Annotated in this window: 51 protein-coding genes, 1 pseudogene and 1 riboswitch (2 of these 53 running past the window's edge); of the genes and pseudogenes, 43 read left to right on the top strand and 9 right to left on the bottom strand. The window is 38.3% G+C overall.

Features of this window, described 5'->3' with window-relative positions:
• The 5 genes from IGL24_RS04665 to IGL24_RS04685 form a co-directional block, all read left to right on the top strand.
• Positions 1 to 516, top strand: the 3' portion of a protein-coding gene (locus tag IGL24_RS04665; RefSeq protein WP_206858195.1) for a glycosyltransferase family 2 protein. Its footprint begins 465 nt before the window's first position; only the last 516 of its 981 coding nucleotides appear in the window; its start codon lies beyond the left edge, outside the window; its stop codon occupies positions 514 to 516.
• A 39-nt stretch (positions 517 to 555) separates the two neighbouring features.
• On the top strand, positions 556 to 1950 hold the full coding sequence (locus IGL24_RS04670) for an O-antigen ligase family protein (RefSeq protein ID WP_242542410.1): 1395 nt from the start codon (positions 556 to 558) through the stop codon (positions 1948 to 1950).
• A 19-nt stretch (positions 1951 to 1969) separates the two neighbouring features.
• Positions 1970 to 3187: a CDP-glycerol glycerophosphotransferase family protein gene (locus tag IGL24_RS04675; RefSeq protein ID WP_206858211.1), complete on the top strand. Its 1218-nt coding sequence runs from the start codon at positions 1970 to 1972 to the stop codon at positions 3185 to 3187.
• A 202-nt stretch (positions 3188 to 3389) separates the two neighbouring features.
• On the top strand, positions 3390 to 4796 hold the full coding sequence (locus IGL24_RS04680) for a lipopolysaccharide biosynthesis protein (protein ID WP_206858217.1): 1407 nt from the start codon (positions 3390 to 3392) through the stop codon (positions 4794 to 4796).
• Positions 4797 to 4824: 28 nt separating this feature from the next.
• Entirely contained in the window at positions 4825 to 5784 is a 960-nt protein-coding gene (locus IGL24_RS04685) for an NAD-dependent epimerase/dehydratase family protein (RefSeq protein WP_206858224.1), read from the top strand.
• A 110-nt stretch (positions 5785 to 5894) separates the two neighbouring features.
• On the opposite strand, the gene IGL24_RS04690 is transcribed toward IGL24_RS04685, so the two are convergent.
• A complete protein-coding gene (locus IGL24_RS04690; RefSeq protein WP_206858226.1) occupies positions 5895 to 7049 on the bottom strand; it encodes a serine hydrolase domain-containing protein in 1155 nt (384 codons plus the stop codon).
• Positions 7050 to 7267: 218 nt separating this feature from the next.
• On the opposite strand from IGL24_RS04690, the gene mltG reads away from it, so the two are divergent.
• The 9 genes from mltG (at position 7268) to IGL24_RS04735 (ending at position 15848) form a co-directional block, all read left to right on the top strand.
• Entirely contained in the window at positions 7268 to 8443 is a 1176-nt protein-coding gene (gene mltG / locus IGL24_RS04695; protein ID WP_206858235.1) for an endolytic transglycosylase MltG, read from the top strand.
• A gap of 141 nt (positions 8444 to 8584) precedes the next feature.
• Positions 8585 to 9064 carry a transcription elongation factor GreA gene (greA, locus tag IGL24_RS04700; RefSeq protein WP_206858238.1) on the top strand — a complete coding sequence of 160 codons (480 nt, stop codon included), beginning with the start codon at positions 8585 to 8587 and terminating at the stop codon, positions 9062 to 9064.
• A 174-nt stretch (positions 9065 to 9238) separates the two neighbouring features.
• Complete coding sequence (gene liaF / locus IGL24_RS04705) at positions 9239 to 9970, top strand: cell wall-active antibiotics response protein LiaF (protein ID WP_206858249.1); 732 nt, start codon at positions 9239 to 9241, stop codon at positions 9968 to 9970.
• The gene (gene liaS / locus IGL24_RS04710; RefSeq protein ID WP_206858251.1) at positions 9967 to 11040 is read left to right on the top strand and encodes a two-component system sensor histidine kinase LiaS; all 1074 of its coding nucleotides are present in this window, start codon (positions 9967 to 9969) and stop codon (positions 11038 to 11040) included. Before liaF ends, liaS begins: the two co-directional genes overlap by 4 nt.
• On the top strand, positions 11037 to 11669 hold the full coding sequence (locus IGL24_RS04715; protein WP_206858255.1) for a response regulator transcription factor: 633 nt from the start codon (positions 11037 to 11039) through the stop codon (positions 11667 to 11669). The genes liaS and IGL24_RS04715 overlap by 4 nt, the downstream gene beginning before the upstream one ends.
• Positions 11670 to 11791: 122 nt before the next feature.
• Positions 11792 to 11966, top strand: a riboswitch (M-box (ykoK) riboswitch).
• A gap of 147 nt (positions 11967 to 12113) precedes the next feature.
• Entirely contained in the window at positions 12114 to 13505 is a 1392-nt protein-coding gene (mgtE, locus tag IGL24_RS04720; RefSeq protein WP_206858271.1) for a magnesium transporter, read from the top strand.
• 189 nt (positions 13506 to 13694) lie between these two features.
• Positions 13695 to 14360, top strand: coding sequence for an NAD-binding protein (locus IGL24_RS04725; RefSeq protein WP_207700025.1), 666 nt, complete (start codon positions 13695 to 13697; stop codon positions 14358 to 14360).
• A gap of 15 nt (positions 14361 to 14375) precedes the next feature.
• Entirely contained in the window at positions 14376 to 14678 is a 303-nt protein-coding gene (locus tag IGL24_RS04730) for a HesB/YadR/YfhF family protein (protein WP_206858298.1), read from the top strand.
• Positions 14679 to 14900: 222 nt separating this feature from the next.
• Positions 14901 to 15848, top strand: a complete 948-nt coding sequence (locus IGL24_RS04735; RefSeq protein ID WP_207700024.1) for a phosphoglycerate dehydrogenase — start codon at positions 14901 to 14903, stop codon at positions 15846 to 15848.
• A gap of 37 nt (positions 15849 to 15885) precedes the next feature.
• Here the strand turns inward: IGL24_RS04735 and IGL24_RS04740 are convergent, their stop codons facing one another.
• Positions 15886 to 16695, bottom strand: coding sequence for a DUF1189 domain-containing protein (locus IGL24_RS04740; RefSeq protein ID WP_206858303.1), 810 nt, complete (start codon positions 16693 to 16695; stop codon positions 15886 to 15888).
• Between the two features lie 188 nt (positions 16696 to 16883).
• Here IGL24_RS04740 and IGL24_RS04745 point away from each other — a divergent pair, with 188 nt between their 5' ends.
• The 3 genes from IGL24_RS04745 to IGL24_RS04755 all read left to right on the top strand — a co-directional run bounded on the left by IGL24_RS04745 (position 16884) and on the right by IGL24_RS04755 (position 18368).
• Positions 16884 to 17357, top strand: coding sequence for a GtrA family protein (locus IGL24_RS04745; protein WP_207700023.1), 474 nt, complete (start codon positions 16884 to 16886; stop codon positions 17355 to 17357).
• An 81-nt stretch (positions 17358 to 17438) separates the two neighbouring features.
• Positions 17439 to 18041 carry a superoxide dismutase gene (locus IGL24_RS04750; RefSeq protein WP_206858307.1) on the top strand — a complete coding sequence of 201 codons (603 nt, stop codon included), beginning with the start codon at positions 17439 to 17441 and terminating at the stop codon, positions 18039 to 18041.
• Between the two features lie 126 nt (positions 18042 to 18167).
• A complete protein-coding gene (locus tag IGL24_RS04755) occupies positions 18168 to 18368 on the top strand; it encodes a cold-shock protein (RefSeq protein WP_010735910.1) in 201 nt (66 codons plus the stop codon).
• 134 nt (positions 18369 to 18502) lie between these two features.
• Here IGL24_RS04755 and IGL24_RS04760 read toward each other — a convergent pair whose 3' ends face one another.
• On the bottom strand, positions 18503 to 19897 hold the full coding sequence (locus IGL24_RS04760) for a helix-turn-helix domain-containing protein (protein ID WP_429968401.1): 1395 nt from the start codon (positions 19895 to 19897) through the stop codon (positions 18503 to 18505).
• Positions 19898 to 20486: 589 nt separating this feature from the next.
• On the opposite strand from IGL24_RS04760, the pseudogene IGL24_RS04765 reads away from it, so the two are divergent.
• The 7 genes and pseudogenes from IGL24_RS04765 to IGL24_RS04795 all read left to right on the top strand — a co-directional run.
• Positions 20487 to 22337 (top strand): annotated as a pseudogene (locus IGL24_RS04765) (adhesive domain-containing protein); the annotation flags it as partial.
• 1620 nt (positions 22338 to 23957) lie between these two features.
• Entirely contained in the window at positions 23958 to 24326 is a 369-nt protein-coding gene (locus IGL24_RS04770; RefSeq protein ID WP_422392107.1) for an LPXTG cell wall anchor domain-containing protein, read from the top strand.
• A gap of 78 nt (positions 24327 to 24404) precedes the next feature.
• Positions 24405 to 26075, top strand: a complete 1671-nt coding sequence (locus IGL24_RS04775; protein WP_207699842.1) for a hypothetical protein — start codon at positions 24405 to 24407, stop codon at positions 26073 to 26075.
• Positions 26076 to 26086: 11 nt separating this feature from the next.
• Positions 26087 to 26326 carry a hypothetical protein gene (locus tag IGL24_RS04780; protein WP_207699843.1) on the top strand — a complete coding sequence of 80 codons (240 nt, stop codon included), beginning with the start codon at positions 26087 to 26089 and terminating at the stop codon, positions 26324 to 26326.
• A 17-nt stretch (positions 26327 to 26343) separates the two neighbouring features.
• Complete coding sequence (locus IGL24_RS04785) at positions 26344 to 27816, top strand: Mur ligase family protein (protein ID WP_207699844.1); 1473 nt, start codon at positions 26344 to 26346, stop codon at positions 27814 to 27816.
• 424 nt (positions 27817 to 28240) lie between these two features.
• Positions 28241 to 29449 (top strand): LCP family protein, encoded by a 1209-nt coding sequence (locus IGL24_RS04790; RefSeq protein ID WP_207699845.1) that lies wholly within the window; start codon positions 28241 to 28243, stop codon positions 29447 to 29449.
• A gap of 396 nt (positions 29450 to 29845) precedes the next feature.
• Positions 29846 to 31618, top strand: coding sequence for a carbohydrate-binding protein (locus tag IGL24_RS04795; RefSeq protein WP_429968402.1), 1773 nt, complete (start codon positions 29846 to 29848; stop codon positions 31616 to 31618).
• A 108-nt stretch (positions 31619 to 31726) separates the two neighbouring features.
• Here the strand turns inward: IGL24_RS04795 and IGL24_RS04800 are convergent, their stop codons facing one another.
• Positions 31727 to 32197 carry a TspO/MBR family protein gene (locus IGL24_RS04800; RefSeq protein WP_206859507.1) on the bottom strand — a complete coding sequence of 157 codons (471 nt, stop codon included), beginning with the start codon at positions 32195 to 32197 and terminating at the stop codon, positions 31727 to 31729.
• Positions 32198 to 32577: 380 nt separating this feature from the next.
• Between IGL24_RS04800 and IGL24_RS04805 the strand changes: the two genes are divergently transcribed.
• The 3 genes from IGL24_RS04805 to IGL24_RS04815 all read left to right on the top strand — a co-directional run bounded on the left by IGL24_RS04805 (position 32578) and on the right by IGL24_RS04815 (position 35974).
• Positions 32578 to 34128, top strand: a complete 1551-nt coding sequence (locus IGL24_RS04805; protein WP_429968403.1) for a fibronectin type III domain-containing protein — start codon at positions 32578 to 32580, stop codon at positions 34126 to 34128.
• 367 nt (positions 34129 to 34495) lie between these two features.
• Positions 34496 to 35074 carry a lytic polysaccharide monooxygenase gene (locus IGL24_RS04810; RefSeq protein ID WP_206859492.1) on the top strand — a complete coding sequence of 193 codons (579 nt, stop codon included), beginning with the start codon at positions 34496 to 34498 and terminating at the stop codon, positions 35072 to 35074.
• Positions 35075 to 35257: 183 nt separating this feature from the next.
• Positions 35258 to 35974, top strand: a complete 717-nt coding sequence (locus IGL24_RS04815) for a YcjF family protein (RefSeq protein ID WP_207700459.1) — start codon at positions 35258 to 35260, stop codon at positions 35972 to 35974.
• Positions 35975 to 36082: 108 nt separating this feature from the next.
• Here the strand turns inward: IGL24_RS04815 and rlmD are convergent, their stop codons facing one another.
• Positions 36083 to 37459 (bottom strand): 23S rRNA (uracil(1939)-C(5))-methyltransferase RlmD, encoded by a 1377-nt coding sequence (gene rlmD / locus IGL24_RS04820; RefSeq protein WP_206859487.1) that lies wholly within the window; start codon positions 37457 to 37459, stop codon positions 36083 to 36085.
• 105 nt (positions 37460 to 37564) lie between these two features.
• Between rlmD and recX the strand changes: the two genes are divergently transcribed.
• From recX to ntdP, 3 genes are all read left to right on the top strand, one after another.
• Positions 37565 to 38365, top strand: a complete 801-nt coding sequence (gene recX, locus IGL24_RS04825; RefSeq protein ID WP_207700451.1) for a recombination regulator RecX — start codon at positions 37565 to 37567, stop codon at positions 38363 to 38365.
• Positions 38358 to 39539, top strand: coding sequence for an A/G-specific adenine glycosylase (gene mutY, locus IGL24_RS04830; protein WP_429966293.1), 1182 nt, complete (start codon positions 38358 to 38360; stop codon positions 39537 to 39539). Before recX ends, mutY begins: the two co-directional genes overlap by 8 nt.
• A gap of 92 nt (positions 39540 to 39631) precedes the next feature.
• Positions 39632 to 40165, top strand: a complete 534-nt coding sequence (gene ntdP, locus IGL24_RS04835; protein WP_206859481.1) for a nucleoside tri-diphosphate phosphatase — start codon at positions 39632 to 39634, stop codon at positions 40163 to 40165.
• Between the two features lie 60 nt (positions 40166 to 40225).
• On the opposite strand, the gene IGL24_RS04840 is transcribed toward ntdP, so the two are convergent.
• Entirely contained in the window at positions 40226 to 40660 is a 435-nt protein-coding gene (locus tag IGL24_RS04840) for a GNAT family N-acetyltransferase (protein WP_207700304.1), read from the bottom strand.
• A 133-nt stretch (positions 40661 to 40793) separates the two neighbouring features.
• Between IGL24_RS04840 and IGL24_RS04845 the strand changes: the two genes are divergently transcribed.
• The 4 genes from IGL24_RS04845 (at position 40794) to IGL24_RS04860 (ending at position 45714) form a co-directional block, all read left to right on the top strand.
• Positions 40794 to 41918, top strand: a complete 1125-nt coding sequence (locus IGL24_RS04845; protein WP_206859473.1) for an AI-2E family transporter — start codon at positions 40794 to 40796, stop codon at positions 41916 to 41918.
• A gap of 127 nt (positions 41919 to 42045) precedes the next feature.
• Positions 42046 to 43422, top strand: coding sequence for a hemolysin family protein (locus IGL24_RS04850; protein WP_429966294.1), 1377 nt, complete (start codon positions 42046 to 42048; stop codon positions 43420 to 43422).
• 245 nt (positions 43423 to 43667) lie between these two features.
• Positions 43668 to 45248, top strand: a complete 1581-nt coding sequence (locus IGL24_RS04855; protein WP_206859471.1) for a peptide chain release factor 3 — start codon at positions 43668 to 43670, stop codon at positions 45246 to 45248.
• Positions 45249 to 45492: 244 nt separating this feature from the next.
• Positions 45493 to 45714: a flagellar motor switch protein gene (locus IGL24_RS04860; protein ID WP_206859564.1), complete on the top strand. Its 222-nt coding sequence runs from the start codon at positions 45493 to 45495 to the stop codon at positions 45712 to 45714.
• Positions 45715 to 45735: 21 nt separating this feature from the next.
• Here the strand turns inward: IGL24_RS04860 and IGL24_RS04865 are convergent, their stop codons facing one another.
• On the bottom strand, positions 45736 to 46056 hold the full coding sequence (locus tag IGL24_RS04865; protein WP_206859565.1) for a DUF1827 family protein: 321 nt from the start codon (positions 46054 to 46056) through the stop codon (positions 45736 to 45738).
• Positions 46057 to 46252: 196 nt separating this feature from the next.
• Positions 46253 to 48490, bottom strand: coding sequence for an ATP-dependent Clp protease ATP-binding subunit (locus IGL24_RS04870; protein WP_207114983.1), 2238 nt, complete (start codon positions 48488 to 48490; stop codon positions 46253 to 46255).
• Positions 48491 to 49021: 531 nt separating this feature from the next.
• Here IGL24_RS04870 and IGL24_RS04875 point away from each other — a divergent pair.
• The 6 genes from IGL24_RS04875 to IGL24_RS04900 all read left to right on the top strand — a co-directional run bounded on the left by IGL24_RS04875 (position 49022) and on the right by IGL24_RS04900 (position 54763).
• Positions 49022 to 49288, top strand: a complete 267-nt coding sequence (locus tag IGL24_RS04875) for a phosphocarrier protein HPr (protein WP_002287602.1) — start codon at positions 49022 to 49024, stop codon at positions 49286 to 49288.
• A complete protein-coding gene (ptsP, locus tag IGL24_RS04880) occupies positions 49288 to 51015 on the top strand; it encodes a phosphoenolpyruvate--protein phosphotransferase (RefSeq protein WP_206859573.1) in 1728 nt (575 codons plus the stop codon). Before IGL24_RS04875 ends, ptsP begins: the two co-directional genes overlap by 1 nt.
• Positions 51016 to 51183: 168 nt before the next feature.
• Positions 51184 to 52224, top strand: coding sequence for a glycosyltransferase family 4 protein (locus IGL24_RS04885; RefSeq protein ID WP_206859575.1), 1041 nt, complete (start codon positions 51184 to 51186; stop codon positions 52222 to 52224).
• A 24-nt stretch (positions 52225 to 52248) separates the two neighbouring features.
• Positions 52249 to 53472, top strand: a complete 1224-nt coding sequence (locus IGL24_RS04890) for a glycosyltransferase family 4 protein (RefSeq protein ID WP_207700150.1) — start codon at positions 52249 to 52251, stop codon at positions 53470 to 53472.
• An 87-nt stretch (positions 53473 to 53559) separates the two neighbouring features.
• A complete protein-coding gene (locus tag IGL24_RS04895; RefSeq protein WP_207700151.1) occupies positions 53560 to 54447 on the top strand; it encodes an NAD(P)-dependent oxidoreductase in 888 nt (295 codons plus the stop codon).
• 85 nt (positions 54448 to 54532) lie between these two features.
• Positions 54533 to 54763, top strand: coding sequence for a YkuJ family protein (locus IGL24_RS04900; protein WP_206859581.1), 231 nt, complete (start codon positions 54533 to 54535; stop codon positions 54761 to 54763).
• A gap of 30 nt (positions 54764 to 54793) precedes the next feature.
• On the opposite strand, the gene IGL24_RS04905 is transcribed toward IGL24_RS04900, so the two are convergent.
• Entirely contained in the window at positions 54794 to 55750 is a 957-nt protein-coding gene (locus tag IGL24_RS04905) for a GIY-YIG nuclease family protein (RefSeq protein WP_207700152.1), read from the bottom strand.
• 310 nt (positions 55751 to 56060) lie between these two features.
• On the opposite strand from IGL24_RS04905, the gene fabT reads away from it, so the two are divergent.
• The 3 genes in view from fabT to IGL24_RS04920 are tightly spaced (at most 51 nt apart) and all read left to right on the top strand, a layout consistent with a single transcriptional unit that may run on beyond the window.
• Entirely contained in the window at positions 56061 to 56501 is a 441-nt protein-coding gene (gene fabT, locus IGL24_RS04910) for a fatty acid biosynthesis transcriptional regulator FabT (RefSeq protein ID WP_206859584.1), read from the top strand.
• 9 nt (positions 56502 to 56510) lie between these two features.
• On the top strand, positions 56511 to 57473 hold the full coding sequence (locus IGL24_RS04915; RefSeq protein ID WP_206859586.1) for a beta-ketoacyl-ACP synthase III: 963 nt from the start codon (positions 56511 to 56513) through the stop codon (positions 57471 to 57473).
• A gap of 51 nt (positions 57474 to 57524) precedes the next feature.
• Positions 57525 to 57671: the 5' portion of an acyl carrier protein gene (locus IGL24_RS04920; RefSeq protein ID WP_034688440.1), read on the top strand. It continues 78 nt past the right edge of the window; only the first 147 of its 225 coding nucleotides appear in the window; it begins with the start codon at positions 57525 to 57527; the stop codon falls past the right edge of the window.

A 57671-nucleotide genomic window follows, 5' to 3' on the forward strand; every position in this document is an offset into this window, starting at 1 on the left:
TATGCGGTCAATAAACTTTATAAAAAAGAACTTTTTGATACCGTTCGTTATCCTGTTGGCAAAATCGTAGAAGATGCCTTCATTATCATTGATCTATTACTTCAATGTAATAAGGTAGTCACGAATACTGAGCAAAAATATTATTATTATCGAAGAAATGATAGTATTACTGGATTATCTTTTTCAACTAAAAATTTTGACGTCATTGAAGCATGGGAAAAAAATGGTGAGTTAGTGAAGAAAGCTTATCCAGAACTATCAGATTCCATCCATCGCAGGATTTGTTGGGCGTATTTTGATGTTTTAGATAAGATAGCAATCAGTGAGAAGAGTGAATCGAAAGAAGTCAGAAAACCTATAGTGAAGTTTCTAAAGTCAAATTTCACCTTTGTAATGAAAAATCCAATATTCACAAAAAGTCGAAAACTATCGATGCTTGCATTAATGATAAGTAATTTATGTTATGATACATTAGCTAAGATAAAGTATAATTATGTAACAAAGAAAAATGGTTGATGGCTGAAAAATGAATGTGACAGGAGAAGAATGAGTTTTATGGAAACAAAAAGAGATGATTATCTTCAAAAAGGTAAAAATATTTTTATAGTAGGATTATTGGTCATGCTCATCAGTAGAGCAGTAGGTGCGTACAGTTTACTCCCTTCTACAATTGATAGTGTATTGTTTTCTATATTAGCGATATTTGGTTCAATTGTATTACTAGCGGATTTTATTACGAGAGTATTGAAAAAAAATCGTTGGACGTATGATATATTACTACTTTTATTTATCGTGATCATGTGTATTTCGAGTTTGATAAATATGAAGTATGGTTTATTTGGTAATATCAAGTTTATTGTATGGCAAGCGTTGTATTTCTTTGTTGTATATGATAATGGCATCAGTCGTGATAGAAATAAGACCGATCAATTATTATCGATCGTCAGTGGGACTTTGATCGTGATTTGGACAAGCTTAGTGATCGTTTCATTAGGGATGTTCTTGACTCAGTATAACTATTCAGTTCAATTAACCAGAGTCAATCCACTGAGAATAGGTATGTTGGAAGGCAGATTGTTTGGTGTATTCTCTGATCCAAACTATGGTTCAGTTATGTGTGTCGTAACGATTTTTCTTAGCTTGTATTATATCTTTAGTAAGAAATATTCAAACAAATGGTTACTGACTGGTATCTATTTTTCAATCTTCTTAAATATCAGTTATATCATTTTATCAGGCTCTAGAAATGGTTTGATCACGCTATTAGCGACGACCTTTGTTTTTGTTTTCTTTTCGATGTATCAATATCAATTAAATAAAAAAATGAATCTTCTTTTAAATATTTTTCTTTCGATTTTAAGTGGTGTAGCTGTTATGGCTCTTGTTTTTGGCGCAGCTCAGTTGATCAAAATCGGTTGGTCATATTTCCCGCAATTTTTTGAGAAAAAACAAACTGGAACTGCACCAGGTAGAGTCAACTTGACGAGACCAGACGTGGCCGAAAGCACAGATGTATCTAATTTACGTTTCACCATTTGGAAAAGTGCGGTAGAGATTTTCCAATCAAGTTGGTTATTTGGTACTTCTCCTAAAAATATGATTGCTTACGCACAAGATGTTTTGCCAAATACGTATATTGCGCAACGTAATTTTTCTGTACACAATGCATATTTGAACACGTTAGCATCAACTGGGATACTAGGCGGTCTAACATTCGTCGCTTTTATTGTGAGTAAAGCAGTTCGTGTGATCGGCTTCTTATTCAAGCCAATCACTAATTTGTTGAATACACGAATGATTTATTGTATTTGTGGTGTATTCGCATTAGCATTTTCTGGATTCTTCCATAATGAAATGATTCTTGTTAATATTTCTGGCGCGTTCTTATTCTGGTTTTTACTTGGTGAAGTTATCGGCAAGCTAAAAGAAAGCGATGGAATGAATCAATAAGAATGTGAGGAAAAGTTATATGATAGCGTCGCTAAAAAATAAAATCACTCGAATGATTTTTGTAGTTAAAAGTCTCTTCTTACGAGTAGGAAGATATGCTATTTTTTATTGTTGTTATCCGTTTTTAGTCATGCGACCTTTAAATAGAAATAAAATTGTTGTTTCTAGTTATTTTGGAAAAGGTTATGGAGATAATCCTAAGTATATTTGTGAATATTTATTATCTCAGAAAGATGATTTAGATATTGTTTGGTTATGTAAGCCAGAAGTTCTTCAACAGCAGGCGGAACTCTTTCCAGATACGATAAGGTTAGTGAAAAACAAATCGGTTCGAGCATTGATTGAAATGTTTACTGCTAAGATCTGGATCGATAATTGCCGTAAAAGCTTTTATCCACCTAAAAGAAAAGGACAATTCTATCTTCAGACTTGGCATGCAGGGTTTGGATTAAAACGAATCGAGAATAATGCGGCCGACAAATTAAAACCTAGATACGTGAAATTGGCAAAAAAAGATTCTCAAATGTGCGATCTATTGGTTTTTGAAAGCTCTGATCTATTTAAAGATATCGGCAAAATGTTCTGGTATGATGGAGAGATCTTTAGAGAGGGCGTACCTAGAAATGATGTGATCGTCAATAACGACCCAACGATCATCCGTAAAGTCTATGATTATTACCAGATTCCAGCAGATAAAAAAATTGTTTTATATGCACCGACATTTAGAGCAGGGGAACTGATAAAAGTCAGTCCAGATTTTTTAGAGCAGGTAAGAAAAGCTTTCACAGATAAATTTGGTGTCGAATATATGATGCTTATCCGTCTTCATCCCAATGATACGGAGAATAAAAAGCAAATTTTAGGAGAATTAGACAACTCCAATTTGATTGATGCTTCAGATTATAATGATATGCAAGAATTATTGTGTGCCACAGATATATTGATCACGGATTATTCTTCCACTATCGGTGAAGCTTTAGTATCGGATAAAAAGTGTTTTATCTATGCCTATGACTATGACCAATATTTAGAAAATAGAGGTCTGGTGATGGACTTAGCAGACTTGCCATTTCCGTTGATCAGAAGTCAAGAAACATTCATTAGAAGTATTGAGGATTTTGATTTGGAAGAGTACCTATCTAAAATGCAAGAATTTAAAAAGGACTTAAATATTTCCGAATCAGGTCATGCAAGTAAAACACTAGGAGATCGTTTGTTGCTTGAGATGTCTAAATAGTTATAGATAAGATAGAGTTTGAGATTGTTACAACCGTCACCTAAGTCACCTATGGACCTCTAAAAACGAAATAAAAAGAGGTTCAAAGGGGCTTTTTTAAACTTGATCCACGGGTGTGTCAAAATGATTTCTTCGGAAATATACTGAACAGTCATAGCATAAACTCAAACTCAAATTTATTCTGAAAGGTCGTATAAGAAGTATGAGTAAATACAAAAAATTAGTCGGAAATTCTTTTATATTTGCAGTAGGTAATTTAGGAAGTAAACTGATATCATTCGTATTGGTCCCGCTTTATACATATTATCTAACTACACAAGAATACGGGAAAGTTGACTTAGTAACAACGACAGTCAGCTTGATGATCCCAATTGTATCAGGAGGAATTTCTGTCGCAGTTTTAAGATTTGCATTGGATAAAGATGTAGATAAAAAATCAGTCGTAACGAATGCGACGATCATTGCGATAATCGGTATCATTATTACAGCTTTATGTTATCCATTAATGGCAATGACTGGTGCTTTTGATCAGATACTTCTAGCTTTTATGTTTTTGCTAGCGTTTCAAGTATTTACACAAATCATTGCACAGTTTGCCAGAGGAAATGGCCAAGTACGTATTTTCGCTTTTAATGGGATGATCAAGACATTAGCAATCGGATTATTGAACATCTACTTCCTTGTAGTGCTAAAAATGGGATTGAATGGGTATTTGATATCATTGATACTTGCAGAAATAATCTCATTCATCTATTTAGCAGTGACTACTCCATATTTCAAAGATTTTTCCGTTAAGCTTATTAATAAATCATTTATGAAAGAAATGCTGATTTTCTCGATTCCGACTATTCCTAACGACGTGTTATGGTGGTTTGTAAATAGTGCGAGTCGATACTTTATTTTGTATTTTCTAGGAGTCAGTGCGAATGGTATCTATGCTGTCGCTAATAAAATACCTTCAGTTATCTCTATGATGCAATCTGTCTTTTCACAAGCATGGCAAATTTCCCTTGTGGATGAACGAGACTCAGAGTCTCGTGGAGAATTTCATGCAAACATATTTAAGTATTACTCATTTTTACTGTTTTTCACCGCTTCATCAATCATGGTGATTTTAAAGTGGATTTTAGGTAATTTAGTCCAAAGTTCATTTTTCATCAGTTGGCAAGTTACGCCATTCCTATTGATTTCTGCTATTTACTCTGGGTTTATTGGTTTTTACGGACAGTTTTATATTGCAGAAAAGAAAACAAAGGGATTAATGAATACTTCGTTGATCTCCGGGTTACTGAGTGTCATTCTTAATTTCCTATTTATTTCATCTTTTGGCTTGATAGGTGTCGGATTTGCTTCAATGATCAGCTTATTTGTTGGTTGGATGATTCGAATTTATGATACAAGCAAATTCATCACTGTAAAAATAAATGTATGGAATATCGTGGTCAATCATGTAGTTTTAGCTGCTCAAGTGGCATTGATCTTTTTATTTGATGGTTTGTTGTTGATTGGATTAGAATTGATTTGCTTAATTGCTTTATTATTTGTTAATATGGACATCGTAAAAGGTCTTTTAAAGACGGCTAAACGCATTGTGCATTCAAGAAAATAAACTATCAGAAATAGAGGAGTGAGTTCAAGTGAATTCTATTTTAGTAACAGGAGGAGCCGGCTTCATCGGTTCTACACTAGCCAATCATTTGAGTGAAAATAATAAAGTGGTTGTCATTGACGATCTATCTATGGGAAATAAAGAAAATCTTGATTTCACTAAAAACATTGCCTTTGTTGAAGGCGACGTAGCTGATGAAAAAACAATGGAAGAACTATTAAGCACGCAACAATTTGATTATATCTTCCATTTAGCAGCTGTAGCCAGTGTCGCGGATTCTGTTGAACGTCCATTGGAAACGCATCGAGTGAATTTTGATAGCGTCTTGATGTTGTTGGAATTGATCCGTAAATATCAACCAAATTTAAAACGGATCGTCTTTAGTTCCTCCGCAGCTGTCTATGGAGATGAGCCAACACTACCGAAAAAAGAAGAATCAGTCATTCGTCCGTTGACACCTTATGCCATCGATAAGTTTGCTGCAGAACAATATGTATTAGATTATTGTCATCTGTATAATGTGCCAGGAACTGCGGTACGTTTCTTCAATGTATATGGACCAAATCAAAATCCAAATTCACCATATAGTGGTGTGATCTCGATTTTAGTTGACCGCTACAAAAAGCAACTGGCTGGTGAAAAAGCGTCATTTACTTTATTCGGAGATGGCAGTCAATCAAGAGATTTTGTCTACGTAGAAGATGTCGTGCAAGCTTTGTTACTTGTTTCAAAAGAAGAAAAAGCATTAGGACAACAATTCAATGTTGGAACTGGGAAGAGTACAACGCTACTAGAATTGATCCAGACGATCGATCAAATTCTTGAAGTAGAATTATTGTTAGACTATCAAGAGGAACGAGCAGGAGATATCCACGATTCTTTAGCCGATATCACGAAATTATCAGGACTGGGTTATCATCCTGAACACGGTATACTGGATGGCATGAGAAAATATTTAGCTACAGAGATCAACTCAATTGAAGCATAAAACGTAACAGTTTAACGAATGAAATGAATAGAACCTTGTATCAAGAAACGCTGATTGATATAAGGTTCTATTCGTTCTTATTTCACTATGATTGATGATACTTAAATAGGCTATTCATTATTTCCCATCAATTTACAAATTTGATCTCTTAGATCGGTGGCGGTTGTTTTATATTTTTTATCTGCTTGGATATTACTTTCCATCACGACCGCGTCAGACGTATCTTTTTTCATTGCTAATACAGCATGGAAACGATTGATGTTTCCTTGCGCAAATATCGTATCCTTTGCACTATAGACTCCGCCATTATAGGGACGCCCACTCGAGTTCTCTCCCCAAAGAGAAAAGAGCAAGTCTTTCGGGATCAATTTCCCTTTTAATACTTTTGTAAAAAATTCATTTAAATCATAGACAGACATACTGATATTCCCAGTGCCTAATTCATTGCGAATATCTGTCTCTGATTCAGTCAAAGCTTGATGATAATCATCGTCTGGACTCATTTGATAAGAGACCGCATGTTCTGAAGTGTTTTTGACTTGATCATAAAAAGAGGTTTGTTTTAGCTGTAAAGGAGTAATCAGTTCATCATAGATCAGCTTTTCATATGGTTGATGAGTCAGTTTTATCAAAATACCTGTTAATAAAGTGAAATTCAAAGGTTCATATTTATACGTTTGGTCATTGGTATATTCGAGATGATTCAAAGCGAATTGAATCACCTCTTGGTCATTCATCGGTACGGTCGGCGAAGCGGTTCTTTTTAATCCTGACCGCATGTATAGTAAATCTTTGATCGTGATTTTTTTACTACCATTGATTTGAGGATAAAATTCAGCTAACTTCGTATCTAAAGAAAGCTTTCCACTATTCACTTGTTTTAAAATCAGCAGAGCAGTCATCGCTTTTTGGATCGAACCGATTTGATAGTACAAAGAGGGAGTATTAGGTTGCTGTGCTTCTTCGTTAGCGTATCCATAGCCCTTTTCCAGAATCACTCGATCGTTTTTACGAATGTAGACAGATCCAACGTATTTATTTTTTTGTAATAATTGATCGATCTGATCAGCAAGCGCTTGTTCGTTATCAGTCAAATCAAGTGAATCATTCGTCACTTGAATCGTAGCTGATACTTTCGCTTGGATTTTTTCATAGACAGTCCACGAAATGATTCCAATAGTGATGACTAAAACAAATAGGCATATTTTTTGGGGAAAGGAAAATAAAGTAGTTCTTTTTCTTTCCACGTGTTTTCTTTTTTTCAAATGTATCAATCCTCTCTTTTGTAAGAGCTTATTGATGAAAATAAGCAGATTACTGTTATTTTGTGAATAAAAATCGTTTTATTTTTTTATTTTAAGTCGAATCGAGTTGATTTACTACTTACAATTTTGACATAAGAATTGTTAAAAATAATTCACCTCTGCCTAAATTTCATGTATAATGAATAAAGTTATGAAGTTGATAGTAAGGAGGAGTTGTTTTGTCAGAAAACAAACAACATCCAGATGAGAAGAAACGAAGACAAAAGGATGCAACTGATTCGACAGATGTAGTCAGTAAACGAAAAGACCTGCGTAAAAAAGAAGATAAAATCGTAGGAAAGATAATTTTAGTGATTGCGCTTACGTTGCTAATTATTGGATGTGTATTTGGTTTTACGGTATATCGCTATATCGATAGTGGATTAAAACCTTTAGATTCAAACAATGATCAATTGGTTTCGATCGAAATACCTAGCGGCTCTTCAAATAAGCAAATTGGAGAGATTTTAGAACAAGACCAGATCATCAAAAGCGGTATCGTATTTAATTATTATACAAAATTTAAGAATATGACTGGCTTCCAGGCTGGCTTTTATCAACTGGCGCCGAACATGACATTAGATGAAATAGGGAAACAGCTCCAAGAAGGTGGCACATCCGAACCAACGGAAGTAGCAGATGGGAAGATCACGATACCTGAAGGGATCGATGCAGAACAGATTGCAGAACGTGTTGCTAAGGTCACTGGTAAAGATAAACAAGAGTTTTTGGATCTGTTAAAAAACGAATCATTTTTCAATGAGTTGACTCAAAAATTCCCAGAACTATTAGAAAGTGCAGCGAAAGCAGAAAATGCTAAATATCGCTTAGAAGGATATTTATTCCCTGCGACCTATGATTACTATAAAGATATGTCACTCAAAGACTTGATCATCCAAATGGTCAATAAAACAAATACAGTGTTGCAGCCTTATTTCTCAACCATCAAACAGCAAAACCATACTGTTCAAGAAGTGTTGACACTTGCTTCATTGGTCGAAAAAGAAGGGGTATCTGAATCAGATCGTAAAAATATCGCAAGAGTATTCTATAACCGGATCGATATCGGGATGCCATTACAATCAGATATTTCTATTCTATATGCGTTGGGCGAACACAAAGAATTTGTGACGTATGAAGATACAGCTGTTGATTCGCCTTATAATCTTTATACGAATACGGGCTATGGACCAGGGCCATTCAACAGTCCGAGTGAAGCAGCTATCCAAGCAGTGATCGAACCAGCAGAAAACGACTATTATTATTTTGTTGCAGATATCACTACAGGTGAGGTTTATTTTGCAAAGACCTATGAAGAGCATATGGAGTTAGTACACAAATACGTAAATAGCTAAAAAAGAACGCTAAATAGATCTTTATTTATTTTTTAGAAAAACATTTACATTTTAGAAAAAGCATGGTAATCTTTTTTGGACTGTAGTCCGTAAAAGATTACCTTTTGCGGTATTCCATAGAATAAAGGAGAAGAGTTATACATGGCAGAAAAAGTATATCCTATGACGCTTGAAGGAAAAGCGAAATTAGAACAAGAATTAGAAGAATTAAAAACAGTTAAACGGGGAGAGATCATTGAACGAATCAAAATCGCCCGTGGCTTTGGTGATTTATCTGAGAACTCAGAATATGAGGCAGCAAAAGATGAGCAAGCCTTTGTAGAAGGACGCATCACAACAATCGAGAATATGATCCGTTTTGCACAGATCATTGATAACGATGGCGTCGATTCAGACGAAGTGTCTATTGGTAAAACAGTGACCTTCATCGAATTGCCAGATGGCGAAGAAGAAGAATACACGATCGTAGGAAGTGCCGAAGCAGATCCATTCTCAGGAAAGATCTCAAACGACTCACCAATTGCACAAGCTTTGATCGGTAAATATAAAAATGATGAAGTAACGATTTCAACACCTGGTGGCGATATGCAAGTAAAAATCGTCAAGGTCGCGCAAGCATAAGTAAATTTTCAGGCACAGATCCATGCGTCTGTCTAAACAAAAAGGTCTGGGATCATGACTCAAAGTCCCAGGCCTTTTTTGTTATAAGAAGGATATTACATCTAAAGTCCTATAGCATATCGAAACAAAAATAGGTATGATAAAAAAGAGAATGAAATAGAAAGGAAAATAGCGATGAATAGCTCTTGGCGCTTTTTTATAGTAGTAGAAGCATTACTTTTGATCTTTGCAGTTTGGCAGATCGTAAATAATGTTGAGTTATTACTATTAGTTTTATTTGGTATTTTTAATATCTATCTTGCATTGCGAAAATCACCGAGATCTGGTTTTCAAAATTTTCAATTTGTACTAGGTGGATTAGTTATTTTCTTCAGTTTGATCAACAGTCCAGCGCTATGGGTAATGGCAGTCTTTGCTGTCTTGTTCATTGGTCTTAAAGGTGTGGAGATTTCAGGCATCGATCTAACGAAAAATGCTTTTTGGCGAAAAAAGCAAATCGTGATGGTCCAAACAGAGCAATTAAAATCTCACAATAATGAACGAAAAAAACAACAATTATTTGGTAACCAACGGATCGGCAATGATGTGTATGAATGGGATGATATCAATATCTCTCTTATTTCAGGTGATACGATCATCGATTTAGGAAATACCTTATTACCTAAAGATGATAACATCGTTATTGTTAGAAAAGGCATTGGCAGAACGCGTATTTTGGTTCCTCTAGGGATTGCGATCAGTTTAGAACACGCAACGTTAGTAGGAAACGTCCAATTTGAAGAAGAACAATTCTCATTGAAGAATGAGTCGATCAAAATCTATAGCAACGATTACGATGAAAATCCACGTCGTTTGAAGATCATTACGAACACACTACTTGGGGATATTGAGGTGATTCGAGCATGATAGAGAAACTCTCTCGACCGATGTTAGCTATTTATGCTTCGATTGCCTCATTTATCGTCATTTTATTTTCGTTTTTTACTTATTTTTACGCAAGCAATCAAACTCATTTTTGGCGTACTTTGTTAAGTGCTAGAATTTTATACGTCCCATTGATATTTCACTTATTAGCGATTTCTTCAGGTGTCGGTTTGATTGTTTTTTTGATCGTTTCTATTTTACAAAAAGCACGGTATGGTAAAATCGAAGAACAATTGCGAGCACTCTCTTCTGGTAATTATGAGGCAAAAGTGTTAAACGATTCATTGCCGAGCGCATCGGACGATATATATGTCAAAGAAATTGAAAAAGAAATCACTAAGATCAAAGAAAAAATGATCGAGGTTTCAAGTGAGCTCCAAATATTGACGAGTCGTCCTCAGTATGTGGATGGACAAACGAAAGAAGAAATCTTAGAATTAGAAAGACATCGTTTAGCTCGTGAATTACATGATTCGGTTTCCCAGCAATTATTTGCAGCCATGATGATGATGTCTGCGTTGACAGAACAGGCTGAAAAAAGTGATACGCCAGAAATGTTTCGTAAACAATTAAGGATGGTAGCGGATATCATCAATGCTTCACAGTCAGAGATGCGTGCGTTGCTTCTTCACTTGCGTCCAGTCAATCTTGAAGAAAAGAGTTTGAAGCAAGGAATCGAACAACTATTGAAAGAATTACAAAACAAGATCCAGATTGCATTGAAATGGGATGTTGAAGATATTTCGTTATCTGTTTCCATCGAAGATCATCTTTTCCGGATCGTGCAAGAACTACTTTCCAATACATTACGACATGCGAAAGCAAATGAGCTAGAAGTCTATCTGCATAAGATCGATAACAATCTTTTATTGCGAGTGATCGATGACGGTACGGGCTTTAACATGAATGAAACAAAAACCGGTAGCTATGGTCTAAATAATATTCGAGAACGTGTAGCGGGTATTGGTGGAACAGTAAAAATCATTAGTTTTAAAGGACAAGGGACAAGCGTAGAAATCAAAGTTCCTTTGATGAAGGAGGCGGAAAAATGATAAAGGTATTGCTAGTCGATGATCATGAGATGGTACGCTTAGGCGTTTCTTCCTATTTGTCGATCCAAGGAGATATCGAAGTGATCGGGGAAGCTGAAGATGGACGACAAGGCTATGAAAAAGCGATGGCACTTCGCCCAGATGTGATCTTGATGGATTTAGTGATGGAAGAAATGGATGGGATCGAATCGACCAAAGCGATTTTAAAAGATTGGCCAGAAGCAAAAATCATCATCGTTACAAGTTTTATCGATGATGAAAAAGTATATCCAGCCATTGAAGCTGGTGCCACAGGTTATTTACTCAAAACATCCACAGCGCATGAGATCGCTGATGCGATTCGCGCGACCCAAAGAGGGGAACGTGTACTTGAACCTGAAGTAACTACTAAAATGATGGAAAAAATGAGTCGACGCAATGAGCCGATCTTGCATGATGATTTAACCAATCGTGAAAATGAGATTCTTATGTTGATCTCTGAAGGAAAAAGCAATCAGGAAATTGCCGATGAATTGTTTATTACTTTAAAAACGGTCAAGACACATGTATCTAATATCTTGGCCAAGTTAGAAGTAGAAGATCGCACGCAAGCGGCAATTTATGCGTTCAAACACGGATTAGTAAAGTAAAAGTATAGATGAAATCAGCGGAACTTTACTTTCTGGGAAATTGATTAGCTATATTTGAGATTATTTTATCAAATGCTAATCCTCTTATTGACAAAAACCAATTTTACCTGTAGGGTTTAATTATAAAAACTTGTTAGGTGAGGCTCCTAAAAGAACACAGGCTACTGCCCTTAAACGTCGAGAGACGCCACAGGGTATAACAGGCAACGTCGGCTTAAGGCGTGCTTAACGTAGCTATCTGGATGATATTCCAGAATTACGTCTTTTAGTGCTAAAGCTCAGACGAGAAGTTCGTTCAGGTAAACACTAGAACCACAATGATGGGATCTTATGAGACGGCTTCTTTTGGAGGCCGTCTTTTTATGTATTCTATGTTTTCCCAGACGAATCCATCTATCCAACAAGTTTATATCGAAAAAACGATGTAACAAAGGAGAATGCGATATGAGAACATTGAATGATACAGCCAACCAGGAAACACAACTGACGATTCTTAATTATCTTGAGCAGAAAAAACTGGAAGAGTTGAAAGAGTATTTAGCAACGATCGAGAAAGTAGAATTGATCCAATTATTTGTGACATTACCTTCAAATAAACAAGTAATTGTCTTTCGGTTATTGTCAAAAGAAAAAGCGCTAGAAATCTTCGAAACATTTGAGCCAGCTGTCCAACAACATTTACTTCGTTCTTTTACAGATGAGGGCGTCATCGATTTTGTCAATGAGATGGCTCCGGATGATCGGGTAAGATTGTTTTACGAATTACCAGCAAGTGTAACTAAAAAATTATTGGCAGAGCTTTCTGAGGAAGAGCGCACAACAACGAATCTATTGATGGGCTATGAACAGGAGACAGCCGGACGGATCATGACGACTGAGTTCATCTCGATCAAAAAAGAAATGACCGTAGAAGAAGCACTGCATAAAATCAGAAGATTAGCGAAAGAAATGGAAACAATCTATATTTTGTATGTGACAGATATGGCGAAAAAAATTGAAGGTGTTCTTTCACTAAAAGATCTAGTCATTGCAGAAGGGGATCAGCTTATTGAAGAAATCATGATCAAGCATGTTGCTTATGTAACTACAGATACAGACCAAGAAGAAACTGCCCATTTACTGCAAGAGTTGGATCTGATTGCTATTCCGGTCGTCGATAAAGAGAAACGGCTAGTCGGTATCGTGACAGTAGATGACGCCATCGATGTCTTAGAACAAGAAACAACGGAGGATATCTTCAATGCAGCGGGTTTAGCAGATGTCGCCTCTGTAGAAGCCGACCGTAGTACCGTGCTGATCAATGGTAGCTTATGGCAAATCTGGAAAGTTCGTTTGCCTTTCTTAGCCATCACATTGGTTGCAGGGATGCTAGCAGGTCTAGTCATCGATGAGTTTGAACAAACGTTAGAGTCAGTTGCAGCTGTTGCTATTTTTATTCCTTTGATCATGGATATGGGAGGAAATGTTGGGACTCAGTCCTCAACGGTTTTTGTTCGTGGATTATCTTTAGGTCACATCGATCTCAATACATTTGTTAAGCACTTTTTAAAAGAAACAGGCATTGGTTTAAGTTTAGGGGTCGTCGTAGGAATCGTCTCTGGAATCGTTGCTTCTGTATGGCAAGGGATTCCATTATTAGGTGTAGCTGTGGGCATCTCACTGGTCTTTGCAATGACCTTAGCTGCTGCACTTGGCTTCTTGATCCCATTCATTTTGCTGAAATTGAATATTGATCAAGCAGCTGGTTCTGCACCGATCATCACATCGATCAAAGACATTGCTGGATTGTTCATTTATTTTGTTTCAGTCAATGTATTCTTAGGATACTTGTTGTAAAAAATCAACTGGTGATTGTCCGTACTTTTTAGAGCATAAAGAAATTAGACCCTTTGATTCATAAATAGTCATCTTCTCAACTAGGAATAAATTGAAATCATTCTTTTCTGATCGAGGCAAAGCTGGACTACTTTTGTTTTTAGAGTGGCTTTGCTATACTTGAAGCGTAATGGAAAAAGGAGGGAAAAAGTGAAACAGAATTTTGCAATCGTAGGGCTTGGTCGTTTTGGCGGCAGTATCTGTCGTACACTTGTCGAAGCTGGTCAAGAAGTATTAGCCATCGACAGCAGTGAAGACCGAGTGAATGAATATATGAATATCGCAACACACGCAGTTGTTGCGAATGCACAGGATGAAATGACCTTACGTTCTTTAGGGATCAGAAATTTTGATCATGTGATCATTGCAATTGGTGAAGATATCCAAGCAAGTATTTTAGTGACTTTGATGGTCAAAGAAATGGGTGTGCCGAATATCTTAGCCAAAGCACAAAATGAGTACCATGCCCGAGTGCTTGAAAAAATCGGGGCTGATCGAGTCGTTCATCCAGAAAGAGATATGGGAATACGGATCGCCCACAATCTCGTTTCCAAAAATATCTTGGATTATCTAGAGTTATCAGATCGCTTTTCTCTTGCGGAGATTCGCGTATCAAATCCGAAGTTTTTCAACAAAACGTTAGCCGAATTAAATTTCAGACAGCGTTTTGATTTGACTGTAGTTGCGATCCGTCGCTTCGACCGTTCCGTTGTTGTTTCACCAGCCGCAGATGAATATGTGCGAGAAAATGACAACTTACTAGTTATCGGAGAAACAGAAGATGTAGATATACTCGATGATAAAATGAATCAATAAAAAGGGGATCATCACATGCAATTAACAGTAACGGACAAAGCAAAAAAATGGTTTCAAAGTGAAGTAGATCTACCTGAAAATTACGGCATCCGTTTTTTTGGGAAAGTATACGGAAAAACAGATGTGCATGAGGGATTTTCAATCGGTATGTCTGTTGAGTCACCGGAACGTCCAATCAAAAAAGAAACGATCGATGGTCTATTATTCTTTATTGATGAAGCCGATGATTGGTTTTTCAAAGGATATGATCTGATTGTTGATTATGATCCGCAATTAGATGAACCAACGTATCATTTCCAAGAAACAACAGATATCTAAGGTGTGAAGAAACGTTCAGTCTTAAAAAAGATAAGTCTAACTAATCAAAAGGCATTTTTCAAATGCTTTCGGAGTAGTTAGGCTTTTTTTACAATCAACATAGGATCAAGTCTGTATCGTCCAATTTGATTATAGGAAAAAGTCGTTCAAGTAACGAAGTGCATCCTGCTTCAATCTTTTGCCGGTTTAAGCTAGACTGATAACTAGAGAGGATGGGGTGTGATGACAAAAAAAATTATTTATTCAGTACGTCCGTTTCGGGAAGAATTTATCGAAAAAATGAAAGAAATAGCACCTGACTATTCATTTCAAACAGAAGTAGCATCCGACGAACTTTCTGAGATAGAGGTTAGTATCGGTTGGAATCGAGAGTACCAAGAAGAAGTATTCGCTTCGGATCACTTAAAATGGGTCCAATCGATTTCTGCTGGGGTAGATAATCTTCCGTTGAATGAATTCGCGGATAAAGAGATCTTACTTTCTAATGCTAGCGGTATCCATGTAGAATCGATCAGTGAGCATGTGATGGGCATTATTTTAGGTTATTCTCGTGGTTTGTTCCAGGCCCAAAGAGCGCAGCTCAGAAAAGAATGGCTAGGTTCAGCGATCCATTACCAAGCATTGGAAGACCAGAAACTACTGATTATCGGCACTGGTCATATTGGGAAAAAATTAGCACAACATGCAAGTGTCTTTGGTTTGGAATGTATCGGAATCAATACTTCTGGACACCCAGTGGAGGGCTTCAAAGAGACATACCCACTTGATCGCTTAAAAGAAATCTTGCCGAAAGCAACGATCGTGGTGAATATTTTGCCTTTGACAGATCAAACAAAAGGTTTATTTGATGCAAAAGTATTTGAAGCGTTTGACGAAGAGGCGGTGTTCATCAATGTAGGTCGTGGTCCTTCTGTAAAAACGGCTGATTTGATCACAGCGTTAGAGCATGGAGAATTAGCTTTTGCAGCTTTAGATGTATTTGAGGAAGAACCACTTGCTGAAGACAGCCCACTATGGGAAAGAGAAGATGTCTTGATCACCTCTCACATTGCAGGTCAGACACCGCATTTCCAAACAAAGTTCATGGATATTTTTCTGAAAAACCTACAATCTTATATTGAGAACAAAGAGTTGGAAGTAAATGAAATCGACTTGAATGAAGGGTACTAAAAAAATCGCTGGAAGAGCTTCTCTTCCAGCGATTTTTTTATTGTTTTGGTAATTGCATTTTTGGCCAACCTTTGACTGCTTGAGCAAAAATGAATATGCCGGCAAATGCAATAAAGGCTGTTGTATCAAAAGCCGGTAAAAAGATCATTAGTACTGTTGCGATAACCGTTGGTAATGAAATCGCGTAGATCATCGTTTTTAGACAATCAAGAAAGGTTACTTTAGCTAAACGCAATCTTGCATAAACATACGCTGCAAAGTTTGCCATAAGTAGAGTGATGATCAAATTTAAAAAGCTAGGATAGATGGAGATCAAAAACACTAGTGCTTTGATCCAAAAAGGGATCGTTGCTTCACTTAATGTACTACGTAAACTGTCTCCGGTCAGATTTTTTAATGCGCTATTCGTATATTCGAGTTCAAATTGATTATTGTTCAGTAATGCTGAGGTCGTGCCAGAATTTGGTAAAGCTAACACTAATTTATCTTTTAAAAGGCCGACACTTAAGAAATTCCCTATCAAATCAGAAGAGATATCTTCGGGAGTGCGTTTTCCTTCTGGGTCAAAGGTAAAGATGATCGAATCTGTTTGATAAATGAACCCTTCATTTGTTGTCGAATCGATTTGTCCATCATGGATCGTAAAATCTGGTATTTCAGACGCAATTTTTTGCCCATCTGATTTGATCGTGTCTAATACTTGAAAAATTTGGTATGAAATAGGTAGTGCCATCAGTATACTTAGGCATAAGAGGTAAACTAATGATTTACCAAATGATACATTTTTAGCATTTTTAAGCTCTGTGAATCGAGCAAAAGAGCTAACGATTAATTGTTTTGTTGTCATAATTACTCCTTCTCTAGAATTGTCATCACTAGCAATTCTAGCGGAGTATGCTATGAATTACAAGAGTTCTAAAACAATCTCTCACGATAGATAAGGTTAAATTTCTATCATTCATTGTTTCCCAAAGATGAAAATTATCAGCAGATAGAGTATGATAGGAAAGAATGATATGTAAGGTAGGTAGGAAAATGAAGGTTTATGTTCAGTTTAAAAGCTATTTAGAAAGTAAAGGATATTGGGAAGTTTTTATCTATCTATTTTTTGGTGGATTAGCGACAGTTGTCAACTTTGTCAGTTACGCAATCGCGCAGCAACTCTTCCATTTATCTATGCCAGTATCAAATACGATCTCATGGATCTGTTCAGTATTATTTGCTTTTGTCACAAACAAGATTTGGGTATTCCAATCGAAATCGCCGAGTTATACGCATTTTTTTATTGAGTTTGCAAAGTTTGTTTTTTATCGCATCGTTTCATATGGCCTTGATATGGGTGCGATGTTCTTGATGATCAAAGGATTGGATATGAATGACTATGTGGCTAAGATCATTACGCAAGTATTAGTCGTATTGGCAAATTATATCTTTAGCAAATTATTTATTTTTAACAAGACAGAAATTATCGAAGAGCCAATAGAAACTAACAAAAAGTTAGAAGACTAGGCATAACAATTGAAGAATTCCCCTCACTTTGTTACTCTTTTAATGTAAAGATATCTAACAAATTTGAGGAGGAATTTTTTTATGACTTACACATTACCAGATCTACCTTATGCATTTGATGCATTGGAACCATATATCGATGAAGAAACGATGCATTTGCATCATGACAAACATCACAATACTTATGTGACAAACTTAAATGCAGCGATTGAAAAATATCCTGAACTAGGTGAAAAAACTGTGGAAGAACTGGTTTCTGACATGGATGCGATCCCTTCAGATATCAAAACTGCGGTACGTAATAATGGTGGTGGACATGCAAACCATTCATTCTTTTGGAAAATCATGGCACCAAATGCTGGCGGCGAGCCAACAGGAGCAATCAAAGATGCAATCGACGAAGCATTCGGAGATTTTGCTACATTTAAAGAAGAATTCAAGAAAGCAGCAGCAGGACGTTTCGGTTCTGGTTGGGCTTGGTTAGTACTTGAAGATGGCAAACTTGCAATCACTTCTACTGCGAATCAAGATTCTCCTTTAATGGAAGGTAAAAAACCTGTCTTAGGTTTAGATGTATGGGAACATGCTTACTACTTGAAATACAAAAATGTACGCCCAGACTACATTGAAGCTTTCTGGAATGTTGTAAATTGGGATGAAGTAAACAAACATTTTGCAGGATAAAACAGCCTCTTTCCTTTATGATCGAATTTAGAAAATTAACGGGGCAATGCTTGCGAGCGTTTTCTAAATTCGGTATAATGTTTTTGCAAGGTTACTTGCAAGAACTTTTTTGGAGGCTATATATCTATGGAACACGGAACAGTAAAATGGTTCAACAATGAAAAAGGATTTGGGTTTATTACAGTAGACGGCGGAGACGATGTATTCGTACATTTCTCAGCAATCCAAGGCGATGGCTTCAAGAGCTTAGAAGAAGGCCAAGAAGTAGAATTCTCTATCGTTGAAGGTGCGCGCGGTCCTCAAGCTGCTGAAGTATCTAAATTATAAGAATTTGTTGAAGAAAAGGCTATATGTACTATAGTCATTTCAGAAGATAGAACGATGTTCTATCTTCTTTTTTTGTACTCTTTTTCCCGGGATGAGAAAAAGTAGTTCGATTGCTACAGGAAACATGAAATAGGTCATTTTTGGTAAAACATGCTTTTGATTTGTTCAATCAGTTTATGATCGACTTGGATCGTCGATGTATTAGTCAAAGTAATTGAAGGTATATCTTCTTCGAGTATCGTCAATTGAACTGTTTCATCATTTGTCCGGATAATCAAATCAGGTTGTAGCAAAAGATCATTTACGAATAAAACTTTCAAATAAAGTTTCAATTGTTCTTGTAAGGCATTTATATACATAAGCTCAATACTTAGAGGTAAGTCTGTTTCCAAAAGTATTTTTATTTCTTTATCAAAAAACGTAGGTGGAATCACAATAAATAATGCTTCGAACAGATTCCAAAGCTGTACCCATTGAAGGGAGGGTTTCTCACTCTTTAACTCTGACAACATCTGAGAAACTTTATCGTAAAATAGCGGATAGTTTTGCTGAACAGAAGTTGTTACTTCTTTTTTCTTACTAGACTTAGGGTGAAAGAAATAATCATTGATCCCATTGGCAATCAAAGTGGCATTTAGCAAGCTTCTTTTTTGATTGATTTTATGAGGACTTAACCCTATAGCTGATAGAATTTTATAAAAATGATCTTGATATTCTTTGATAGGGGTTTCATGTTTCGAATGTATTTTTATAGCAAGTAAAAGGATTTCATTCCTAAGATAAAATGAAGGACGCGTTTGTGCCCATAAAAATAGGAATTTTAATTCCTCTTCTGGAAGATCTAGAACGGAATATAAGTATTTGAGATCTTTTATTTCATCATTGAATTTTTTCCATAACTCCTCTGAAAAAGCAGGAAGCCGGTCCTTATCGATCGTATTTCCTTGAGAATAGCGGCATAAATTAATTGCTAAAATAAAACACCATTCGATCAGTTTGATTTTGTTCAATTTTTGTTTTACAAGCTTAAAACAATTCTCCATAACATAAAACACATCGTCAAAGTTAATCGTTGAAAAAGGCCAGTCGATTCCTTGGTATACTTCCCACAAAAGCGTGTAGATCATATACCGAGTGGCGTCCTCGGTTCCTGAAATAAAGATTTCCCCTCTTTTTGTTTTGAGTTGGAGATTATATTTTTTGATTAGTAAATTGATCTCGCCGATTTGTTTTCTTAGAAACGATTCACTTAGTTGATATCTTGCAGAATACTCACTTAAATTGATCGAAGAGTTGAGACAAACGGCTTTAATGATTTGAAAAATCGATGAGCTTTCAATGATCGCTACTTTCAGACGGCGATAATCTTTTTCATTACCAATGAACTGATAGTTGTTCTTTTGTTTCTGAATACATTTATTTTCTGAGAGTTCGCTAATGCGAATACAGTAATTGTTGACGGAACGTTTGTCAGATTTTGCAAAAAGTGCGAGTTCTTCTATAGAGCAGCTAGTTTCCGACTGGTACATTCTACATAAAATTTTTAGTTGGGTTTTAATATTTTTTTCCAATAATCTATAAATTTTCAAATTATTTCCCACCTCATATGTTAATAGAATAGGTAATCAATCAATCAAAAAATATTGCTATTTGATTGGTTGAAATACAAAAATAAATAATAATTTATTATTTTATATATCGTTTATGGTTAATGGAAAGGGTTTTTATTTATTATTTTAGTTATTTTAAATTTACTTTTTTAGATAATTTCGCCAATTAAATAAACAAAATTATTTAATATTTATTTATAGAATAGTATAAAATAATCAATCGAAAAAATGAAATTTTATGCAAAATATAACTTGATTTATTTTTGTTGAGAAAATTTTTTTTGATTTTCTAGTTATTTAAATTTCTATAAGAGCTTAATAATAGATTTCTTATTTATCGGTTGCTAAAATTCAAAATAACTTAAGTTGTAAGTACAGAAATGATTGAAGAAGGCGTCTTTTGATAAAAATTATTTGAGGGAGTGTTTCATTAGAAAGCATATTTTTGTGTTGATTTAATCTGTGGGGGAGAAAATGGATACGCGAATCTGCTCTAGGAGGAATAAGGATGAAGAGGGACTATAGAAAGACGATGGATCAAAAAGCACGAGCAAAGTCTCGTTCTAAAAAATCCATTTTGGTTGGTACATCGATTGCTGCCGGAATGATGTTAGGTCTTACTCCTATTTCGGTCACAACTCCGTTATTTACGATCGGTAGTCACCAAGTGCATGCCGATATTATCAGTGGACAATTATTTAATAATTTAACTACAACGAACTCAAGTGGATCGACAACAACAGCCCCATATACTCTTGAAGGGGTAACAAGAAATGTGAATTTTACGATATCTGGTAATAATGGGATCAATGTTAGTCTCTTAAATGGGAATCGACGGGCAGTATTAGCAATTCCTGAAGAAATGCAAGGGTTGGTTGCGCCAAACGGGAATGCAACCGTCCGGACAGATATTTTATTGCCTACAGATGAATTAGCTCCATTGCTCAATGCAGTGAATGGCGCAGTTACACCATTGATCCAGACAATTGGAACGTTGGTAAATGCAAATCCGTTAGCTAGTGTGAATTTGGCTCAAGTTTATCAACAATTAAACTTATTGCAAAATCTAAGTACACTGACATCTGCTGAAGTACAAATACCATTGCAGATGCAAGGTGATGAGTATATTTATGGTGAACTTGATGGCGCATTAGAAACGATAATCAGAGAGAATTTAAGTAAGATTTTAACTGATTTGAACAGCGCCGTCCAAGCATTGCAAGCCACTCCTAATAATGGTGGTATTTTGGCAAGAGTAGCTGCTACGACGATCAATACAGCACTAGCTGCTACAGTAAAACCAGTATTTAATGTTGCTTATGCTGCACTTCTTCCATTAGTGAATGTTGGCTCTTCCTTGATTGGATCAGTCGCAGATGCAAGTATCTTAGGCGGAACAACGGTGATTATCCCAACAACGATCCAAGACCCTTCATACGCGGACCTTACCGCTGCGGGTGTAGATCTTTCTGTGCCATATGAAGCAGGATTTGTAGGAACAGTCGTAAAATCTGATTTATTGAATATTAATGTTGCTTCAAATACTGACGGCTATACTCCTGTTTTTTATCAGGCAGCAGAGGTAACTGCACCGTACAACGTTGAGGTCACAGGTAATTCGACGGATGGGTATGAAGTGACAGGGATGGCTGATCCGAATGCAACAGTTAGGATCTATGACGATGCTGGAAATTTGATTGCTGAAGGTCAAGCAGATGCAACTGGAAACTTTACGATACCAATTTCTCAAGAAGATGTAGCTCCATTAGATGATATTCAGTTAATTGCTTATGACCAAGCTGATAATCCAAGTTTACCGACAGCTGCAATTATCCCTGACGATGAAGAAGCCGACGCGGATGCCGACGCCGACGCGGATGCCGATGCTGATGCTGACGCCGACGCGGATGCTGATGCTGACGCCGACGCCGATGCCGATGCTGACGCTGACGCCGATGCAGATGCCGACGCCGACGCCGACGCCGATGCCGACGCTGATGCTGATGCCGATGCTGATGCCGACGCTGATGCTGATGCCGATGCCGATGCTGACGCTGATGCTGATGCCGACGCGGATGCTGATGCGGATGCTGATGCTGATGCTGATGCCGATGCCGACGCTGATGCTGATGCCGACGCGGATGCTGACGCCGACGCAGATGCGGATGCGGATGCGGATGCGGATGCCGATGCTGACGCTGATGCTGATGCCGACGCGGATGCCGACGCGGATGCCGACGCTGATTCTGACGCCGACGCCGATGCGGATGCGGATGCCGATGCTGACGCTGATGCTGATGCCGACGCTGATGCTGATGCCGACGCTGATGCAGATGCCGACGCTGATGCCGACGCGGACGCGGATGCTGACGCGGATGCCGATGCTGATGCGGATGCTGATGCGGATGCGGATGCTGATGCCGACGCCGATGCGGACGCTGATGCCGACGCGGACGCGGATGCGGATGCCGATGCCGACGCGGATGCTGATGCAGATGCCGACGCTGATGCTGATGCTGACGCCGATGCGGATGCCGACGCCGATGCTGATGCTGATGCTGATGCGGACGCTGACGCCGATGCCGACGCCGATGCTGATGCGGACGCGGATGCCGATGCGGATGCGGATGCGGATGCCGATGCGGATGCGGATGCGGATGCTGATGCCGACGCCGATGCGGACGCGGATGCGGATGCTGATGCAGATGCAGATGCCGATGCTGATGCTGACGCCGATGCTGACGCCGATGCCGATGCCGATGCCGACGCCGATGCTGATGCGGACGCCGATGCTGATGCGGACGCCGACGCTGATGCAGATGCCGACGCTGATGCCGACGCTGATGCCGATGCCGATGCTGATGCTGATGCTGATGCTGATGCTGACGCGGATGCTGATGCTGATGCCGACGCTGACGCTGATGCTGACGCTGATGCCGATGCCGACGCCGATGCTGATGCTGATGCTGATGCGGATGCCGACGCTGACGCTGATGCCGACGCTGATGCCGACGCTGATGCCGATGCCGACGCTGATGCTGATGCTGATGCTGACGCTGATGCCGATGCTGACGCCGATGCCGACGCTGATGCCGATGCCGACGCTGATGCGGATGCGGATGCTGACGCCGACGCTGATGCTGATGCTGATGCTGATGCCGATGCCGACGCTGATGCGGATGCCGATGCCGATGCAGATGCTGATGCCGATGCGGACGCCGACGCTGACGCTGACGCCGATGCGGATGCTGATGCGGATGCTGATGCCGATGCCGATGCTGATGCCGATGCCGATGCTGACGCGGATGCGGACGCCGACGCCGATGCCGACGCCGATGCCGATGCCGACGCTGATGCCGATGCTGATGCCGATGCTGATGCGGATGCCGATGCCGACGCCGACGCTGATGCCGATGCTGACGCCGACGCTGATGCCGATGCTGATGCTGACGCTGATGCGGATGCGGACGCTGACGCCGATGCGGATGCTGATGCCGACGCCGACGCTGACGCCGATGCGGATGCTGATGCCGATGCCGATGCGGATGCCGACGCGGATGCTGACGCGGATGCGGATGCTGATGCCGATGCCGATGCTGATACCGATGCCGACGCTGATGCCGATGCCGATGCGGATGCGGACGCCGATGCTGATGCGGATGCTGATGCCGATGCCGATGCTGATGCTGATGCGGACGCCGACGCGGATGCGGATGCTGACGCGGATGCGGATGCTGATGCCGATGCCGACGCTGATGCGGATGCCGATGCGGATGCGGACGCCGATGCTGATGCTGATGCGGATGCTGATGCCGATGCCGATGCGGATGCTGATGCGGACGCCGACGCGGATGCGGATGCTGACGCGGATGCGGATGCTGATGCTGACGCCGACGCGGATGCTGATGCGGATGCCGATGCTGACGCCGATGCCGACGCGGATGCTGATGCGGATGCCGACGCCGATGGCGATCCTGGTGTGGGCGGTATTGATGGACAAAGTGGTGGTGCAGGCGGTTTAGGTGGCACAGGCGGTACAGGTGGCGCAGGTGGTATAGGCGGTTCAGGTGGAAACGGCAATGGTCCTGGTTATGGAAGTTGGGGTGATCCAGGAAATGGTTCTGATAGTGATCCAAACGGAATCTTATCTGGAACTCGTGGATCAGGAACGTATCCTTCTGGAATGTCTACTAATGGAAATAGAACAAATGCCGGACAAATGACTCCAAAAATGTATCCTAAAACAGCCGAGCATTCGTCTATCGCAACATCTTGGTTAGGCGCAATCACAGCGATGCTTTCAGGGCTTGGTATCTGGAAATCTAGAAAAAACAAAGAAAAAGAATAACTACCATGAGTTAGAAATAAGCTATGGCAATCAGAGTATTGTCTGGTTGTCATAGCTATTTCTTATAGGGGTGATAAAGTGCTAGTACAAACACGTAGTAGACTCTCGATGTTAAAAGATATTTTGGATACGACTGAAATGGAAACAGAAAGAAAAATTGCCATCATTACTACTGGTGAGAATAAAGAACGTGGAAAAACGATGGAGTTTTATGGGAAAAGTGTCTCTCAGCTGTGGAATAATCTTCTAACTGCTTATCAAACGAATCGATGGGATAATAATGCCTATCTAAGGGTAGATCTTGTTACGGAAGAAGAAAAAATCACCTTTGAATTACTTCAACAACAATTGAAAAAAATTAAACGCAATAATTATATCGACTTTAATTTACGATTTGATGGGATAAGAAAACGTTCTTTTTTAAAAGAAGAATTAGTAGGAAACGCTGTTATCAAACCGGATAATAAACATATCGTTGGAAAGAACCATCCGAATCTCCACATTGATCCACAGAACTATCGAGGTTATGTCAAGCGAAAATATAATCGCGAGGAGTCGGATCTAAGTTACTTAGAGCGTTCAAATGTCTATCTATTTAAAACTAAAGCTTATTATATCGAAAATGATCAAATCATTCCTCTTGAAGATTATGGAAATGGAAATCGTGTGCGAACGATCACGGAAGAAACATTGAACGAGATGACTGATTTAGTTATAGCTAAAGGAAGCGAGTATTTGAAAAAACAATTGATGGATACTGGACAATTCATCTACGGCTATTATCCTTGCTATGATCAACCAATCAAAGGCTATAACTCAGTTAGACATTTTTCATCATTGTATGCATTGGTTGAAGCGGCAGAATATTTCTCAGATGAGGAAATGTTGCTAGAGGCAAAAGCAGGTCTTATTTGGGGAATCAAGCAACTCACAATCAATGAACAAGGTTATTTTTTCATCAAAGATTTCCTAGGAAAAGAAGTCGAATACAAATTAGGCGCTCAGGCAACTGCGATACTAGCAATCGCAAAGTATATCCAAGTTTCTAAAGATGATTCTTTCGAAACGTATTTGAAGCAACTTGTTCGTACGATTTCTCAAAAATTTATTACAAAAGATAATCAAACGATCCATGTTCTAGATAAAGCCCTAGCAATCAAAGAACGTTTCCGTATCATCTATTATGATGGAGAGGCGTTATTCTCGTTACTAAGGGCCTATGAGATTTTAAATGAACAAGCTATTTTCGAGACATGCGAAATCTTAATGGAACATTTTGTTACTGAAAACTATCAAAAATATCACGATCATTGGTTGAGTTACGCAACCAACGAGATGTTGAAGCACAAAGAAAAAATCACGTATTATCGTTTTGGAATCAAAAATGCCCTTGTGAATATCGACTTTATTGAGCAACGTGACACCGCCTATCCGACGATGTTGGAATTACTCGTTGCAGCTTCTAAAATGATGAAAAAACTGGAAAAAAGTGAACTTAAAAATGAACTGTTCAAGACACCAACAGACTTTTTAGAAGTCAAAGAAAGAATTGATACAGTCATGAAAAAGCGTGTGTCTCATGAAATAAAAACGGGGGTCATGTTTCCGGAATTTGCTGTTTTCTTTAAAAAACCTGCGACTATCGATTATGGTTTTTTTGCAAGACACGATCGCTTCCGTATGCGAATAGATGATGCAGAGCATTTTTTATCTGGCTTGATCAACTATCGTAGTCATTATAAAGATTAGGAGGGAATACAATGGTCGCATTTATTCGTTTTGCTGCACTGGCGTTGATCGGGATTTCTTATTTAGGTTATCGTTTAAAAAAGAAGAAACATCATCAAGCAGACTCATTCGAAACGGATTTAAGCCAATATGAGAAAAATGAAGAAGGACTTTACCCTTGGGAAGTTGATGCAGATGACTCACCTAAGCGGATCGATCAAAAAGCAATAAGATATGTGAACCAGGCAAGACCCAAGCGTGGAAAATGGTGAACGAAGTAGGTGGAAAGATGAATACGATCAAACAATTGCTTAGTGAAATCGAGGGTTCATATTTCGAAGAATATACTGAGCTAGATCAAGAGGTCAATCAACTTGAATATTTTTCAGGACATTTAAAACGTATGAAGGATTATTCTAAAACGATGTTTGTATGTATAACAAATGAGCGCCGACAATATATCAATCAGATGCGTCCAGTCAAATGGGCAGATGGAAATGATCAAATCAAAGGAAAAGAAAATCAGTTTGCTTTGATCGTCACGGAACATCCGATTGAAGACCCTTCTGTGACCACACCGCAGTTTATTGTAAAAGATAGTTGGCGTTTCTTATTGGAGTTTGCTAATAAGATGCGTCAAAACTTTAAAAAACCGGTGATTGCGATTACTGGTTCAGCTGGGAAAACATCCACACGAATGATGATCACCCATGCGTTCAAAGAGGAAAAAGTTCTAGAAAATCGGGGCAATCACAATGTGAGATTTGCGATTCCTCTTTATTTAGGTCAGCTAGTCGGTGATTTTGATTTACTGAATTTAGAAGTATCGCTCAATGCGCTCAATACCTACGATACTGGTTCAATGTCTGATTTGATACAACCTGATATAGCAATCGTTACCTCTATAGGAGAAGCCCATCTCAGTTCGTTAAAAACAACCAATAATGTGGCTTATTATAAGTCTAAAATTTTTGACGGATTAAAAGAGAACGGAACAGCGATCATCAATACTGATATGGGTGCAGAAGAATTAGCCATCCTAGTTCAAGCGGCTGAAAAGAAAACGACGGATATTTTGACTTATTCATTGTATGACACTAGTAGAGTGGTACATGTGTCATCGATTGAACAGAAGAAAGAATATTGTGAAGTAGGTGTCCATTTCTTTGATCAAAAAATCAAGATCCGCTTGAGCGTTCCTTCATCAGGTATGATTTCCAATGCATTGGCGACGTTGATTGCGATTTGGAAAATCAAGGGGGATGTTTCGGCTTATCTTTCTGCTTTTGAGACATTCAGACCACTACCTAAGGTTTTAGAAAAAAGCTTTTATTCGAATGAACCAACTTTTACTTTTATTGATGATACGCACAATGCCTCGTTACCTTCTATGAAAAATGCAATCGAATACTTTAAAGCAGTTCGCCCGTTTTATGAAGGAAAGTCGATCTTAGTTTTGGGACAGATCGCTGATCTGGGGAATACTTCTGCAAGTATTCATCAACAAGTGATGGAAGAACTAACAGATGTACCAGCAGATCATGTTTTTGGCTATGGGGAACATTTCAGAGAATTATTCAACGAACAAAGTAAACATAAGCAAAACTACCAGTGGTTTGAAACGTTACCTGAGTTGACACAAAGTATCCAACAACAATTGACAAATGATAGTTTAGTCTTGGCAAAGGGATCTGTCACAGGAAGTGATTTCCATGAAATCGATAAGTATATTCGTCGTTTTTCTTTCAAAGAAATGGCGTGAGCAAAGACGAAAGTAAGAATAAAGCAAGGAAGTTAGTCAAGCTAACTTTTCACTAATAGCCACTTTTAAGAATTCTTAAAAAGACGGAGAAGTCGAAAAAGGTTATTCCATTTTCGCTACTCTCCGTTTTTTTCATTGATGAAGCTTGGTTGAATGAATTCAATAAACTTCAGAAAAAAACTTTCGTCGTTTATTTATTTAGTAAAAAATCATAAAAATCCAATAAAACGTATAAAAAGAATAGTATTCTTTCTTTTCTGAAAGAGCGCCCTATGGTATGATAATTAAGAATTTTACAAAAAATACATATAAATCACGAAGATAAACACTACTTTTTAAACTTTTATTAGGATTTAGTGGGTGAATTGCTGAATGATTGGGTGTATGAGAGAATAGTTAAGAATATGTATGACAGAGGTGTATTATGAAGCGGTGGCAAAAAGTGATATTGACTTTATTAGGAATTATCGTACTACTCATCGGTGGAGTTTCAGCGTATGGGATCAAGTTTATGGGAGAGGCAAGCCAGACAGTCAATCGAATCTCAAAACAATCTGACCGTGTATCAGCAAAACGGACGGATCGAGTGAGTATCGATGACCAGGAACCTTTTTCAGTATTATTATTAGGATTAGACACAGGAGGGCTTGGTCGTACGGAGCAAGGTCGATCCGATACGATGATGGTCGTGACCGTCAATCCACAACAAAAAAAATCAACGATCATTAGTTTGGACCGAGATATCTATACGAACATTGTCGGTTACGGGACAGTCGATAAGTTGAATCACGCTTATGCATTTGGTGGCGTCGAGATGGCAATGGATTCGATCGAACAATTACTCGATATTCCTATTGACCATTACGTCACGATCAATCTGGATGGGATGAAAGATTTGATCGATGCAGTAGGCGGGATCGAAATCGACAATAAGATCGACTTTACGTTAGATGGTGTCCATGTACCAGAAGGCAAGCAAACAGTTGATGGTGAAACTGGCTTGGCTTATGCAAGAATGCGTCATGAGGATCCGGAAGGCGATATTGGCCGACAAGCACGTCAACGAGAAGTAGTGACAAAAATCGTCAACAAAGTAGTCAGCTTGGATGGTGTAAGTAACTACCGCAAACTTTTAGATGCAGCTGGAAACAATGTGACGACCGATTTAGATTGGGATGATATGCTTGACATTGCAACGAATTATACCGATGCTTTCAAGACGATCAAACAAGACCAACTAAAAGGAAAAGACGCGACGATCAATGATGTATACTATCAAATCTTAGGTCAAAATGATTTGCTATCGATCCAAAATCAACTGAAGAAACAATTAGAGATCGAGCCAAGTGATACGTTGCCTAATTTGAAAAACGATAATGCCTATATGATGTTTTATGATGACTCAGAAAATGGTGAAGGAGATACCACTGCCGACAGCGCAACTGGAGATGGATCTGCTTATTCACAAGACACCAATCAATACGGCACTGATACGTATGGTCAGCAATCAACATACTCAGAAGACACCTCTCAGTATTATGACCCAAATCAATATAACCAACAGTACTATGATCCATACAGTGGACAACAAAACGATCAAAACACAGAGACTTGGACAGGTAATGGTTATTAACAAAGCTTTGTGACCAACAGCGTGAATCAAATAAATCGATATCGGAACTTAGAGGAAATTTCCTTTAAATTCCGATATTTTTTTATTTTTTACGTTATTAAATCGTTATTTATAATCCTTTAAAATTATTGTTTTTAAAATAAAAAAATATTCGATATATTTAGTAGATATTTTTTGTTTCACGTTTTTGCCTATTTATCAGCACTAAATTCGATTTTGTCTCTGGTTTTAATCATAATAGAGACTTGAACTGTTTTTCAGTATTTTTATTCTTAAATTAAAAAACGTTAATTCTTATAAAAAAATGTTATATTTTTGTTTTTAATTTGTTATGATATCGATGTGCAAGAGAAGTACATAGCACAAGAAAAATGTTGATGGGGGAAATACATACTAATGAAAAGAAATATTCGTCTAAAAAAATTACTAGCTGGAGCTGCATTATGTAGTCTGCTCGTTGCACCGTTGTTTTTGAATGAACAACAAAGTGCAGCCACAGAACAAACACTTAAAGCAACACCTGATTTTGGCGTAGGTCAAGGAATCGAATGGCCAGAGCAAGTCGTTGCACCGTTTGTCGATATGACTGCCTACACTTCAGGTACAGACCTATCGAACAATGGCGCGTTGAATCTAGCAGCAATCGCACAGGAAACAGGACAAAAATTCTTTAATTTAGGCTTCATGCAAGCAAAAGGAATCAAAAATGGCAAGATCGATTGGGCGTGGGGTGGATTTGCCGGATTAAGTGAAAACGACAGCGATCAATGGCAATATGAAGGAATCAAGAAAACGATCCGTGAATTAAGAGAAATCGGTGGAGATGCTGCAGTTTCATTTGGTGGATTGAACACTGGTGCTTTCTGGGAAGTCAGTCATGACGAAGATATGCTGTATGATGCGTATATGGAAGTGATCCAAGGCTATGGCTTTACCCGTGTTGATTTTGACGTTGAAGCAGGTGCGATGGGTTATTCAGAAAACTTAGTGAATGCAAAAGCGGTCAAACGTCTACAAGATACAACAGGTGTTCAAGTTACATTGACATTGCCAGTAATGCCAACTGGTTTGATCTCAACTGGTTTATCTGTATTACAAGCTTATTTAGAAGCTGGTGTTGATTTGACCAACGTGAATATCATGACAATGTGCTATGGCTCAAGTGTAGCTGATTATGCACAAGGATCTTTGGATGCGGTCGATAATACGATGGTCCAATTGAAAAATCACTACAAACAATTTGCTGGCGTTACTTTAACGGACGAAGAAGCATATGCAAAATTAGGAACAACTCCTTCGATCGGTTTTGAAAACGAACAACATCCATATTTTACAACAGAGATGTTTGACAAAGTCGTAGAACATGCAAAAGAACGCAAGATCGGGATGGTATCTTACTGGTCGATGAACCGTGATGCTAAAACAGATGGCGGTCAAGGACAAGTGAAAAACCAATTCGAATTTTTGAAGGTTAGTCAAGCGTTTGCTGGAGGTAATGATGGCGGTGGAAGCGAAACACCTGAAGATAAAGAAAAACCATCGATTCCTACCAACCTTTCTGTTGGGAATATTACAAAAAACAGCGCGCGTGTCAACTGGACAGCGGCTACAGACAATGACCGTGTAGCAAAATATAACTTGAGATTATTAGGGAATGGACAAACGATCAATGTCACAACTACTTCTCTTTCATACGCATTCACAAACTTAAAAGATGATACAGAATATATTGTAGAAATCAATGCAGAAGATCGTTCTGGAAATATTTCAGATACGGCAAAAGTAGCATTTACAACTTTAGCGGATGTAGTAGATCCTGGCGAGCCGGGAGAACCAGGAGAGCCAGGTGAACCAGGAGAGGCTCCTGCATGGGAAGCGACAAAAGTTTACCTAAGTGGTGATGTTGTTTCTTATAAAGGTGCATTATACCGTGCCAAATATTGGACACAAAACAATATTCCAAGTGAGTCAGGTTTGTATGGTCCTTGGGAATTGATTTCAGGAACGCCAGAAGGTGGCGATGAGATTGCCGCGTGGGATGCGAATAAAGTTTATGTACAAGGAAATCGAGTGACATATAACGGTATCGTTTATGAAGCACAATATTGGACACAAAACAATATTCCAAGTGAATCTGGGTTATACGGTCCTTGGAAACAGGTTGGATAAAATATTAAATAATAGTTAATAACAAAAAGCTACGTGAATTGCTCACGTAGCTTTTTTCATCGTTCAATGATTCAAGCGAATAAGTTGTTATCAGCTAAAATCTCTCTATTAATTCAAAATAAAAATCGCGTAATTCAAGATGGATGCGAAAAATACCCATAAATAATAAGGGATCGTCAACCACATTGCTGCGCGGTTGTGCAACCATAAATGATACAGCAAAGCGGTTAAGAAAATCATCAATAAAGTGATATCGATAGCAGAAATCAAAGTATTTTCAAGATTGAAGAATATAGCCGACCACAAAAGGTTGAAGATGAGTTGGATAGTAAAGAGCCAGAGTAGTCTAGTACGATGTTTCTGATTTTGTGTATTTAAAATGAAGTACAATGAAATACCAATTAAAACATAGAGGACTGTCCACATTGGGCCAAAAATCCAACTAGGTGGTGCAAAAGCTGGGAGTTGTAATGAGTAATAATAGCTTCCTGGGTTACCACTAAGGATACCAGATAAGAAACCTAAGGCTACGATTCCGATAATACAAACCCATAAACGATAATCTTTTAATCGATTCATAGTGTATGTCATAAGATAAACTCCTTTCTTTAAACAGTTTACCACAACATTTTATAACAACACCTATTAATGCTTGTGTATTTTTGAAGTTATTTTATTTTTAGCTAATATAGCAATCATTTTGCTAGGTAGTAGACTTGAACGATTCTTGATTCCCTTTTCAAAATGGTTTAAACGTTGATATATCAGCGTTGTTGCAATACCGTACATTGGATTTTAAATTTACCAACTTGACTAAAAAAAGAAAAGAAAACGATTAAATAACTCTAATTTATTTTATAAAACGTTATATTATTATTGTCTGTCTGATATCATGGATTTTGTAATCGATTACGAAAAATAGGGAAATGAATTAGTTGAATGGGGAGAGTTTGAAAAAGATGAAGAAAAAAGGGTTAAAAAGAGTATTAGCTGGAGCAGCTTTATGTAGTTTGCTAGTTGCACCTTTATTTTTGAATGAAGAGCAAGGGGCAGCAACAGAACAAACAATTCGCGCAACACCTGATTTTGGTGTAGGGCAAGGAATCGAGTGGCCAGAACAAGTTGTCGCACCGTTCGTGGATATCACTGCTTACATTTCAGATGCAGAGCTATCGAATAAGGGTGCCTTGAATATGGCGGCGATCGCAAGAGAAACCGGTCAACGTTTCTTTAATCTAGGATTTATGCAAGCAAGAGGAATCAAAAATGGTAAAGTTGATTGGGCTTGGGGAAGTTTTGCTGGATTAAGTGAAAGTGACAGCGATCAATGGCAATACGAAGGAATTAAACAATCGATCCGTGAATTAAGAGAAGTAGGCGGAGATGCTGCGGTATCATTCGGTGGATTGAATTCCGGTGCATTCTGGGAAGTAACGCAAGATGAAGACATGCTTTATGATGCCTACATGGAAGTGATCCAAGGGTATGGTTTTACACGCATCGATTTTGATGTAGAAGCAGCAGCAATGGGATATCACGAAAATCTAGCAAATGCAAAAGCAGTAAAACGTCTTCAAGATGCGACTGGTGTTGATGTTACTCTGACACTGCCAGTTATGCCGACAGGTTTGATTTCAACCGGCTTAGCTGTATTACAAGCATATTTAGAAGCAGGCGTGGATTTAACAAATGTTAACATCATGACGATGTGCTATGGATCTAGCGTTCCAGATTATGCACAAGGTTCATTAGATGCAGTCGATAATACAATGGTCCAACTGAAAAATCATTACAAGCAGTATGCTGGTAAAACATTGACTGATGAGCAAGCATATGCCAAGTTAGGTACAACACCTTCTGTCGGATTTGAGAATGAACAACATCCTTACTTTACAACAGACATGTTCAATCTAGTCGTACAACATGCAAAAGAACGTAAAATCGGCATGGTTTCTTACTGGTCGATGAACCGTGATGCAAAAGTAGACGGCGGGCAAGGACAAGTGAAAAATCAATATGAGTTCTTAACGGTTGGTCAAAGATTCACAGATAATTCCGAAATGCCGGAAGATACGCAAAAACCATCAACACCAACAAATCTGAGCTCAGATTTTATTACAACACAACGCGCACGTATCAATTGGACAGCATCAACAGACAATGATCGCATCGCTCGCTATAACCTAAAATTGACAGGCGCAGGCGAAACAGTTGCAGCGACAACAATGGCTGTTTCTCATACATTTGAAAAATTAAAGAGTAACACGACATATACAGTGGAAGTCATCGCGGAAGATCGTTCTGGAAATTTTTCAGATGCAGCAACCTATACTTTTACAACACTTGAAGAATCTGAATCAACTCTTCCAGCTTGGGATCCTACAACGATTTACTTAGGTGGGGAACGTGTTACATACGAAGGATTGATTTATGAAGCAAGATATTGGACACAAAATGATATTCCAAGTGAATCAGGACCTTATGGCCCCTGGAAACTTGTAACTAACTAATAGATAAATTTCATATTACTCTATAGATAAAAATGATGATATTTTATAATTTTTACTAATCGCTCGGATTTTTGATCAAGATTCAAGTTATTATTTAAATAGATGAATAAGATAGAAGAGTGCATGAAGTGCTCTTCTATTTTTTTTGAAAAAACATATTTTATTTTAAATATTAAGAAAATATTAATTATAGAACAGGTGTACTTTTAATTAATGCGAGTTAAATTACTAAGAAAACGTTGATAAAACAATCTTTTTTAATGTATTTGGAATTTGTATTCAGTCGAACAAAATTATAAAAGCATAACGTTTGTTTTATATTTAGAAAACGTTTACAATGAACCTATCAAAAAGAGGAGGTTCAATTATGAAAAAGTTTAGTGTTATGATGTTTGTTGGTATTGTTATGTTAGGTTTGTTTGGTTTCGGAACATCGGGTTACGCACATGGTTATGTAACATCTCCAGGTAGTCGTGCTTATTTTGGTACAGCTGCTGCAGGAAATTTAAATCAGAACGTTGGTCGTGCGCAATGGGAACCACAAAGTATTGAAGCGACTAAAAATACATTTATCGATGGTAAAATCGCTAGTGCTGGTGTCAGTGGATTTGAACCTTTGGATGAACAAACAGCAACGCGCTGGCATAAAAGTGTAATCAATCCTGGTTCATTGAATATCACTTGGAACTTGACTGCACAACACCGTACGAGTACTTGGGACTACTATATGACGAAATCAGGTTGGAATCCAAATCAACCATTGAAATTCAGCGATTTTGAATTGATTGCAAAAATCGATGATAAAGCAACGATTCCACCAAAAACAGTGAACCAAACAATCACTGTGCCTCAAGACAGAAAAGGCTACAACGTGATTTTAGCTGTTTGGAATATTTCAGATACAACAAATGCATTCTATCAAGTTATCGATGTCAACGTCCAATAGGCAATACGTAAAGAGAAACCTTTTTAACTGATCATATAAAAGAACACCAATGAAGAGACTAGTCGTTTTCGCTTCATTGGTGTTTATTTTTCCGTTCATGATCTCATTTTTTGGCGAAGCCTCGCTTGTATTGTATGATAGAAGTAAGGATAACAAAAATGGACGGATCACGGAGGAAATCAAATGAAAAAATTTTTACGAAAATCTAAGAAAAACAAAGACGTGATTGAGGATGCTGTAATCAAAAATGAAGAACCAAAATTGGAAGAAACATTCGAGCAAACACCTGAGGAAGAGAAAGAATTTGCTTCTTTTTTTGCAGAGACGATGAAAAGACTTCCTCAAAAAACATCTGCAATTATTTTACGGAGTTTTGATTCATCAAAAAGCCGAGCAGAACAAATATTAGCAAAAAGCAAAACACAATTTGATCGTCTATTTGAAGATTTTTTAAAAGGAGTAGACGAACCATTACGGAAAAAATGTCATGCGACGATCCATGCAGCATCATTGACTGCGGCGATCATCGGTTGTTCGCCAATTCCTTTTTCGGATGCTTTCTTACTTGTACCTGTCCAGTTGACGATGATGGGACGTCTCCACAAGTTGTTCGGGCAATCGTGGTCGGAATCTTTAGGTAAAAGCGTATCAAAAGAATTGATCGTTGTTAGTCTTGGTAGAAGTGCAGTAGGCAATATCATCAAGGTGATCCCGGCGGTGGGAACAGTGGCCGGGGCTGCGATCAATGCAACCGTTGCTAGTACGATCACGGAATCCCTCGGTTGGATCACAGTAAAAATGTTGAATGATGGCGAAGATATCTTTGATGACGTGATGTCTTTCAAAGGCCAAGTGCAAACATTGTTTACTTTATTGAAACGTAAAAAGCAAATGAAATAAGGCATGATCGGAAATAATTTGATACAAAAAAATAAGCATTTTCCTCTGAAATAGTTTTATCCTATTTTATAGAGGAAAATGCTTATTTTTATAAATTGAGGGGGTTGCTTATTTTTTTGTTAATTTCACGACGACTTCACAACGAGCAGTCTGCGGGAACATGTCGACGGATTGTAAATACTCTACTTGGAATACCTTCGCTAATTGGACGAGGTCTCTCGCCAAAGTCGAAACATTACATGAAATATAAACTAATTTCTGCGGAGGGTTTTTTAAAATTGCGTGGATCAACTGCTCGTCCAAGCCAGTACGTGGTGGATCAACAATGATCCCATCCGGTCGAAATCCTTCATTCAACCACTTGGGTAATAGCTCTTCTGCAGTTCCTACTTCGTAGCGCGTATTGTGGTAACCTAGGCGTTCTGCATTTTTTTGAGCATCTGCGATAGCTTGGGGGATCGTATCCATTCCGCGAACTTCTTTTGCTTTGTTTGCCACACTCAAACCGATTGTTCCCACGCCACAATAAGCATCTACGATCGTTTCTTCAGGTTGGATAGCCAAAGCTTTGATTCCTTCACCATATAAAACTTCAGTTTGTTGAGGATTCAACTGGAAAAATGCACGAGGTGAAAGATCAAATGTTACTTCATTGATCCGTTCTTCGATTGCTTCTTTCCCCCAAAGATGCTTCGTTTCGTCGCCCATCACAAGGGAGGTCTTCAAAGGTTGGACGTTTTGCATGATCGAAACGACTTCAGGTAGTTGTTGATTGATTTCACGAATCAGCGCATTTTTTTGTGGGAATTTTTGACTTCTAGTAATAAAGACCACTTGCAGTTCTCCAGTCTGGACCCCAACTCGGACCATGATCGTACGGAAAATGCCACTATCAGCGCGTTCGTCATAGATCGGTAAGTCGTACTTGTTCAACAAATCAACGACTGTATTCATCACTTTTTGCGTTGCAGGTTCTTGAACTAAACAGTCAGTGATCGCCACCAAGTGATGTGAATTTGCCTGATAAAGTCCAGCTTCGATTTTGTCTGTTTGTTTATTTTTTCTTAATTGGAATTGCGCTTTATTACGATAACGCCAAGGATCGTCCATTCCGATCGTCGGTAGCAATGGATAATCACGATAGCCGGCGGGTTTGAATTTTTCTAAGGACTGTAAAAGCAAATCTTTTTTGAAATCGAGTTGTGCATGGTACGCTAAATGCTGCAATTGGCAACCGCCACATTCATAGTAGACTGGACACGGAGCAGTCACGCGGTCAGTACTCGTTTTTTTGACTTTGACCAATTGTCCTTCTGCATAGCGAGGAGTTGCTTTAGTGATTTTTACTACGACTTCTTCTTTCGGAAGGGCATACGGAACAAAGACGATCATGCGTTTAAAATAGCCGATTCCTTCTCCGTTGATCCCTAAACGTTTGATTTTTAATGTGATCGTTTGGCCGTTTTTAACAATTGCTTCTGGCATAGGTATCTCCCTTTTTATCATTATGTGGCTATATTCTACCATATTATAGCGAAAGTTGGGGATTTTCTATGTTATGATAGGAATATATGTTCGAGGAGGGATAAGTTGCTTTCTATCACAAGAATCAGTAAAGGCAAAGGGCCTTTTTATCAAGTTGATCTATCGGATGGCGAAGTACTACAAGTCTCAGAAGATATTTTAGTACGCTATCGTTTATTAAAAGGGCAAGAATTAACAAAAGATAAATTAGCAGAAATCAAAAAAAGTACAGGGTATGATTTTGGTTTACAACAAGCATTGAATTATTTGAGTTACCAACTCCGAACAGAAAAAGAGATTCGGATCTATTTAAAAGATAAAGAGATCGGGCAGGAAGATCGACATAAGATCGTTGAAAAATTAAAAGAACTAGGTTTAGTAAATGATTTGACTTTTGGTGAAAGTTACGTGCGAACGAATATGCGTTTGAGTGACAAAGGACCGAAAAAATTAGCACAGCAAATGCAACAAAAAGGGCTCTCGCCAGAAGTGATCGAACAGTCATTAAGCCAGTACCCATTTGAAGAACAGGTAGAAAATGCCCGACAAACAGCGGAAAAGACTTACGAAAAAAACCGTGCAAAGAGTCAAAAAGATTTATTACGGAATATCCAACAGAAATTAATGACAAAAGGGTTTACCAATGATGTGATCCAAGAAGCCATGCAAACATTGCCGCAAGAAACGGATCCAGATACTGAGTACGAGCGCTTAGTGCAACAAGGGGAGAAAATCTGGCGTAAGAATAGCCGTTTTGAACCTCAAAAAAGAAAGATGAAAGTAAAGCAGAGTCTCTATCAAAAAGGATTTGATTTTGAGATGATCCAACGCTTTATTTTAGAAAAGGAAGAAGAAGCAAGTGAGTAGAGAATGGGAAAACTGGTCTTCAGAAAAAACAAAAGAATTTCAAGAACGGTTCATCGAATGGTATGAACTTGAGAAAAGGAATCTGCCTTGGCGATACAATCAAGATCCTTATCGTATTTGGATATCAGAAATCATGTTGCAACAAACTCGAGTCGATACAGTTATTGATTATTTTTACCGCTTTATGGAATGGTTCCCCACCATTGAAGCATTGGCGCAAGCACCAGAAGAAAAACTATTGAAAGCTTGGGAAGGCTTAGGTTATTATTCTCGGGCAAGAAATATTCAAGCCGCTGCCAAACAGATCATGGAAGACTTTGACGGAAAAATGCCGCAAACGCCGGAAGAAATCAGTACATTGAAAGGGATTGGCCCATATACGACAGGAGCGATCGCGAGTATTGCTTTTGATTTACCTGAACCAGCGATCGATGGTAATGTGATGCGTGTCGTGAGTCGCTTGTTCTGTATTGAAGAAGATATTGCGAAGGCATCGAGCCGGAAAGTGTTTGATCAAGCAATGAGAAAAATCATTGACGAAAAACATCCAGGTGAATTCAATCAAGCGATGATGGATCTAGGATCAGCAATCTGTACCCCAACTTCTCCGAAATGTGAAGAATGCCCGATCCAAGCATTCTGTTTAGCAAAGGAAAAAGGAGTCCAAACTGCTTTTCCTGTCAAGACGAAAAAAGCGAAACCGCGAGATGTTTATTATATTTGTGCAGCAATCGAAAATTCTGCAGGCGCGTATTATTTTGAACGGAGAGACCAACAAAAATTACTTGCTGATATGTGGACATTTCCAATGGTAGAAGTGACGAAAGAAGAATATGAAAAACTTCAGGCAAAATGGCAAGCGACGAATGAAATCAGTTTGTTCGATGAAGCTCTAGTGGCTGAAGAAACTTCAGCCTTGCCTTTTGTCCAAGCTGATAAAGTCGTGTGGCAAAAGCGCCACTTAGGCGAAGTGACGCATATCTTCAGTCATTTGAAATGGCATGTTTTACTATTTTACGGTCGGTTACCTAAGAACGAAGAAGACTTGTCAGAGAGCGGAAAACAAACACAGTGGTTGCTCCCAACCTCGTTTGAAGAAGTGGTTTTTCCAAAAGTGCAAATGAAGCTAGTCCAGCAGCTCGATAAAAATCGAAACAATAGTAATCCTTTCTAGGCAAAGATGATTTTTATTGCTATAATAATTACGATGTCGGTGTAATGAACACCCCAACACAAAGCACAAAATGTTGCTAAGGAAGGATTGCGATGGGAGTTCCAAAAGAAGGAGAGTTTGTAACGATCCAAAGTTATAAACACGACGGCAAATTGCATCGAACGTGGCGTGATACTATGGTATTGAAAACAAGCGAACACTCAATGATCGGTGTCAACGATCATACTCTTGTAACAGAGTCTGATGGCCGACGCTGGGTGACGCGAGAACCAGCGATTGTATATTTTCATAAAAAATACTGGTTCAATGTAATAGCAATGATTAGAGAAAAGGGGGTTTCCTATTATTGTAATCTGGCTTCACCTTTTTTATTAGATGAGGAAGCATTAAAATATATTGATTATGACTTAGATATCAAGGTTTTTCCTGATGGCGAGAAGCGCTTGTTAGATGTCGATGAATATGAGATGCATAGTCAAATGATGAATTATCCAAGTGATATTGACTTCATTTTAAAAGAGAACGTGAAGATTTTGGTTGACTGGATCAATAATGGAGATGGCCCTTTCTCAGAAGGCTATATTGATATTTGGTATGACCGTTACAAGCAATTGTCGCAAAAGTAAACGAAAACAGTAAGCAAATGAGGTGATCTTCATTTTGCTTACTGTTTTTACTTGAGCGCGTTATAAAGTCTTTTTCATATTGATGTGTTGAATGCCAGCATCTTCAAAGATCTCGCCATATGGATGATAATCAAGTTTTTCATAAAACGAAATAGCTGACAATTGAGCGCCTAATTTTACCGTATCAAATCCTTGTTTTTTTGCGAAATCTTCCGCTTCTCTGATGAGTATTTGACCAAGTCCTTGTTGACGATATTGGGCAAGGATCGCCATACGCTGTACTTTTATCTGGCCATTTTCAAGCGGGAGTAGCCGTACGGTCCCTTTTGCCTCTTGTTCATCTGAATAAAGGACGAAATGGATACAGTATGCCTCGTCTTGATCGATTTCTCGTTCTGGAGGAACACCTTGCTCGCCAACGAAAACTTGGTTTCTGATACGTACAGCATCAAGATAAATCGCACTCATCGTATCTTTTGTATGAACTACTTTCATCAAACAGCCACCTTTCTTTCCAGTAGTATACTGTAAAGTGATTGGAATGGAAAGTGCATAAAATAAATTAAAAATAACAGATTTTTTTAAAAGAATGTTATATACTAGCATAAAAAGGAAAGAAGGGAATTATTTGTTCGATAAATTAAGACAATCAAAGTTAATGTTTTGGTCGTTTGAGTTGTTGATTTTAGCAACGTTGATCTTGGTCTCCTCAAAAATCAACTTTATTTTCCAACCAATCGGAACATTCTTCTCCACATTATTTGCACCAGTCTTGATTGCTGGTTTTTTATATTATATTTTAAATCCAATCGTTGAATTACTGATGAAAACCAAAATGAAACGAATCTGGGCAGTCGCCATTGTGCTGTTGTTACTAGTAGCTGCTTTGGTTTGGATCTTGTTAAGTGTGATCCCAAGTTTAGTGCAACAGATTTCTTCTTTGGCTTCGAACACGCCTAATTTTATTCGCCAAGTAGAGACTTGGTTATCAGAAGTTGCTCAATGGTCGGTATTCAGAGATGTGGATATCAATAAGTACTTTGAACAATTGGATATTTCGTATGGCACGATCATCCAACAATTTTTAAGCGGCTTATCCAACAGCTTAGGTTCGATCGTTGGGACGATTGCTTCAGCAACTATCGTTATTATCACCGCACCATTCATTCTATTTTATATGCTAAAAGACGGTGAAAAACTTGTCCCGAATATCAAGCGTTTCTTCCCGGAAAAGCGAAGAGAGCAAATCGTTGAATTATTAGGACAGTTAAATAAGACGCTAGCTAATTATATTAGTGGGCAAGCAATCGAATGTTTATTCGTTGGGACCTTTACTTTTCTAGGTTATTTTGCAATAGGGGTCGATTATGCTTTTCTTTTCGGCGTGATTGCTGGGTTGACTAACCTTATTCCTTATTTAGGACCATATTTAGGATTAGCTCCTGCCTTTTTAGTCACAGTATTCAATGATCCGTTTAGAGCATTATTATGTTGTGGGGTCGTATTGATCGTTCAGCAATTAGATGGAAACATCATTTATCCGAATGTTATCGGTAAATCGTTGAAGATCCATCCACTAACGATAATCATTGTTTTATTAGTTGCAGGAAACATTGCTGGCTTATTAGGGATTTTCTTAGGTGTACCTTTTTATGCAATCTGTAAAACAATCATTTCTTATGTCGTCAAGATCGTCAAAGAAGACAAGCAAAATGAGAACAAGAAAAAAATTGCGACGACTCTTGAGTCCTAAGAAACCTTTGGCTGTTTTTATTGCAAAGAAAATAGCTTTATGATACCATTTTAACGTGGCTACCTTTAGCCACGTTTTTTTCTATAAAAATATAAAAAATATAAATGAATAAGGAGAGAATGCGATTATGAATGCTGACCCTGAGAGTCAGTCGCTGTTAGCGCAAATTTTATTATTGATCATTTTGACATTGATCAATGCTTTTTTAGCAGCTTCCGAAATTGCAGTTGTATCGATCAATAAAAATCGGATCGAACAAAAAGCGGAAGAAGGAGATGTTAAATCTAAAAAGCTTTTAAAAATATTGCAGAACCCAAATAACTTCCTATCCACTATCCAAGTAGGAATCACTTTGGTCAATATTTTATCTGGTGCATCTTTAGCTAATACTTTATCCGTAAGATTAGCCCCACTACTAGGTGGCGGTGCCGCAGCAAGAAGTATTGCAAATATTATCGTACTGGCTATTTTGACCTATGTTTCGATTGTTTTTGGAGAATTGTACCCGAAAAGGATCGCTTTGAATAAATCAGAGGAAGTAGCGAATTTCACCTCTGGTATGATCCGTTTGATCGGTGTCGTAGCGAAACCTTTCGTTTGGTTACTGTCTGCATCTACTAGCTTATTGGCACGGATAACACCAATGACTTTTGATGATGAAGATTCAAAGATGACCCGCGACGAAATGCGGTATATGCTTGAAAACGAAGGGGTATTGAACAACGAAGAGTTGGAAATGCTTCAAGGTGTCTTTTCCTTAGACACAAAAGTAGCAAGGGAAGTAATGGTTCCTCGAACAGATGCTTTTATGATCGACATTAATGACTCCATTGAAGAAAATGTCAACGAAGTATTATCTGAAAATTACTCAAGGATTCCTGTTTATAATGAAGACAAAGACACAGTCGTTGGGATCCTCCACACGAAAAACTTATTAAAAGCGGCCCATAAATTTGGGTTTGAACATCTAGAGATCAAAAAAATCATCCAAGAACCACTTTTTGTTCCAGAAACGATTTTTATTGATGATCTATTATATGAAATGAAGAAAACACAAAATCAAATGGCGATCCTTTTAGATGAATATGGTGGGGTTGTTGGTTTAGTAACATTAGAAGATCTGCTTGAAGAAATCGTCGGAGAGATCGATGACGAATCTGATGAAGTAGAAAACCTCTACGAACAAATCGGTGACTACGAATATATCATCCAAGGCAGAATGCTGATCGATGAATTCAACGAAGCATTTGAAAGCAATCTTCATATGAGTGATGTGGATACAATGGCCGGTTATTTGATCACGGCTTTAGGCATGATTCCTGATGAAGGAGAAAAGCTGTCATTTGATGTTGAAAATATCACGTTGATCTCTGAAGAAATGGAAGGTTCACGAGTGCTTAAAATTCGTGTGATTTTCCATGATCCAGAAGAAATAGAAGCTGAACCTGATGAAGAACGTCGTTACTTCAAAAAAGATTTTGAAGATGACGAGCCTCGAAGATAACACAGCTTCAACTATTTTCTAACTAAACAAAGAGCGGATATATTACTTGTCTTATGAAGTGATGTATCTGTTCTTTTTTTGGAGATATATAATGAAAAGAAAGAGTAAAACTGTTTCGCTGACTTTTTCAAACAGAAGATCCATGCTATACTATTTGAGTTGAAGAAAAGGATAGAGGATCTGTCGAATAATCGATGGATTTCTCTTTGATGAAGCAATAGACAAATGAAGAATGGAGTAAATTTATGAACAATCCAGAATTAAAACAGCAAGTGGACAATCGTCGTACATTTGCGATCATTTCCCATCCGGATGCAGGGAAAACAACGATTACCGAGCAACTGCTTTTATTCGGTGGAGCGATTCGCCAAGCAGGAACAGTCAAAGGAAAGAAAACAGGGAATTTTGCAAAATCCGACTGGATGGAAATCGAAAAGCAACGTGGGATCTCTGTCACAAGTTCAGTGATGCAATTTGATTACCATGGAAAAAGAGTCAATATTCTAGATACACCAGGGCATGAGGATTTCTCAGAAGATACGTATCGTACCTTGATGGCTGTCGATAGCGCAGTCATGGTCATCGATAGCGCAAAAGGGATCGAAGCACAAACTAAAAAACTTTTCCAAGTAGTCAAAAAAAGAGGCATCCCTATTTTCACTTTTATCAATAAATTGGATCGTGACGGTAGAGAGCCGCTTGAATTATTAGAAGAATTGGAAGAATTATTAGATATCGAATCTTATCCAATGAATTGGCCGATCGGTATGGGTAAAGGACTGGAAGGATTGTATGACATCCACCATAACCGTGTCGAATTTTATCGCCCTGAAAACTATCAAGATGAACGTTTAGCTCAATTAGATGAGGACGGGCATCTGCCGGAAAATCATCCGTTAAGAAATAATTCATTGTACGAACAAGTCCTTGATGAAGTAGAACTGTTAAAAGAAGCAGGTGACGCATTCAATGAAGAAAAAATCGCTCGCGGAGAGCAAACACCAGTCTTCTTTGGTTCAGCTTTAACTAATTTTGGTGTACAGACCTTTTTAGAAACGTTTGTTGAATTTGCGCCATCTCCTTATGGTCATAAAACACGTGAAGATCAAGTAGTCAGCCCATACGAAGAAGAATTCTCTGGTTTTGTCTTTAAGATTCAAGCAAATATGAACCCGGCTCACCGAGATCGTATTGCGTTTGTACGAATCTGTTCAGGCACATTTGAACGTGGGATGGATGTTTTCCTAGAACGAACGAATAAAAAATTGAAATTAAGTAATGTCACTCAGTTTATGGCAGATGCCAGAGAAAACGTTGAAAATGCTGTAGCAGGAGATATCATTGGAGTATACGATACTGGAAACTATCAGATTGGTGATACTTTATATGAAGGAAAACTAAAAGTAGCTTATGAAGAATTGCCTTCATTCACACCAGAACTTTTCATGAAAGTAACAGCAAAAAATGTGATGAAACAAAAATCATTCCACAAAGGGATCAACCAATTAGTACAAGAAGGGGCGATCCAATTGTACAAAACCTATGTGACGGAAGAATACATCATTGGTGCTGTTGGACAATTGCAATTTGAAGTTTTCCAATATCGGATGTTGAATGAATACAATGCAGAAGTGATCATGTCACCGATGGGCAATAAGATCGCACGCTGGATCGAGCCGGAGGATCTAGACGAGAAGATGAGTTCAAGTCGAAACATCTTAGCAAGAGATCGTTTTGATCAACCGCTATTCCTATTTGAGAACCAGTTTGCAGAACGCTGGTTTGCAGACAAATATCCAAATGTGAAATTGAAAAGTTTGATGTAATAAGCAGTTCTCATTGATTTTGTGGTTTACGCGTAGTGTAATACAGCAAAAATATTTTCAAAGCCACACATCAGAACGAACACACGATAGTTCCTGTTTTCAGTGAACGATCGTGTGTTTTTTTGTTGAAGTTTAACCCTTTTTTTGGTTTTTTTGAAAAAATCAATTAAAACCAAATAAAAAAATAGATTAGAATGTTTTTGCGTACATATATAAAAAATAAGCAAAGAAAGAAGGGAAATAAATGGAAACAGATATGGAGAAAAAGCAGCGTATTGAGAGAAAAAAAGCAAAAATGCGGCGAGTGTGTCAAATGCTGGATATTGAGAATTGGGAAAAAAATGAACGCATCGTCCAAGAGATCCGTTCGATCATCCAAGCGGATCGCTCCGTGAAAGGAAGAGAAGGAGAAAATAGGAGAAACAAAAAAAGGGAATGCCAAGTGACTTCGACAAAACCCTTTTGATTCGTGATTTATTTTTTATGTCTACATAGCAATTGGTGCATCTAGATTTCTTTTTGGAATAGAGATCTCTACTAAGCCAGGTAACTCGATTACTTGGATGTCTTCAGGATGGTACTCAGCGTCATGGATTTTTTTTAAGAAGTAGTGTTGGATTTCTTCAATTTCTTTTGGTTGGATATTACGGTTTTCATTTGTTAGGACGATTTCATTATGCTCAGGAGCTTCTGTATAAATAACAGTTGTATTTCCGGCAGTATATACCTTGACCATATGTGCATCTGTATTTTCCAACTGATTTAAAACTAATCGTGAATGGCTGTTTGTTACATTAACTAGTTTCATGGCGCTCACCTCTCTTATGTATTTAAGAAATAACTTACCTTAAGTATAATTTTTTTTTAGTAAATTGAACAGCATTTTGTCTTTTTAAAAATAAAAGAATTAGGAAAATTTAGTTACTATTTTTTTCAAAAATCAAAATAAAAGCGGAGAGTGGCAAACTCTCCGCTCGATTTTTTGCTGATTTCTTAGCATGAAATTATTCTGTCGGTTCGTTGTTTGCTTCTTTGACTAAACGTTCAGGTTTAGACGTGATGACGATTTTATCGTCTTTATCTAATTTTGCTTTAAGGTCATGGATCGTTGGATGGTCAAGATAGAATTCAGCAATGCCGTCTTCGATTTGTTCTTGGATCGTTCGACGTAATGGACGTGCGCCCATTGCTGGATCGTATCCTAGATCGACCAATTTTTCTTTGACATTGGTAGGAACATCTACATGCAACTGTTGTGCAGCTAACAGTTGGTTCACATCATCAAGCATAAGACTAACGATCGTCATCAAGTTTTCTTTTGATAATGCGCTAAATTCGATGATGCCGTCAAAACGGTTCAAGAACTCAGGTGTGAAGTAGTTGTTCAATTGATTCAAGACAGAACGAGTCACACCTTCACGAGCGGCACCAAAGCCGACATTTGCTTCTACTTTTCCGGTACCCGCATTACTTGTCATGATGATGATCGTATCTTTGAAGCTGACAGTACGTCCTTGAGCATCTGTTAATCGTCCATCATCTAAGATTTGCAAGAACATGTGTAAGACATCAGGATGCGCTTTTTCTACTTCATCTAGTAGTACTAAGCTATACGGATTTCTACGTACTTTTTCAGTCAATTGACCAGCTTCTTCATAGCCGACATAGCCTGGAGGAGAACCAATCAATTTAGCGACACTGTGTTTTTCCATGTATTCTGACATATCAAAACGGATCATTGATTCTTCAGATCCAAATAATTCGTATGCAAGTTGTTTTGCTAATTCTGTTTTACCGACACCGGTAGGACCGACAAATAAGAAAGAACCGATCGGACGATTTTTCTTACTCAAACCAACTCGATTACGACGGATCGCTTTTGCTACGCGATCAACTGCATCATTTTGTCCGATAACATGTTTTTTCAAGTCGTCAGCTAAGTTTTTCAATTGTGTTTGTTCTTTTTCTTTTAATTCACCAACAGGGATTCCTGTCCGTTGTTCGACGATTTTTTCCATATCTTTTTCAGAGATCACAGGAATTTCTTCTTCTGAAAGTTGACGTTCTTGCATTTTTTTCAATTTATTGATTTGATCGCGGTAATAAGCCGCTTTTTCGAAATCTTCTTCTTTAGAAGCTAATAGTTTTTGTTCTTCTGCTTCTTCCAATTTCTTTTCGATCGTTTTTGGATCAACGATTTGGATCGTCAAGTTTTTCTTAGAGCCTGTTTCATCTAGCAAGTCGATGGCTTTATCTGGTAAAAAGCGATCTTGGATATAGCGATTCGACAATCTAGCCGCAGCTTCGATCGCTGCATCCGTATATTTGACATGATGATAATCTTCGTAACGATTTTGTAGTCCTTTTAAAATGCTGATCGTTTCATCTACGGAAGGTTCATCCACACGAACGGGTTGCATGCGTCGTTCTAACGCTGCGTCTTTTTCGATGATTCGATATTCATTCAATGTGGTTGCACCGACCATTTGTAATTCACCACGAGCTAACGCAGGTTTTAAAATATTGCCGGCATCCATATTGCCATCTCCGGCTGAACCAGCCCCAACGATTTCGTGGACTTCATCAATAAATAGGATGACATTTTCGGCTTGTCTGATTTCTTCAATCAGTTTTTGCATACGTTCTTCAAACTGACCACGAATCCCTGTGCCTTGGACAAGTGAAACGACGTCTAAACGAATGACTTCTTTGTCCAGCAGTTTTTGTGGGACATCGCCATCAACGATTTTTTGTGCAAGTCCTTCAACGACAGCTGTTTTACCAACACCTGGTTCGCCAATCAATACTGGATTATTTTTGGTGCGGCGATTCAAGATCTCGATCACACGCTTGATTTCATCATCGCGACCGATAACAGGATCGATTTCGCCTTGGCGTGCTTCTTCTGTGATATTGATCCCATATTCTCCTAAAAGCCCATCCGAAGCTGGCCCTTGAGGTGGTTGCCCCCCGTTGAAATTATTGTTCCCGCCGAATTGGGTAGGTGGTGTTTGTTCAAAGTTGCCTTGTTGTTGCATTTGACGAGACATCGAACGAAATAGATCGTCCAGACTTCCAAAGCCAAATGGATCATTTTGAGCCATACTCGTTAATCCTCCATTTTGCTGATTTTTAATTTTTTGATAACAGCTCTGACAATAGTCAAGTTGTGTACGTTGCCCATTAACAGTCGCATATAAGTGAATCGTTGCTTCATTTTTTCCACAGTTTTGACAAAGCATAAAATATTCACGTCCTTTCAAACATTGGTCGATAGGTCTATTTTACCTCGCGTATTTCTTTGGGTAAAAGAATAACACTTGATCAAACCCATTTAGAAAGTCAAAGTCAATTGACCATTACTGACCATTTGTTTTAATTATACTGAATTTTTGCTGAGACGCAAGTAATTGATTCTTTGGATCGTGGAAAAAATTAAATCAGGTAGGCGTCAAGCCACATTTGCTGATAATTTTCAGAATTCACAATACAGAAAACGAATACTTTATAGGAAGAATAGTATCATGAAGATCAAGCGAAGATAAAAAAACAAGGTTTCTATCAAAACAGAAGGAATAGAAACTAAGCATGAGATAAATCAGCAAGATACTTTACTGGAATTTCTCTCAATTTAAATGAAAACTGTTGTAACTAAGGAAAAAAAATGGTAATCTTTACAGATGAAAGGGTTCATCTGCTTAGCTCTATCATGGATTGCTAAAAAAGAAAACCCTCACATAAAAACAACACTCACTTAAAGGAGACCGATTAATATGGAAAAGAAAGAATTTCACGTAGTAGCAGAAACTGGGATCCACGCACGTCCAGCTACACTATTAGTACAAACAGCAAGCAAATTTAACTCTGATGTAAACTTAGAGTATAAAGGTAAATCAGTAAACTTAAAATCTATCATGGGCGTAATGTCTTTAGGTGTAGGTCAAGGTTCTGATGTTACTATCACTGCTGAAGGTGCTGACGAAGCAGACGCTATGGCAGCTATCGTTGAAACAATGAAGAAAGAAGGCTTATCTGAATAATGGTTGAAATGCTAAAAGGGATCGCCGCTAGTGACGGAGTAGCCGTTGCAAAAGCTTACCTGCTAGTTCAACCGGATTTATCATTCAGTAAGACGACAGTTGAGGATACTTCAGCTGAAGAAGCTCGTTTAGATGGTGCTTTAGCAAAATCAACTGAAGAATTACAACAAATTCGTGAAAAAGCAGCGCAAAGCTTAGGTGAAGCAGAAGCGCAAGTATTTGACGCACATTTAATGGTTCTTTCAGATCCTGAAATGATAGGTCAAATCAAACAAAACATCAAAGATAACAGCGTAAATGCTGAATCTGCTCTTAAAGAAGTAACTGATATGTATATCGGTATGTTCGAAGCAATGGAAGATAATGCTTACATGCAAGAACGTGCAGCAGATATTCGTGACGTTGCAAAACGTATTTTAGCACATCTACTAGGTGTGACTTTACCAAACCCTTCAATGATCAATGAAGAAGTAGTTGTCGTGGCACATGATTTGACGCCAAGTGACACTGCACAATTAGATCGTAACTTCGTAAAAGCTTTTGTAACAGATATCGGTGGACGTACATCGCATTCTGCGATCATGGCTCGTTCTCTTGAAATCCCAGCAATCGTTGGAACAAAAGAGATCACTGCGAAAGTGAAAGAAGGCGTAATGTTAGCTGTTAACGGAATCGAAGGCGATGTAGTCATTGATCCAACAGCAGAACAAAAAGCTGAATTTGAAAAAATCGGTGCAGATTATGCTGCACAAAAAGCAGAATGGGAAAAACTGAAACATGCTGAAACAGTGACTGCCGATGGCAAACACTTTGAATTAGCAGCTAACATTGGTACACCAAAAGACTTAGTCGGTGTGCATAACAATGGAGGCGAAGCAGTTGGACTTTACCGTACTGAGTTCCTTTATATGGATTCACCAGATTTTCCTACTGAAGAAGACCAATATGTTGCTTATAAAGCAGTATTGGAAGGAATGGAAGGAAAACCTGTCGTTGTTCGTACAATGGATATCGGTGGAGATAAAGAACTACCATACTTGCAATTGCCGCATGAGATGAATCCGTTCTTAGGATACCGTGCATTACGTATCAGCTTGTCAGAACAAGGTGACGACATGTTCCGTACGCAAATGCGTGCGTTGTTACGCGCCTCTGTTCATGGAAACTTGCGTATCATGTTCCCAATGGTTGCTACACTAAAAGAATTCCGTAGTGCAAAAGCAATCTTTGAAGAAGAAAAACAAAAATTAGTAAATGAAGGCATTGAAGTTTCTGATTCGATCCAAGTAGGGATCATGATCGAGATTCCAGCTGCAGCCGTTATTGCGGATAAATTTGCTAAAGAAGTTGACTTCTTCTCAGTAGGAACAAACGACTTGATCCAATACACAATGGCAGCTGACCGTATGAACGAACGTGTTTCATACTTGTACCAACCATACAACCCATCAATCCTACGTTTGATCAAAAACGTCATTGATGCAGCACATGCTGAAGGTAAATGGGCTGGTATGTGTGGAGAAATGGCCGGCGATCAAATGGCTGTTCCTTTACTTGTTGGTATGGGATTAGATGAGTTCTCAATGAGTGCAACATCGATCTTGAAAACACGTAGCTTGATGAAACGTTTAGACACAAGCAAAATGGCTGAACTAGCGGATCGCGCGCTTAATGAGTGCGATACAATGGAAGAAGTCGTAGAGCTTGTCAATGAATATCTAGCTTGATTTTTTAAAACAGGTACAGTATTTGGCTGTGCCTGTTTTTTTGTTTTTATGCAATAAGCAAAATTAAATTCTGCGCTATCTTACAACTTTGTTGGGAAAAAATCGGACTTAAGGTTGAGTGACAGGTTTCAGGCTGTGTTATAATATAAGAGTAAGGGGGCAACATAGATGAAGGTATTACTATATTTTGAAAGTGAGAAGATACTTTCTAAGTCCGGCATTGGTCGTGCACTTGATCATCAAAAACGTGCTCTTAAGGATGTAGGGATCTCCTATACTTTAGATAGTAAGGAAGACTATGATATTTTGCACATCAATACATATGGTATCAATAGTCATAACATGATCAATAAAGCGCGAAGAAACGGCAAGAAAATTATATATCATGCGCATTCAACAGAAGAGGATTTTCGCAATTCCTTTATCGGTTCGAATCAATTATCGCCGTTAGTAAAAAAATATTTAGTTGGTCTGTATGAAAAGGCGGATTACTTGATCACACCAACTCCTTATTCAAAAAAATTACTGAAAAGTTATGGGATCGATTTGCCTATCCAATCAATCTCCAATGGGATCGATTTAGAGAAATATCAGCCTGATCCTGTCAAAGAACAAAAATTTAGGCAGTATTTCAATCTGTTACCTGATCAAAAAGTAATCATTTGTGTTGGACTCTTTTTTGCAAGAAAAGGAATCATTGATTTTGTTGAAATAGCAAAACAGATGCCAGACTATACATTTATCTGGTTTGGTCATGTGCCAATGTATTCGATCCCAAGCAACATCCGTAAAATCGTAAAAGAAGATCATCCCGATAATGTTATTTTTCCAGGCTACATTCGAGGGGAGATCATCGAGGGCGCTTATTCAGGAGCGGATTTATTCTTTTTCCCTTCTTATGAAGAAACAGAAGGAATCGTAGTGCTTGAAGCTTTAGCAAGTAAACAAAATGTGTTAGTACGTGATATCCCTGTCTATGAAGGTTGGCTCGAAGATCAAAAAAATTGTTATATGGGACGAAACAATGAAGAGTTTTGTGAACTGATTCAAAAAATCGTACAACAAGAAGTTCCTAGCGTAGTCGAAGCTGGCTATCGAACGGCTGAAGAACGAAGTATCGAAAGAATTGGTGAGCAGCTTCAATCGGTCTATGAAGAAGTGTTGAAAGCATCTGATTCTTCAAGTGAACAAATGGAAGAATCAAAATAAAAGGTAGTTTGGAGGCGAAAAAAGATGAAAATCGGCTTTTTTACCGATACCTATTTTCCGCAGGTAAGTGGCGTAGCTACATCGATCAAGACATTGAAAGAAGAACTCGAAAAAATGGGGCATGACGTCTATATATTTACGACAACAGACCCTAATGCAGACAAGTTAGAAAAAGATGTGATCCGTATGCCGAGTGTTCCATTTGTATCATTCAAAGAACGACGAGTCGTGGTACGTGGAATGTGGTATGCCTATTTAGTAGCGAAAGAGTTAGAATTAGATCTGATCCATACGCACACTGAATTTGGTGCTGGCATTCTTGGAAAGATGGTGGCCAAAAAATTAAAAATCCCATCGATCCATACGTATCACACGATGTATGAAGATTATCTCCACTACATTGCAAAAGGAAAAGTGATTCGACAATCCCATGTCAAATACTTGTCACGGTTATTTGTGAATCATACGACAGGTGTCGTTTGTCCGAGTGAGCGTGTGATCGAAACGTTGCGTAGCTATGGCGTGACAGCGCCATTGCGAGTGATACCAACAGGGATCGACATCGATAAGTTCAAACGTCCAGAAATCACACAAGAACAAACCAGCGAGTTACGTGAATCTTTAGGGATCAAAGAAAATGGTTTGATGATTTTGTCTTTGAGTCGGATTTCTTATGAAAAAAATATCCAAGCATTGATCCAAGGGTTTCCAGAAGTCATTGAAAAGTATCCTGAGGCACGCTTGGTCATTGTTGGTAAAGGTCCTTATGTAGATCAACTAAAAGAATTGATCACCTCACTGGATCTCGATGAAGTAGTTCAATTCACCGGAGAAGTCGATAATAACGATGTCGCATTTTACTATCGTGCGGCTGATTATTTCGTATGTGCTTCTACCTCTGAAACGCAAGGATTGACGTACACAGAAGCAATGGCGGCTGGTACACCATGTGTTGTTGAAGGAAACGATTATTTGAATCGTTTGTTTGATCATGCTTCTCTTGGACGAACATTTGAACGAGATGAAGACTTTGCTCCTGCACTTATTGATTATATTGAAAGCAAAGTAGAAAAAGATCCAGAAATCTTCGAGAAAAAACTTTTTGAGATCTCAGCTACTCATTTCGGCCAATCAATGATCGAATTTTATGAAGATATGCTTGTTTATTACAAAGAAGAAATGCGTAAAAAAGAAGAAGAAGCATCGATCGAACGAATTAAAATTAAATTAAATTCCTTCAAAAGATAAAAAAACAGTGAATAATTCTAAAAAAATCCTTGTTTCTAGCGTATACTAGCATAGAAACAAGGATTTTATCGTTTAGGAGGGCACAAGATGAAAATTGGTTTTATCGGCACAGGAGTTATGGGAACTGCGATCGTTCGTCATTTACAAAAAGCAGGTCATGAACTTACTGTTTATAATCGCACAAAAGCAAAAGCAGAACCACTCGTCGAAGAAGGAGCAACTTGGGCGGATAGTCCGCAACAGGTAGCTGAAACAAGCCAAGTCGTCTTTACGATGGTTGGCTATCCTCAAGATGTAGAAGAAATCTATTATGGTGAAAAAGGGATTTTCCGAGCTGGATTGAGCGGTAAAACAGTCGTTGATTTGACGACAAGTACTCCAACACTTGCAGAAAAGATTGCAACAAGCGCGCAAGAGCTAGGAGCAGAAGCATTAGATGCACCAGTTTCAGGGGGCGATCTAGGTGCTAAGAATGGTACTTTGACGATCATGGTCGGCGGAAAAGAGCATGTCTACGAGGAAATATTACCGTTATTCCGAGAGTTTGGAACGACATTTACGTTGCATGGCTCAGCTGGAAAAGGGCAGCATACAAAAATGGCAAACCAAATCATGATCGCTGGTACGATGACTGGCATGACAGAAATGCTTGTTTATGCGCAAGAAGCTGGTTTAGACTTAGAAAAAGTCATCGCTACACTTTCAGGTGGCAGTGCAGCCAATTGGTCATTGAGCAATTATGCGCCACGTATTTTACAGGAAAATTATTCGCCTGGTTTTTTTGTCAAACATTTTATCAAAGATTTGACGATCGCTTTGGCAGAAGCAGAAAAATTAGGACTGGATTTACCGGCGACAAAAGAAGCCCGAAAACTATATGAACAGCTAGCGAAAAAGGGTTTTGAGAATGACGGAACACAAGCCTTGATCAAGCTTTGGTGGGAAGATGGAAAGCAGCCGAAAAAAAAATCTTAAAAAACCAGTTTTTTTGGAGAAAATCAATGCAAGTCGACGATGCTTTTGATACAATATAACAGAACTAAGAAAAGGAGGACCTCCGATGGCACATTCACAATTAGTCGCAATCATTAAACGACTGGAGGCTATGGTCGAATCAGCAGACAATGAACTGCAAGTTCGTCGCTTTGAAAAAGAAGGCGTAGAAAAATGTACCGTGACTTATGATAAAGCGACCGAAACATTTGAACTTACTGAGACAGACACACATCAACAATACGAATTCGACAATGTCGATATCGTTGCGATGGAGATCTATGATTTGATTCAATAAGATTTCGAGCTAGCTAAAAGAGCCTGGAATTCAGCCGATTGGTTGGATTCCAGACTCTTTTTTTATTTGTTGTTCGGCTTTGACTAATTTACGCTGATAACTGATCAAGATCTGAACAGGATCGATTTCCGCTTGAGATAGTTGACGCTTGAGTGACAACGTATTATCTTTTTCATAGTAGAAATGAGGTGCTTGTCCTGGCTCTGTAATCGCTGTATCAGCCACTTGACCATAGCAGATCAGGAAATGCTTCATCTTGGATTCATCGCTAGCTAACGGCATGCTCAGCGTGATTCTCGGCGTACGCAAAAACTTTTTTTGTTCTTGTACCCTACGTGTAAAATAGGTGACCAATTCAATATCCCTTTGAAGAATAGCCGCCTTTTCAAAATTTAGTTGTTCAATGAAATGCAATTGACGTTTTTTTAAATAGCTGATCAATTTCTTATTTCTCCCTTGTAACAACCCTTGGATCTCTTTCTTCTTTTGTTCAAAAGTCCAATCCTTCAATTCTGGAAGTTGGGCTTGTAAGGCTAAATGACTGATTTCAGAAAGCCACGGCATTTGATAGTTTTCTTCGATGATGCGAAGGATACTCGGCATTTTTTTGTAAAGTCGAAACGGACCGTAAGTTCTTGCAGTGGGTACATTCGTGAGAGAAAGGCCATCAGGTTGGATATGTAAGTAGTTGTAGTTATCGAAATAATTCATTTGTCGGTTGTAGATTGGACGATAGTGTTGGATCAATTGACACTCTAACAATAGAGCATCTAGTTCTGTATCGACGACAACGACCTCAAAATCGGCAATCGAACGAACTAAGCGCAAGACTTTTTTTGAGTGTTGTTTATTTTGATAAAAATACGTACTTACACGATTTTTTAGATTTTTCGCTTTACCTACATAAATGATTTTTCCTTCACTATTTTTCATTAAGTAAACCCCAGGTAATAAAGGGAGGTTTTTTACTTTCTCTTTTGGTTGCATAAGTGCTCCTCTAGTTGAAATTGAAATCAAAAAGATTATAACAGATTTACGAAAATGAACAATATAAGCTATGATATTTTAAAAATAAATTAAAGAGATACTTTGATAATCAAAATATTTTTTTGGAACCTGATTTTAATTGTTTGATAAACAAATGCTGGTAGTAAGGCTTTTTGTCATGAAAATAAAATTAAAAAAAATTAATAATGCAAAAAAATCTAGTGAAAAGGTTGCATTTTGAAAAAAGTTAAGATATAGTTTGAACATCAAAAGATTTGATAATCAAACTAATTTTAGTGGATGGTGGAACATGGAACCTGATTTTAATACAGTAAATGATTATCTCGTTAGTGTCTTCAATGATATTTTGACGATCGAAGAATCTGAATTAAAAAAGTCACAATTCAAAGATCTGTCGATTACAGAGATGCATACGATCGAGGCAATCGGTATGTACAAGAAAAAGACAACTTCAGAAGTAGCCAAAGAACTGTCGATTACTGTTGGGACCTTGACCACTGCTATCAACAAGTTAGTTAGAAAAGGCTATGTTGAGCGTATCCGTAGTGAAGACGACCGACGAGTGGTGAAGCTGGGGTTAACAAAAAAAGGAAAGCTGCTTTACCGCGTGCATCAGCATTTCCATCGTGAAATGGTCAAAAACATCATAGACGGTCTGGCTGCCGACGAACAACAAGCTTTGCTGTCTGCATTGAAAAACTTGCATGATTTCTTGCGAGATTACAAGTGAGGAAGTTTAATGGAACAATTTGGAACGATCACAGCAACGGCAAGTGTCTTACCGGAAAAAATCATCACAAATGATGATCTCTCAAAAATGATGGACACTTCGGATGAGTGGATCTCATCACGTACAGGAATCAAGGAGAGACATTGTGTAACCGACCAGGAAACTTCCGATTTGTGTTACCTCGTTGCCAAAAAATTGCTAAAAAAAAGAGCACTTGATCCGAATGAACTTGATTTTATCATCGTAGCTACGATGTCGCCCGATTATACATCCCCATCTGTAGCGACCTTAGTTCAAGGTAGGATCGGCGCAACAAAAGCAATCGCTTTTGATATCAGCGCAGCTTGTTCGGGATTTGTTTATGCATTGAGTGTAGCAGAGAAGTTGATTCGCTGCGGCTCAATGAAGGGTTTAGTGATTGGCGGCGAAACATTATCCAAACTGATCGATTGGACAGATCGTTCAACCGCTGTTTTGTTTGGTGATGGTGCAGGAGGCATTTTATTAGAAGCCGGACCAGAACAAAAATTATTGAGAGAATCGCTAGCGGCAGATGGCTCGCGTGCGCAATCCCTCACTTCCGGTTATCTGCCAAATCATTCGCCTTTATACACGGAAGATTCAGAAGGTTCTTACTATTTAAAAATGGTCGGACGAGATATTTTTGATTTTGCTGTAAGAGACGTTGCGATGAACATCAAAGAGATCATTCAAGGCACAGCTGTTGATTATCTGCTTTTGCATCAAGCAAATTTGCGAATCATCGAAAAGATTGCTCGTAAGGTCAAAGTCCCACAAGAGCAGTTTCTAACGAACATGGATAAATACGGTAATACTTCCGCAGCAAGCATCCCGATTCTTTTAGATGAGGCAGTAGAAAGCGGAGCAATCACATTAGGACAAAAACAAAAAGTGGTATTTACAGGTTATGGTGGAGGATTGACATGGGGAAGTATCCTCATGGAACTATAAACTGATAAAAATAAAAATATAAAAAAGAAACAATATCGGAGGAATTATCATATGGTATTCGAAAAAATTCAAGAAATCATTGCGGAAGAATTAGGGAAAGACGCAGAAGAAATCAAATTAACGACAAACATCCAAGAAGACCTTGAAGCAGATAGCTTGGATTTATTCCAAATCATCAACGAGATCGAAGATGAATTT

This window comes from Enterococcus sp. DIV2371 (genome assembly GCF_050498525.1).
GTDB lineage: Bacteria > Bacillota > Bacilli > Lactobacillales > Enterococcaceae > Enterococcus_B > Enterococcus_B mangumiae.

What these genes read in the sequence shown, in the direction of transcription:
- IGL24_RS04800 (WP_206859507.1), bottom strand. Translation starts at nt 32,197, where the DNA reads ATGAATCGATTAAAAGATTATCGTTTATGGGTTTGTATTATCGGAATC.
- IGL24_RS04670 (WP_242542410.1), top strand. Translation starts at nt 556, where the DNA reads ATGGAAACAAAAAGAGATGATTATCTTCAAAAAGGTAAAAATATTTTT.
- IGL24_RS04810 (WP_206859492.1), top strand. Translation starts at nt 34,496, where the DNA reads ATGAAAAAGTTTAGTGTTATGATGTTTGTTGGTATTGTTATGTTAGGT.
- IGL24_RS04675 (WP_206858211.1), top strand. Translation starts at nt 1,970, where the DNA reads ATGATAGCGTCGCTAAAAAATAAAATCACTCGAATGATTTTTGTAGTT.
- IGL24_RS04715 (WP_206858255.1), top strand. Translation starts at nt 11,037, where the DNA reads ATGATAAAGGTATTGCTAGTCGATGATCATGAGATGGTACGCTTAGGC.
- IGL24_RS04785 (WP_207699844.1), top strand. Translation starts at nt 26,344, where the DNA reads ATGAATACGATCAAACAATTGCTTAGTGAAATCGAGGGTTCATATTTC.
- IGL24_RS04895 (WP_207700151.1), top strand. Translation starts at nt 53,560, where the DNA reads ATGAAAATTGGTTTTATCGGCACAGGAGTTATGGGAACTGCGATCGTT.
- IGL24_RS04865 (WP_206859565.1), bottom strand. Translation starts at nt 46,056, where the DNA reads ATGAAACTAGTTAATGTAACAAACAGCCATTCACGATTAGTTTTAAAT.
- IGL24_RS04860 (WP_206859564.1), top strand. Translation starts at nt 45,493, where the DNA reads ATGGAAACAGATATGGAGAAAAAGCAGCGTATTGAGAGAAAAAAAGCA.
- rlmD (WP_206859487.1), bottom strand. Translation starts at nt 37,459, where the DNA reads ATGCCAGAAGCAATTGTTAAAAACGGCCAAACGATCACATTAAAAATC.
- IGL24_RS04855 (WP_206859471.1), top strand. Translation starts at nt 43,668, where the DNA reads ATGAACAATCCAGAATTAAAACAGCAAGTGGACAATCGTCGTACATTT.
- IGL24_RS04900 (WP_206859581.1), top strand. Translation starts at nt 54,533, where the DNA reads ATGGCACATTCACAATTAGTCGCAATCATTAAACGACTGGAGGCTATG.
- mgtE (WP_206858271.1), top strand. Translation starts at nt 12,114, where the DNA reads ATGAGAACATTGAATGATACAGCCAACCAGGAAACACAACTGACGATT.
- IGL24_RS04815 (WP_207700459.1), top strand. Translation starts at nt 35,258, where the DNA reads ATGAAAAAATTTTTACGAAAATCTAAGAAAAACAAAGACGTGATTGAG.
- IGL24_RS04840 (WP_207700304.1), bottom strand. Translation starts at nt 40,660, where the DNA reads ATGAAAGTAGTTCATACAAAAGATACGATGAGTGCGATTTATCTTGAT.
- ntdP (WP_206859481.1), top strand. Translation starts at nt 39,632, where the DNA reads ATGGGAGTTCCAAAAGAAGGAGAGTTTGTAACGATCCAAAGTTATAAA.
- ptsP (WP_206859573.1), top strand. Translation starts at nt 49,288, where the DNA reads ATGGTTGAAATGCTAAAAGGGATCGCCGCTAGTGACGGAGTAGCCGTT.
- greA (WP_206858238.1), top strand. Translation starts at nt 8,585, where the DNA reads ATGGCAGAAAAAGTATATCCTATGACGCTTGAAGGAAAAGCGAAATTA.
- fabT (WP_206859584.1), top strand. Translation starts at nt 56,061, where the DNA reads ATGGAACCTGATTTTAATACAGTAAATGATTATCTCGTTAGTGTCTTC.
- IGL24_RS04735 (WP_207700024.1), top strand. Translation starts at nt 14,901, where the DNA reads ATGACAAAAAAAATTATTTATTCAGTACGTCCGTTTCGGGAAGAATTT.
- IGL24_RS04750 (WP_206858307.1), top strand. Translation starts at nt 17,439, where the DNA reads ATGACTTACACATTACCAGATCTACCTTATGCATTTGATGCATTGGAA.
- IGL24_RS04730 (WP_206858298.1), top strand. Translation starts at nt 14,376, where the DNA reads ATGCAATTAACAGTAACGGACAAAGCAAAAAAATGGTTTCAAAGTGAA.
- IGL24_RS04795 (WP_429968402.1), top strand. Translation starts at nt 29,846, where the DNA reads ATGAAAAGAAATATTCGTCTAAAAAAATTACTAGCTGGAGCTGCATTA.
- IGL24_RS04885 (WP_206859575.1), top strand. Translation starts at nt 51,184, where the DNA reads ATGAAGGTATTACTATATTTTGAAAGTGAGAAGATACTTTCTAAGTCC.
- IGL24_RS04805 (WP_429968403.1), top strand. Translation starts at nt 32,578, where the DNA reads ATGAAGAAAAAAGGGTTAAAAAGAGTATTAGCTGGAGCAGCTTTATGT.
- IGL24_RS04875 (WP_002287602.1), top strand. Translation starts at nt 49,022, where the DNA reads ATGGAAAAGAAAGAATTTCACGTAGTAGCAGAAACTGGGATCCACGCA.
- IGL24_RS04760 (WP_429968401.1), bottom strand. Translation starts at nt 19,897, where the DNA reads ATGTACCAGTCGGAAACTAGCTGCTCTATAGAAGAACTCGCACTTTTT.
- liaS (WP_206858251.1), top strand. Translation starts at nt 9,967, where the DNA reads ATGATAGAGAAACTCTCTCGACCGATGTTAGCTATTTATGCTTCGATT.
- IGL24_RS04905 (WP_207700152.1), bottom strand. Translation starts at nt 55,750, where the DNA reads ATGCAACCAAAAGAGAAAGTAAAAAACCTCCCTTTATTACCTGGGGTT.
- IGL24_RS04680 (WP_206858217.1), top strand. Translation starts at nt 3,390, where the DNA reads ATGAGTAAATACAAAAAATTAGTCGGAAATTCTTTTATATTTGCAGTA.
- IGL24_RS04755 (WP_010735910.1), top strand. Translation starts at nt 18,168, where the DNA reads ATGGAACACGGAACAGTAAAATGGTTCAACAATGAAAAAGGATTTGGG.
- IGL24_RS04745 (WP_207700023.1), top strand. Translation starts at nt 16,884, where the DNA reads ATGAAGGTTTATGTTCAGTTTAAAAGCTATTTAGAAAGTAAAGGATAT.
- IGL24_RS04790 (WP_207699845.1), top strand. Translation starts at nt 28,241, where the DNA reads ATGAAGCGGTGGCAAAAAGTGATATTGACTTTATTAGGAATTATCGTA.
- liaF (WP_206858249.1), top strand. Translation starts at nt 9,239, where the DNA reads ATGAATAGCTCTTGGCGCTTTTTTATAGTAGTAGAAGCATTACTTTTG.
- IGL24_RS04915 (WP_206859586.1), top strand. Translation starts at nt 56,511, where the DNA reads ATGGAACAATTTGGAACGATCACAGCAACGGCAAGTGTCTTACCGGAA.
- IGL24_RS04870 (WP_207114983.1), bottom strand. Translation starts at nt 48,490, where the DNA reads ATGCTTTGTCAAAACTGTGGAAAAAATGAAGCAACGATTCACTTATAT.
- IGL24_RS04780 (WP_207699843.1), top strand. Translation starts at nt 26,087, where the DNA reads ATGGTCGCATTTATTCGTTTTGCTGCACTGGCGTTGATCGGGATTTCT.
- IGL24_RS04890 (WP_207700150.1), top strand. Translation starts at nt 52,249, where the DNA reads ATGAAAATCGGCTTTTTTACCGATACCTATTTTCCGCAGGTAAGTGGC.
- IGL24_RS04850 (WP_429966294.1), top strand. Translation starts at nt 42,046, where the DNA reads ATGAATGCTGACCCTGAGAGTCAGTCGCTGTTAGCGCAAATTTTATTA.
- IGL24_RS04740 (WP_206858303.1), bottom strand. Translation starts at nt 16,695, where the DNA reads ATGACAACAAAACAATTAATCGTTAGCTCTTTTGCTCGATTCACAGAG.